The 43,729-nt window shown below is 64.6% G+C and carries 23 protein-coding genes, 1 other RNA gene and 5 pseudogenes; 9 read left to right on the top strand and 20 right to left on the bottom strand.

Translation table 11 applies throughout. From position 1 onward, the window contains the following. Positions 1-382 (top strand): transposase (locus WJW29_RS18350; protein ID WP_181689904.1); only part of this gene is annotated, 382 nt, incomplete at its 5' end. A gap of 33 nt (positions 383-415) precedes the next feature. Here the strand turns inward: WJW29_RS18350 and WJW29_RS18345 are convergent. From WJW29_RS18345 to WJW29_RS18320, 6 genes and pseudogenes are all read right to left on the bottom strand, one after another. Further along, a pseudogene (locus tag WJW29_RS18345) lies at positions 416-1,339 on the bottom strand (TonB-dependent receptor plug domain-containing protein); the annotation flags it as partial. A gap of 496 nt (positions 1,340-1,835) precedes the next feature. After that, complete coding sequence (locus WJW29_RS18340) at positions 1,836-4,181, bottom strand: S9 family peptidase (RefSeq protein ID WP_011259647.1); 2,346 nt, start codon at positions 4,179-4,181, stop codon at positions 1,836-1,838. A 321-nt stretch (positions 4,182-4,502) separates the two neighbouring features. Beyond that, entirely contained in the window at positions 4,503-6,089 is a 1,587-nt protein-coding gene (locus WJW29_RS18335) for a family 43 glycosylhydrolase (protein ID WP_033013184.1), read from the bottom strand. Then, on the bottom strand, positions 6,086-10,450 hold the full coding sequence (locus WJW29_RS18330) for an Ig-like domain-containing protein (protein WP_011409002.1): 4,365 nt from the start codon (positions 10,448-10,450) through the stop codon (positions 6,086-6,088). The genes WJW29_RS18335 and WJW29_RS18330 overlap by 4 nt, the downstream gene beginning before the upstream one ends. 238 nt (positions 10,451-10,688) lie before the next feature. After that, a complete protein-coding gene (locus WJW29_RS18325; protein ID WP_041182199.1) occupies positions 10,689-13,505 on the bottom strand; it encodes a TonB-dependent receptor in 2,817 nt (938 codons plus the stop codon). Between the two features lie 521 nt (positions 13,506-14,026). Continuing rightward, complete coding sequence (locus WJW29_RS18320; protein WP_041182200.1) at positions 14,027-16,384, bottom strand: hypothetical protein; 2,358 nt, start codon at positions 16,382-16,384, stop codon at positions 14,027-14,029. A gap of 463 nt (positions 16,385-16,847) precedes the next feature. Between WJW29_RS18320 and WJW29_RS18315 the strand changes: the two genes are divergently transcribed. Beyond that, complete coding sequence (locus tag WJW29_RS18315; RefSeq protein ID WP_011259652.1) at positions 16,848-18,419, top strand: S53 family peptidase; 1,572 nt, start codon at positions 16,848-16,850, stop codon at positions 18,417-18,419. A 206-nt stretch (positions 18,420-18,625) separates the two neighbouring features. Here the strand turns inward: WJW29_RS18315 and WJW29_RS18310 are convergent, their stop codons facing one another. From WJW29_RS18310 to WJW29_RS18250, 13 genes and pseudogenes are all read right to left on the bottom strand, one after another. Continuing rightward, positions 18,626-18,922, bottom strand: coding sequence for a hypothetical protein (locus WJW29_RS18310; protein WP_011409006.1), 297 nt, complete (start codon positions 18,920-18,922; stop codon positions 18,626-18,628). Next, positions 18,919-20,636: pseudogene (locus WJW29_RS18305) on the bottom strand (DUF5597 domain-containing protein). The gene WJW29_RS18310 and the pseudogene WJW29_RS18305 overlap by 4 nt, the downstream one beginning before the upstream one ends. Continuing rightward, positions 20,636-22,975, bottom strand: a complete 2,340-nt coding sequence (locus WJW29_RS18300) for a S9 family peptidase (protein WP_011259658.1) — start codon at positions 22,973-22,975, stop codon at positions 20,636-20,638. The pseudogene WJW29_RS18305 and the gene WJW29_RS18300 overlap by 1 nt, the downstream one beginning before the upstream one ends. Further along, positions 22,965-24,551, bottom strand: coding sequence for an APC family permease (locus WJW29_RS18295; RefSeq protein ID WP_011259659.1), 1,587 nt, complete (start codon positions 24,549-24,551; stop codon positions 22,965-22,967). Before WJW29_RS18295 ends, WJW29_RS18300 begins: the two co-directional genes overlap by 11 nt. A 62-nt stretch (positions 24,552-24,613) precedes the next feature. Then, a complete protein-coding gene (locus WJW29_RS18290; RefSeq protein ID WP_011409010.1) occupies positions 24,614-26,479 on the bottom strand; it encodes a DUF885 family protein in 1,866 nt (621 codons plus the stop codon). After that, positions 26,476-28,308, bottom strand: a complete 1,833-nt coding sequence (locus WJW29_RS18285; protein WP_011259661.1) for a DUF885 family protein — start codon at positions 28,306-28,308, stop codon at positions 26,476-26,478. Before WJW29_RS18285 ends, WJW29_RS18290 begins: the two co-directional genes overlap by 4 nt. A gap of 117 nt (positions 28,309-28,425) precedes the next feature. Beyond that, positions 28,426-29,625, bottom strand: coding sequence for a Xaa-Pro peptidase family protein (locus WJW29_RS18280; protein ID WP_113084338.1), 1,200 nt, complete (start codon positions 29,623-29,625; stop codon positions 28,426-28,428). Next, on the bottom strand, positions 29,622-31,238 hold the full coding sequence (locus WJW29_RS18275; RefSeq protein ID WP_011259663.1) for an aldehyde dehydrogenase family protein: 1,617 nt from the start codon (positions 31,236-31,238) through the stop codon (positions 29,622-29,624). The genes WJW29_RS18280 and WJW29_RS18275 overlap by 4 nt, the downstream gene beginning before the upstream one ends. A gap of 210 nt (positions 31,239-31,448) precedes the next feature. After that, positions 31,449-32,357: a dihydrodipicolinate synthase family protein gene (locus WJW29_RS18270; RefSeq protein WP_011259664.1), complete on the bottom strand. Its 909-nt coding sequence runs from the start codon at positions 32,355-32,357 to the stop codon at positions 31,449-31,451. Continuing rightward, positions 32,354-33,667: an FAD/NAD(P)-binding oxidoreductase gene (locus WJW29_RS18265; RefSeq protein ID WP_012445437.1), complete on the bottom strand. Its 1,314-nt coding sequence runs from the start codon at positions 33,665-33,667 to the stop codon at positions 32,354-32,356. Before WJW29_RS18265 ends, WJW29_RS18270 begins: the two co-directional genes overlap by 4 nt. Then, positions 33,660-33,905 carry a 2Fe-2S iron-sulfur cluster-binding protein gene (locus tag WJW29_RS18260; protein ID WP_011259666.1) on the bottom strand — a complete coding sequence of 82 codons (246 nt, stop codon included), beginning with the start codon at positions 33,903-33,905 and terminating at the stop codon, positions 33,660-33,662. The genes WJW29_RS18265 and WJW29_RS18260 overlap by 8 nt, the downstream gene beginning before the upstream one ends. Beyond that, complete coding sequence (locus WJW29_RS18255) at positions 33,902-35,164, bottom strand: FAD-dependent oxidoreductase (RefSeq protein ID WP_011259667.1); 1,263 nt, start codon at positions 35,162-35,164, stop codon at positions 33,902-33,904. Before WJW29_RS18255 ends, WJW29_RS18260 begins: the two co-directional genes overlap by 4 nt. Then, positions 35,164-36,102, bottom strand: coding sequence for a proline racemase family protein (locus WJW29_RS18250; protein WP_011409014.1), 939 nt, complete (start codon positions 36,100-36,102; stop codon positions 35,164-35,166). The genes WJW29_RS18255 and WJW29_RS18250 overlap by 1 nt, the downstream gene beginning before the upstream one ends. A 157-nt stretch (positions 36,103-36,259) precedes the next feature. On the opposite strand from WJW29_RS18250, the gene WJW29_RS18245 reads away from it, so the two are divergent. The 5 genes from WJW29_RS18245 to WJW29_RS18225 all read left to right on the top strand — a co-directional run bounded on the left by WJW29_RS18245 (position 36,260) and on the right by WJW29_RS18225 (position 40,651). Next, entirely contained in the window at positions 36,260-36,976 is a 717-nt protein-coding gene (locus tag WJW29_RS18245; protein WP_011409015.1) for an AraC family transcriptional regulator, read from the top strand. Between the two features lie 204 nt (positions 36,977-37,180). Continuing rightward, the gene (ftsY, locus tag WJW29_RS18240; RefSeq protein WP_027703321.1) at positions 37,181-38,797 is read left to right on the top strand and encodes a signal recognition particle-docking protein FtsY; all 1,617 of its coding nucleotides are present in this window, start codon (positions 37,181-37,183) and stop codon (positions 38,795-38,797) included. Between the two features lie 378 nt (positions 38,798-39,175). Then, positions 39,176-39,252: non-coding RNA, sX9 sRNA (locus WJW29_RS18235), on the top strand. Positions 39,253-39,275: 23 nt separating this feature from the next. Continuing rightward, positions 39,276-40,349, top strand: a complete 1,074-nt coding sequence (gene mutY / locus WJW29_RS18230) for an A/G-specific adenine glycosylase (RefSeq protein WP_011259671.1) — start codon at positions 39,276-39,278, stop codon at positions 40,347-40,349. 23 nt (positions 40,350-40,372) lie between these two features. Then, positions 40,373-40,651: an oxidative damage protection protein gene (locus WJW29_RS18225; RefSeq protein WP_011409017.1), complete on the top strand. Its 279-nt coding sequence runs from the start codon at positions 40,373-40,375 to the stop codon at positions 40,649-40,651. Between the two features lie 364 nt (positions 40,652-41,015). On the opposite strand, the pseudogene WJW29_RS18220 reads toward WJW29_RS18225, so the two are convergent. Beyond that, positions 41,016-42,637 (bottom strand): annotated as a pseudogene (locus tag WJW29_RS18220) (hybrid sensor histidine kinase/response regulator). Positions 42,638-43,334: 697 nt separating this feature from the next. Here WJW29_RS18220 and WJW29_RS18215 point away from each other — a divergent pair. Further along, positions 43,335-43,487: pseudogene (locus WJW29_RS18215) on the top strand (SAM-dependent methyltransferase); the annotation flags it as partial. 69 nt (positions 43,488-43,556) lie between these two features. Further along, positions 43,557-43,729 (top strand): annotated as a pseudogene (locus tag WJW29_RS18210) (IS5/IS1182 family transposase); the annotation flags it as partial.

Here is a 43,729-nt window from a genome sequence, read left to right as displayed (position 1 = left end):
CAAGCGCATCTATCAGTCGGCCACGGCGGAAGAAGCGGCGGCGGAACTGGAGGCGCTGGACACGCAGTGGGGCGACAAATACCGTGCGGTGGTCCGCTTGTGGCGGGGCAACTGGGACAACATCATCCCGTTCTTGCAGTTCGTGCCGCAGATCCGCAAGGTGATCTACACCACCAATGCCATCGAATCGTTGAACATGGTCATGCGCAAGCTCACCCGCAACCGGCGTATTTTCCCCAACGACGATTCGGCGCTCAAATCGTTGTTTTTGGCCGTGCGCGAGGCATCGAAGAACTGGCGGTCCATCCATCACTGGAAACCGGCTCTGCAAAGCTTCCAGGTGATGTTCGGCGAAGAACGCGTGCCGATGAATGCGCTATGAAAAACCTGCTTACACAGTTGGCTTGACAGACCCGTAGTTGTAGGAGTCCGCGCTGGCGCTGTAACAGTGGAAATCGTTCGGGCCGGCGCGCCCGCTGACCCCGCTGCTGAGGGTGGCGCGCCCGCAGCCATTGGATGGCGCGAGCAGCTGAGATTGATCCGACCCGTCGTTGAAATTGACCGTGCCGGTGGGCGTGGCGGAGGAGCCCTGCTTCACCGGTTGGCCATTGGTCAGCGCGAGCGCATCCTTGGAGTCATGGCGCGCCGCTGCCGACACCGCATCGATGTTGTGATACGACAGGCTGCCGATCAGGCTGCCGCGCTCCCAGGTCTTGCCGGTGGTCAGCGTGAGGTTGCGTCGGTTGCCGTCGCCCTCACTGCTGGTGCCGACGTCGCTGCTGAACTGCACGCCATCGAAGCGCGAGCGCAGGATGAAGTTGACCACGCCGCCGATCGCATAGGAGCCGTAGACCGCAGAGGCGCCATCGCTGAGCACCTCGATGCGTTCGATCATGCTCGAAGGAATGGCATTGACGTCGTTGTAAGCCAGGCGAATGCCGTCAACCAGCACCAGCGTGCGTTTGTCGCCCAGGCCACGCAGCGAGATGGCCGAAGCCCAGGTACCGCCGCCGTTGTTGGTATACGGGTTGGTGGCGTTGCCGGCGATGGATGGCAATTCCTGCAACAAATCGCCCACGGTCGCCTTGCCGGTGGCGGCGATCTGTTGCTGGCTGACGATGACCACAGGGTTGGCAGTTTCGGTATCCACGCGGCGCAAGCGCGAGCCGGTGACCACCACGCTGCCCAGCGTCTGCGTTGCATCGCCACCGGTGGCCTGTTGCGCAGACACCGGCGCTGCCGCACCTGCCGACAGCGCCAGCAACAACGCGGTGGCGAGCCTGCTCGGTAACGGCTGCGTGGTCGTGCCGGTGGTGCGGGAGAACGGCAACATCGGCATGCAGTGCTCCTGCGTGGTATGACAGACAAAACGATGGGCAACACACGCCCGTGCCGGCATACAGCGGCGCAGGTCGACCTAGATGGCGAGGCATGCTGCAGCCAACCACGGGCCGCGGCCGTGGTGCAGACACGCAGACAACCTGCGACACAGGCGACCGAACGGCCGCGCAGCAATGCCTGTTGTCGGAAAGGAAGTGGGTTTCGCACTGGATGCGCCCGTGCGCTCCAGTTTCAGCAGTTGGTCACAATGTGCCTGTGCGTAGACGCTGCGTCTTGTCGCATTTGGCGACAGCGCATGCGGAAAACAGCATGTTTTGCAACTGAACGATCATGCGTTGTGGTGTGACCGCGCTTGCGCCCGCACGCATGCGCACTGCTGTGCGGCGACTGGGGTGCAGATGAAGATGACGAGAACCGGCACGCAGGCCGGGCATCGTGCTCGATGCGTTGCGCATGCGATCAAATCAAAGCACGCGAGCCGCGACGCGCGCGCATCACGGCGACGCTGCGACCGGTGCTGCTGCGGTGCGATTCCACTCCGGCGTTGGCGCTTGCTGCATCCAGCGCAGGAAGAAATCCAGCACACGGCGTTTGCCGTAGACGCCGCCGGCACCGTGATCACCGCCGGGCACGACCAGCAGATCGAAATCCTTGCCGGCCTTGATCAAGCGGTCGGCCACCTGGAAGGTGCTGGCAGGGTCGACATTCATATCCATGTCGCCGGTAACCAGCAACAGATGCCCCTGCAGACGTGCGGCGTGCTCCACGTTCGACGATTCGGCGTACCACGGGCCTACCGGCCAGCCCATCCACTGCTCGTTCCACCAGATCTTGTCCATGCGGTTGTCGTGACAACCGGAATTGGCCACGCCCGCCACATAGAACTCCGGATGAAACAGCAGCGCCCCCAGTGCGTTCTGACCGCCTGCCGAGGTGCCGTACACACCGACACCGCCGTGGATGTCATACCACGGGTAGTGCGCGGCAGCAGCTTTGTGCCAGACGATCCGGTCCGGCAACCCTGCGTCCTTGAGATTGCGCCAGGCCACATCGTGGAAGGCGCGCGATCGGTTGTTGGTGCCCATGCCATCGATGGATGCCACCGCAAAACCCAGCCCGGTGAGCGATGGTGTGGCGGTGCTGAAACTCTTGGGGACGAATGAGCCCTGCGGACCGGCATAGATGTCTTCAATGACGCGGTAGTGCTGCTGCGGATCGAGCTGCAGCGGGCGATAGATGACGCCCCAGATGTCGGTCTTGCCATCGCGCCCGGTGGTATGGAACGGCAGCGGCGCCTGCCACCCTGCCGCCAGCAGGCGGCTCAGGTCGGTGCGCTCCACGGTGCGTGCCAGGCTGCCATCTGCGCTGCGCCGCAGCTCCAGTACCGGGCCCAGATCCACCCGCGAGTACAGGTCCAGCATCCACTTTCCATCCGGCGAATAGCGCACCTCATGATCGGCAGCAACCGGCGTCAGTGCGGTGAGCCCGCTGCCGTCCAGGCCGATGCGATAGGCGTGGCGGTCATAGGGGTCTTCGCCGGGCTGCATGCCGGAGGCAGTGAAGTACACCTGCCCTGCGGCTTCGTCGATGCGATCGAGCTTGCGCACTACCCAGTCGCCACGGGTGATCTGGCGGATCACCTCGCCGCTGCGGCCGTCGTACAGATACAGATGCTCCCAGCCATCGCGCTCGGATGCCCACACGATCTGCGCGCCATCGTCCAGATCCTGGCGTGCGTGCTTACCGCCGTTTTCATGCACGCCACTGAGCTCGGAGTATTCGATAAACGTAGGCGAAGTTTCTTCGATCAGCGTGCGCGCGGCGGCGGTGCGTGCATCGACTTCAATCACCCGGTACAGCTGGTGGCCGCGTGCGTTGTATTCGAAGGTGAGCCCGCGACTGTCCTTCCACCAGACCATCTCGCTCAAGGTGAAGGCATTGGGCAGCAGGGTCATCGCTACCGAATACGCTGCGTGCGTGGCGACGTCGAACAACACCGGCTGCATCACCGGCAACGCATCGCCCGGCTTGGGGTAGACCTGCTGATGCAATTTCGGCTGCACCTGATCGGCCGGCGCCGATTCGATGTAATACACCATGCGCGGCGGTGGCGCCTTGACCCGATACGCCGCCAGATGCTGCGAATCCGGCGACCACACCACGCTGTCGAGCGCGTAGTAATCCTCTGCACTGCCATCATGGCTGAGCACGCTGCGCTCGTTACTTCCGACAGGCGCGATGATCAGATTGGCCCGTTCCACCCAGGCGCGCCAGCGACCATCCGGCGACACGATGGCCTGGCGTTCGCCCTGCTTGAGCGGCAGGCGCATGTCCATCGATTCGGCCGGCACATCGCGTTCGGGCAACTGTGCGCAGCGATCGCGCAGCAGATCGCATTGCCAGCCCAGCTTCGCCAACTGGAAGCTCAGGCGCTGCTGTTTCAGGACGGGCTTCTCCAGCTGCAGGCGCCCTGCATCGACCGCCTTGGCACCGGCTTGCGTCAAGGCTGCGGCCAGCCGCGCGTGATCGAAGGCCAATGTGTTGCGGCCGCTGGCGGCTTCCACCAAGCGGTATTCGATCGCCGGCAGCTGGTTGCTGCGTGCCACTTCACGCCGATACAGAAAATGCCCGGCATCCACCCACACCGGTGCCGTGGGCTGCCGGTCCACCAGCGAGGCGTAATGATCGGACAAACCCATTGCCTGCGCGTACTGCGCTGGCGTGGGCGCTGCCAGCGGCGCTGCAGTCGCTGACAGGAGCGGCATGAGTGCGAGAGACAAGCACCACGCTGCGATGGTGGGTAAGCGCATGGCGGGGATATGTGGCACCTGCGACCTCATGGAAAGTGTGGAACACAGCTTGGCGTTGAGGGACGATGGCCGAGCCCCTGGCTGCAATGGCTGCGGCAGACACACTCGATGCATGTTGCGGCGGGTCGCCAGGCAGCGCTGGTGCGCTGACTATCTGCATCCGGAGCCTCTGCTGGCTATGTGGCGTGAAGCGCATAAGCACGCCTGAACACCCGGTGCGCGTTCGCGAAGCACGTGCGTGCGCGCGTGCGGCATCTGAGCCCCAAAACGTCATATACCGCCAGTGCACTCCGATGCCTACGCGCCCTCAGCAACCGTTCGACTGCCGCAGCTGACGCTTTGGCAGCTGCTTCACGGCGCATCGCAACGCTTGCTGTCGGCGGCAGTGGCATGTGGCACGCGTTGTGGCTGCGGTGCCAACACTTCCCACTCCTGCACCGCCAGCGCAGCGTAGCTGGACGCGTTGCCAGAGGCATCCATCACAACACGCACGCAGCGCGTCGTCACCGGCGCGAACGACACCGCTTCATCGTGATCGATGCGCGTGCCATAGCCATCGCTCGGCTGCACCGGCTGCCATCGCCCAGCGTGCCGGTACTCCAGATGCCAGCGCGCTGGCGGCGCCACGCCGACGTCGGCACCTGCAGGGTGGTCGGCCCAGAACACGATGCGCGTGCGATCCAGGGTGATCGGTTGCGCCCAGCTGTATTGCAGCCATTGCTGCGGTGGATTGTTCTCCGTCCAGCTGCCCCACATCTCCGGCGGCAATGGATTGGCTTTGACGATGCCGTCGTTGAGCGCGGCGATCCAGTACTGCACCGGGATATCGGGCCCATTGGACGCGGTTGCGTAGGCCGACGGCGCTTGATTGCGTTTGGGCGGCACCGGCGGCATGGGGCGCCGCGTCGGCACGACGGTGCGGATGCTGGCCGGTTGAGTGCTGTCGTCCCATTCCAGCCGGTCGATCGCCACGCTGCGGCGGAAATGCCCGCCGCCCTGCGCGTCGGCGGTGTGATACACCAGATACCACTGCCGTTGAAATTCGACGATGCCCGGATGCGAGGTAGTCGAGGACACCGGCGGTAATACGATGCCGCGATACGTCCACGGGCCAAGCGGTGTTGGCGCGCTCGCATAGGCGATGCACGCGTGATACAGCGTGGGCGTGCATGGTGAAAGACGACCGGCGTTGTTAGCCGCGTACGCCAGGTAGTAGGTGCCGTTGCGCTTGAACAGCCAGGGCGCTTCAAAATAGCCATCCAGCGTGTCAACGAGAACAGGCCTTCCCTTGAAGGACACCATGTCGTGCTGCAGCTCCACGCCATACAGCGCGCCGAAGGTGCCCCAATACAGATACACCCTTCCGTCGTCGTCGACCATCACGGTCGGGTCGATGTTCTGAATGTCGTTGCGGCCCGGCACCGACTGTGAGACCACCGGACCTTGCGGGTGTGCATCGGCCCACGGGCCAAGTGGGCTATCGGCCACGGCCACGCCGATCGCGAAAGGATCGGCGTTGGGCGAATCGCGCTGCTGCACTGGCGCATACAGGTAGTAACGCCCATCTGGGCCTTGCACGATCTGGGACGCGTAGGCATGACCCTTGTCTGCCCAGGCAAAGACTTGCTGGGGCCGCAGCACATCGCGGTAGTGGGTCCATTCACCGCTAGCCGGATCGCTGCTGACGAACAGTTGCCAGCCAGGCATGACGAACGCGTTGAGATTGGGAGCAGCGGTATCGCGGCCGGCAATGATGTACAGCTTGCCATCGGCCACCAGTGGCGCGGGGTCGGCGGAATATTCGCTGCCGTCGGCAAGGATGGGATTGCCGGGTGCGTGCAGCTGCGTTCCCTGCGGCGGCTGCACGGCACAGGCCGGAGCGCTGGCCAGCGACAACCCGCAGGCCAGTACGACCACGCGGGAGAACAGACGCATCATGGTGCAGCCGCCTGGATCTGCAATACCAGCGGCACCGAGACTTTCCCGGCGGGTGCACGCCCTTGCGCAGTGCCGGTGAGCTGGATCTCGCCAGGCTGTGCGTAGCGCGCGGCTTCCAGCGTGGGCCATTGCACCGGCAAGCGTTCACGCGAACCGTCGTTGTATTGCACCGTGACAAAACCCGGTAGCGTCGGTGCATGCCCGACCACCGCAGTCACCGTCGGCAATGGCTGCACGGTATTGATCTGCCCGGGCGGCGTTGCGCGTACCCAGATGGTGGCCTTGACGGGAATCGCGCCTTCCACCAAGCCTTGCAGTTCCACCGCCCCTTCGTGGCCCAGGCGGCTGGCGGCCAGATCGGACCACTGCACCGCCACCGGCAGCACGCTGCCATCGGCAAAGAATGCGGTGATCTCCTGTGGCAGCGACGGCGTCTGCCCGGGAGCAGTGCGCAGATCGATCGCCTCCATCTGCTTGGGCAGCTCAGACAGTGCCTGCCATTCGTCTACGCCAATGGCGGCGTGCCCGTCGGACGTGGTCTGAGTCGTTAACACCACGCGCAGTCCGTTGGTCACCACCGGCGCAAAGCTGGCGGTGCTTGCGGCGCCGGTTGCCGCCGCGGCAATCGGGTACCCGCTCTTGCTGACGATGTCCTGCCAACGTCCGTCCTGCAGCATCTGCAACTTCCAGCTGGCAGGCGCGGCCACCCCACCGTTGGGCTGGTCGTTCCACAGATAGAGCGCACTGGACGACAGCCGCACAGGTCGTGGCCACTGATACTGCAACCACACTGTTGCCGGCTGGTCGAGCCCGTAACTGCCCCAGCGCAGGCTGCCACTGGGAAAACTGCCTGCCTTTGGGATAAACCCATCGTTCAAGGCCTGCACGCGGTACTGCATGCCTGTGAGTTGCGCACTGACACTGGCCATGGCCTGCAACGGGATGCTCTGTAGCGGGCGAGAGGCCGGGGCGTTGACCTGCACGTCGGCATGCCCCATCAGCGCCCCGTCGTTGGCAACCAGACGCAAGGTGTACTGCCCGGCACGGGTGAAACGCACCGACGTCTGCAGCGCAGCGGCATCGGCAAACACCGCATCGCCGCCTTCCGGTGCCTGCTGCACACGCCAGTGCACCTGCAGCGAGCCATTGGGCAAGCCGTCATCGCCGACGCGTGCCTGCACCACCACCGCACCATCGGCACCGAGAGTGTCCAACTGCCACGCCTGCACCTGCGGCGGCGTGTTGCCCGCGAACGCCGGCGCCGGCAAGCCGCTGTCGAACACCTGGATTTCCTTGATGCCCGTGCGCGCCGTGCCGGCATGGGTCACCACCACGCGTAGCGCTGCGGTCTGGATTGCGGGAAAGCGCACCCGATTGCGATTGCCTTCAGCCATCGTGGCATCGCGCACCTGCCCGGGAATGGTCTTCCACGCCCCGCTGCCGTCCTGATATTGCACGGCGTAGACCCACGGTGCTGCGTAGCCAGGCTGCGTTCCGGACGGAAAGCCGTTCTGATCGCCGCCCGGCGAGGAGCTGCGATAGAAGTACAGCACCACCTGATCCAGCGTCCGCATGCCGCCCAGGTCCAGTGCGATCCAGTCGCTGGCGGACGGCGAGCCTGCGGTGCCCCAGAACGGCGTACTGGCGGTACTGCCGTCCACCGCAGCCGTTGCTGGCAAACCAGCAGCAGCAAAACTGGCGCTGACACGCGCGCCCTGCGCCAGGTTGCGGCTACGCGCTGGTGGCAGGGTCACATCCACACCGGCCTTGGCCAGGATCTGCGCGATCCGCGTGCCGGCGGCGAACGACACCTGCGTCATCGAGGCCACTGCAGCAGGATGGGCTTGGAGCACTTGCGCGGCACCATTGCGATTGACCGCATCCGGCGCTGGGCTCACCTGCCCGCTGGCCGGGTCGTAGATCACGTGTGCCAGCCGATCCACGCGAAACGCCAAGCGGCCATCCAGATAGACGCTATAGCCCTTGGGGATCCGTCCGCCGTAGTGGCTGCCATCGCGATCCCAGGCGATGCTCAGATTGCGGTCGCGATAGCGCAGATTGTCAGCGGCGAAATGATCCCAGCCGATATCGATAGGATACAGCTCGATCTTGCCGTCGCTGCGCGGGCGAAAGCCCATCGCATCCTCGATCATGGTGAAGTTGGTCGCGCCCAGCTGGGTATGGTGGATCCACGAGCGGTAGCCGATCTTGCCGCCGTTCCTGGCACTGCCCTTGGCCCAGAATTCGTTCTGGTCCGGATAGCGGTTGTCGCCATTGATAAAGGGCGCCCACGCGTTCCAGTACAGCAATTTGCGATAGCTCTGCGCGTTCAAATATGGGCTGGGATAATCGCGCAAGGCCGAGCCCAACAGGCGAAACGCCACGGTTGCATTGATGGTGGAAAAATTATTGCTGCCCACATCGGTGCCGCTGCCGCGCGCCTGCATGTCCACCTGGTTGGCGGTGTAGAACGGAAACAACGGGTATTGCGCTGCGTCGGCGAACAGCCGCAATGCGCGCACATACTTGGGGTCGTAGTCGCTATCGCCGTGCTTGGGCATCAAGCCCACGCTGAAGGGATAGTAGTTGTTGGTTTCCTTCCAATCGACCGCTAGCCGCGGACCGTCGGCCTGGCGATGCTTGAGCAGATCGCCATAGAGCCCGACCGAATCGGGCGTGTCGCTGTGATCCTGCCATAACACCTCAAGCGTGGCCTTGCGGATGCGGCGCGCGGTGGCCTGCATGCGCTGCGCAGTGGCGGTATCGCCTGCGAGCACCGCGGCCTGCGCTGCCGCCTGCGCATTGGCATAGACATAGGCGCTCTCGGTGCGGTCCATGCGGATCTGGCCGTGTTGAGCGGCCCAATCGAACGACACCGCATCGGCGTCGTTACCGGTCATCGCTGCCCAGTCGTATTCGATCAAGCCGTTGTGATTGAGATCGTAGGCGGCCAACACACCATCCACGTCACCGCTGCCATAGCGTGCCAACTTGCCCACCAGCGCCGCCGGCCCCCCGTGGATCTGCATCGACCGCCATGCGGCGGCCGTGATGTATTGCGCGTAGGAATTGGACCAGTTCTCCGGCGAGCCCGGGTTGTCGGTGTACTTGCCGCCGCCCGCGGTTTCGCCCGCGCTGAGCCAGGTGCCATAGGCGTACAGCGGATTGCGCAGGTACTTCAGATCGTCCAGGAACATCCCGGCCGTCAGCACGATGGCATTGTCGTAGCCGAGCACGCCCTCGATGGCGACCGGAAACTGATAGTCGTTGCCGGGGACGTTGGCATCGAGAAAGTTGAAGCGCAGTACCCACCAACGGTAGAACAGGCTCTTGCTGATGTTCTCGTCAGGCGTGTCCAGGTACGGCAGGTTGTCCACCCACCAGTGGTTGTAGCTGGCCACATGCTGCTGGTAGGCCTGCTGCGGCGTTTGCGAGGCAATGCGCGTGTACTCGGCGCGCGCTTCGGGTAACTCGCGGGTCAGCATGCCAAGCTGCAACTTGATTGCCGCGGTTTCGCCGCTGGCGGGAATGTCCACCTCGCGAACCAGGCGTTGCCCCTCGACATGGAATCCATCGCCGGATAAACGCGGAAATACCGTCGTGATGTGGTTGTAGGCGTCGAATGCGCCGGTCAGCTCCTTGCCATCGGCATGCTGGGCAATCGGGGAGACTGCTTGTAGGGATACCGTGTGCGCCCCGCCATCCAGACTGGACAGCACGACACTGGCCACCGCCACGTTCTGTTCGGTGATGTACTTGACCAGCCGCATGCGCACGCCTGCGCCGGCATCTTCGAACACCGTCGTGAAATAACTCGGTGTCTGCCGCCGCTGCAGCGAACGCTCCTTCCATTGAACATGACGCTTGCCCAGCGTGGTGTAGATGTGGAACAACGCGTCGTAATCGGTGGAATGCCAATACGCCACCTGCCCGACGAATCCCGGCGCATCAGGCGCGTGATACGTCAGATACGCAGCGCGACCACGGGTAAACAGCCAGTCGTTGCGATCGTCGAAGCCACCGCCGGTTCCCTCGCGCGCCAGCATGCGGTCGATCCAGAAATCATTGCCCGGCGCCTGACCTGCGCCATGCGCAACATCGGCAGCGTAGATCCGTGCCAGTTGCCCGCCCGGCGCAAACGGCACCGCGCTGTCGGGTATCGGGTGGTCCAGGCCACGGAACAGCGGCTCGCCGATCATCGCGTTGGGCTGGGCGACCGGCGCTTCCTGTGCGACCGCAAGTGACCAGCCAAGCATGATGCATGTCCACAACAGCGCAGCAGCGCCGGTGCGCCGGGTCAAGCGCAACCAGCGCCGGTGCCGGTGCCGAGCCCAAAACGACGTCCAGCGTAACTCCCTCATGCATCCATCCCATTAGCGTGCAAGACAGCGCGATCGATGCGGCGGCTGGCGCGCATCGACGATAGACAACGGCGGTACTGCCCGCTGCATGGCACCCCATGTAACGCAGCGCTACTCACCATAGTTGTTTACGCTGTGAGCACATAGCTCAACACGAAGTAAAGCGACGCAAAGCGAACATCTCCGCGTGCCGTCGACATCCGCACGCCGACTGCTCGCTCTGTTTTGTCAGCCGCGTCTAAAACTCCACTCGCAGGCGGCTCCAGAAATACCGCCCCAGGGTGTCGTAAGTGCTCGCTTCGGTATTGGCCGCATTGGAGTACCTGTAGAACCGTGGTGGCTTACGGTCGCCCAGATTGTCGACACCTACGGCAAGCGTGCTATGCAGCGATGCAATCTTCCGGCTCAGCGAAGCGTCGTGATACACCACCGAGCCGATCCGGAAATAGGCGCAACTGCCATCGGCATTGGTGTCGGCGCAAAAATTCTCATACTGGCTGCCGTTGACGGTACGGCCCAAGTAACGTGTGTTCCAGCTCGCATGCCACGGGCCTTTGTCCCATGCCAGATTGGCGACTGCGCGCCAGCGTGGCATGTTGCCCCAGCTGGAATTTTCGCCAACGTAGTTATGCGCATCGCCCGCAAAGCGATAGCTGGAAAAGAACGTGGCATCCACCTCCGCCGCAAACGCGCCCCAAGCGGTATTGGCCAGCGTGTAATGGATGCCTGCATCGTAGCCGCGAGTATCGACCTTCCCACTGTTGTACGCGAACGGCACCGACACGCGCGTCAGTTGGCCTGCGGTATCGCGTTGAATCAGTGGGCAAAACGCAGATTCACTGCCGTCGAAGCAATCATTGACCACTTGTTGCACGCCGACACCGCTCAGCATGTCGTCCAGCACGACTCGCCAGCTATCCACATTGAGCGATAACCCACGCACCCGATCCGGGTCATAGACCAACCCGACATTGTAGGAGCGGCCACGCTCCGGCTTGAGCTTGAATCCCACATTGTTGGCGCCGGAGGTAACCACATTGAACTGTGCGGTATTGGTGAAGCTGCCATCGTTGGGCACGTTCGCGCAGGCCGGGTTTGGCGCACCGGTGAAGCCCGTACACGGGTCCTGAAAATCGGCGGTAGTGTCGAACACAGTGTTGTAGGGCGAGCCATACAAATCGCCCAACGCCGGCGCACGGAAGACCTGCGAGCCGGTGGCGCGTACCAATAGATTCGCAATCGGCCGCCATTCGATCGCGACTTTGCTGTTGGTGGTGTTGCCCCAAGCGTCGTACGTGGAATACCGCGAGCCGAGATTCAGATTCAAGACCTCAGCAAACGGCACGTCCTTCAGCAGCGGCACCAGCAGTTCTGCATAGGCCTCTCTTACCGCCTCGTCGCGCCCCTGTTTGAGGATGCAGCCGTCGTTGTAGTCGCAATTGCCGTCGGCATCGGCGGCGGCCACATCACTCGTCGTGCCCTGTACGAACTTGTTGGTGCGATACACCAGGCCGACCGCGGCCTGCACCGCGCCGGCTGGCAGTTTAAACAGGTCGCCGTTGGCGCTGATCTCGACAAAACGCATCTGGCTCTTGTCGATCAGATCCACCGCCAGCTGGGTGCCTCGCAATGCGGCGATGGTGGCCGGATCATTGGGATTGAAGACGTTGATCGGCGTGCAGCCGGCAATCACCGCCCCGGGCGCGCCGCACTTGACCACTCCATCGTTGTCCAGGAACGACGCGCCAACCGCATTGTTCAATTTGGATGTCACCGAGAACCCGTTACGTACCAAGGTGTCCTTGTAGTTCGCATAGCCGGCGGCCGCATCCCACTGCCAGCTGCTATCGGCAAGGCGCCCACGCAGGCCGGCAACGATATTGGTCTGGAACATGGTGGAGGTGTAGACGCGGGTATTGGCCTGCGGGGAACGCACATAGTAGGCGTCCAGTTGATCGCCGAACGGGTTGTAGTAGTTGTTCACCGCGTCCTGCATTTCCAGGTCGTAAGCATCCAGCCGCGAGACCGTCTTGCTGCGCGTCCAGAAGACATCCACATAAGCCTGCACCGCCTGGGTCACGTCGAAACTGCCGTGCAGCGAAGCGTTGGTCCGCTGGATTGGGGTAATCAGATACTGCGTGTCGTAGACGTTGTAGCTGTCGGTGGCGCGATTGTAGGGGCGGAAGGCATCTTCGCCGACCGGTCCCGGCGCGACGCCACCCACCGGTGTCAGCACGCGCCCGTCGGTCAGGAAGGCTCGGGTGTTGGCGCCGCGGATCTCGCCGACCTGTCCGTCGAGATATTTCACCGCCTTGGCCGCATAACTGCGGTCGCGATTGAACACCGGGTTCATCGAGTTGCGACTAAGCCCCAGGATCAGACCGCCGCGGTCCCAGGTCTTGCCCCATTCCAGCCCGAGCGTGCGCCGATTGGCATCGCCATGCGAGCTTTGCGCGTAGTCCACGGTGGCAGCAAAACCGTCGTACCTGTCCTTGAGAATGACATTGACCACGCCGCCGATTGCATCGGAGCCGTACACCGACGAGGCGCCGTCGGTGAGCACTTCCACCCGCTCCACCATCGCTGCGGGGATGGCGTTGACGTCCACGCCAGGTGCTGATGCCACGCTGCTGGCAGGCCCCGCCATGCGATGGCCGTTGACAAGCACCAGCGTGCGCTCTGGTCCGAGATTGCGTAGCGACACCAGCGCGCGGCCATGACTGAAGTTGGAATTGAGCGCAGGCCCGGTCTGGAAGCCGGCCATCATCGGCAAGCGCTGCAGCAGTTGCCCCAGCGTGCTCTGCCCGCTGTCTTCGATACGCTGGCGGTCGATCACCACCACCGGACTGGCGGTTTCGGCATCGACGCGGCGCAAATGGGTGCCGGTGACGTTGACCTGATCCAACGTTTGAGTGGCATCGTCTGCGTCATCGCTGCGCTGCTGCGCGGCAGCTGGCATCGCGGTGACTGCCAGCGCGAACATCAGCGCTGTAGCGAGCGTAGTGCTCTGTAAGGCAAGTCGTTGGGCAAGAACAACAGTGCGGCTGGGCGACATCGGAAATCCTTGTGCTGACACAGGGAACGGCCCACCTTCATGCGCAACCGCGCACGGCCAAGCCGCGCCGGAACAGCGGACAGATGGGAGATCGATCACGACAGCGACTGCATCGACCTGTCGGTTCAACGACAGGTGTCGACGAATGCAAGGACGGCAACTGCAACGGCACCGCTCTCCCCTGAGAGCGCATGCCGCAAGATTTTTTTAACGTAACCTAGCATAAATGCGTTACGTTAAAAAAATCTTGCGGCAACACCGCCGCGCCGTCTTGACGAATTTAGTCGAAACGCATGCGGAAAATCGCGTACTTTTGCCTGCTTCCGGGTATGCCTGCATTGCCTGAGCAGTGACACGCCGGTGCGGTCATCCGATGTGTCCTGGTCTCTTGTGAACGAACGCAGCATTGCGGCCGAGCGACGTTGTGGCACTGTGGTGCGCGATGTCTGCAGCACCACAGCGACCGCATCTTGTGCGATGCAGCCGTGCATCAGCGACGCTTGATCATCGTGCAGCGACGCTCACACGTACCACGCCTGCACTTGCACCAACGCAGCAGCGCTTGGCAGGGCGACGCGATCAGCATGCGGGCCCTGCGGTCGCACCGGCTTGCCATCGACCAGCACGCGCTTCAGGCGTGTGCCTGCCGGAGCACGCAGCGTCAGCCAGGTGCGCCTGGGTGCGCGCTCGGGCAACTGCACATCGGCACGGATGCACCGCGCCGCAACGTCGGTGCGCAGCGTCACGGTGACCTTGCCCCAGCGCGTGGGCGCAGCGGTGATGCCCACCGGCGCACCGCTGCCCAGCCATGCGCGCGGTACCGCGCGGGCAAGGAACAACTGCTCGCCCGCGCTGTCGTCGCTGACCAGCATCCAGCGCAGCAGCAGCGGGATGCTCATCTGCGCAGGCATGCAAAACAACGGCATGCCACCGGTGATGCCACTGACTTCGCCGGCGGTCCAGCTGCCGCGCGTGTGCACCTGATAGCGGTGCGCGTAGACGAACAGCAGATATTCTTCGATGCGATCCAGACGCAGCAGTTGTTGCGCATAGCCGTAGGAAATAAAACCGAGCAGGTCGCGGCTACCCGGCTCCGGCGGCGCGATATTGGCGACCACGCCAATGCTGGTGCCGCCATGGCCGCGCACGCAATCGATCACCAGGTGGGCCAGGTCGTCCGGCAACACATCGGCCTGCAGCAGCTCGGCATACGCACGGTGCGGCCATTGCTGTTCGCTGGTCTTTTCCTGCAGCAGCGATTGGCGGAAGGTCAGTTTGGTGCCGGGCAACGGCCCCACATACGGCGGCGAGAGATCGCGACGCACATTGGCACGCAGGCTGGCTTCCAGCCGCGCACGCAGTTGCTTCGCGCGGCGCTGCCACTGGGTGGCCTGGCCAGCATCGCCACCGAGCGTGCTCCATCCCTGTGCAATGTCTTCCCAGCCGCGGATGGTCAACGCGCTGTTGGCGTAATACGGCTTCCACCACAGCGATGGATCGGGAAACAGGCAGGCATCGGATTCGTTCCAGCCGTGCAGCAGGCCATAGCCGTGTGCGGTGCGCGGCAATGCCAGCGCCTGGTCGTGCAAGGCGCACAACACCTGCGCGGTAGCGGTAATCTTGGGCAGCAAGCGACGCAGCCGTGGCGCATCGCCGGTGTAACGCAGATACCGCGCCAGCAACGACAAGGTCAGCCCGAATTGCCCCACTTCCGGCCCACGCATGTTCGGCAGGCCATCGTCCTGCACGAACTCATCGAAGTAATTGTCGAGTACCGCCGCAGCCTGTGCGAAGCGGCCCCACTCCAGATTGGCGTAGAAAGAACTGGTGAAAGTGTCCTGGAAACCGTCGTATTCGTTGCCGTAATAGTCGCGTTCCACCGCGCCGTACTTGGGGTAATCGCCGCCGGGACGTACCACCAGCTCACGCGCGAACGCGAACTGCGCCATGTCGTTCCAGCTGGCATCGGGGAGCTGCGCCTGCACGGTGCCGTCCAGCGCCTGCTGCCAGTACGCCGCGAAATCGATCAACGCCGCGTAGAACTGTTCGGCCGTGGCGGCGCTGCGCGATGGCGCAAATTCGGGGTAGCTGTGCGTGTAGTGCACCGCGACGATGGCGCCGGCCTTGACCTTCATCGTGCGGTGCCAGGTCTGCACCACGAAGCGATCGCGTGCCCGCACATCGGCAAACACCAACACGTCGTACCAGCTGTCCGGCTCGCCCTCGCAGCGCATCACCTTGCGCACCGCCGGCATCCAGCCGCCGAGCACGCCTTCTTCGCGGCGTTTGATCAGCGCCGTTTCGCCAAGTTCGGCAAACGCGTGTTCCGGCCGCGAAGTGCGGCTGCGGCCATTGGGCAGGATCGGCATGGTGTCCAGGCTTTCGCGCGTGCCGACGAAAGTGGTCCAAGGCCAACGGCCGCCGTTGTCCTTGGGGTCGAGCAAGGAAGCCGGCGGCGGCGCCACATCGCGCACCTGCGCCTCATCCGGGTCGCCGTCGCGCAGCAGGCGGTCGGCCAGCAGGTCGGCGTCGGCCATCGCCACCTCGGCCAGCGGCAACCCGAAGTATGGCTTGCCCTCGGCCGGATACGCCGGCTCGGTACGCTTGTCCAGCCGCAGCATGCCGCTGTCGCTCCACACCGTGAGCTGGCCTTGCGCGTCGTCCAGATGCTCGTAGACCGTCCAGTGCTGTTGCAGGTGAGTAAAGCTGCACAGCCTGATGCCGACATGCGCGGCCGAAGGCAGCGGTTCCAGCCGGGGAAGCACTGGCGCAGGCAGCGCCGCTGCTGCGGCAGTTGTGGCCGGCATTGCCAGGACGGCACCCGCACCAACAGCCGCAGTGGCGGCCATACCCTGACGCAAAAAGGTTCTACGGTCCATCGTTGCGCCCTCGAATGATCGTGGCCCATCGTGCGCGCCTTCACGCACCGCGTCTTGTGACAGCGGTCAGACACCCATGCGGAAATCTGCACATCGCTACTGTGCGTGGGCAGCTGAACGGTGTACTCGCGGCGGCCGTGGATGCGCCAGGGCCGGCAGCGCTGCAAGCCACGCGACACCCTGTCGCAGGATCTGAGGCGGAAGCGGGCAATGCTGATCCTGCGGCACCCCACTGCCGTTGGGTGTCATTGACCGGTGGCCCACCAATCGATGCCTCAGCGCTTCGCATTGCAGTCCATCGCACGTGGCACCGGCTGCACCTATCACCCGCACATGGCATTGAATGCAGAAGGCCGTGCGCTGGCAGCGGTGCTTGTTGCAGTGTTCATGCAGCATGCAACGGCTACATTCCGACATGCACCAACCCACCTCGGCTCACTCACCTAAATGGAAGTCTCCCCGCATGCACACAGTCCTCGCTGGCAGTGAGCGCCACACCGTCCCCTCCATCCTGGAGGCCGGCAAACCGCCGCAGGACGAACGCCTGCGTGTCCTGCTCGCGGTGCGGATGCCGGCGTTGAATGCCGCTGCCGATGCACTGCTGCAGCTGCAGCCCAACACGCTACCGGTTGCATTGACGCGCGCGGCGTTCAGCGAACGCTTCGCCGCCAGCGCGGCAGATCTGCAGGCCGTTGCCGATTTTGCCGCCAGCTATGGTCTGGCGGTCGAACATTCGCATGCAGACAGTGGCAACGTCATTCTTGAAGGCACTGTGCAGCAATGCGAGGCCGCGTTCCATGTCTGCCTGCGCGAATACGTGCACGGCACATCGCGCTATCGCGGCCGCACCGGCCCTGTATCGATTCCGCAGGCACTCACCGGTATCGTCACCGCCGTGCTGGGGCTGGACGCGCGCCCGCAGGCGCAGACGCTGCCCAGCGTGCCTGACGCAAGCGCATCCCTGCCGACCGCGACGCCGCCGCCCACGCCGGCATCGCCGGAAGATGGCCCCATCATGCAGTACACGCCACCGCAGCTGGCGCAGTTGTACGGCTTTCCCGAGCACGACGGTCACGGGCAATGCATCGGCATCATCGTGCTGGGCGGCGGCTATGCACGCGAGCAGATGGCCGCCTATTTCGCGCAGCTGCGCATCCCCATGCCGACGCTGGTGGATGTGCTGTTGCCCGGCGCCACCAACACCGTCAGTCACGGTACGGCAAATGCCGATGTCGAAGCGCAGATGGATATCCAGATCGCCGGGGCGCTCGTACCGGGCGCCAAACTGGTGGTGTATTTCGCACCCAACACCGACAACGGCTTTCTGGAAGCGATCAACGCCGCCATCCACGACACCGAGCATGCCCCGGGAATCATCGTGATCAGCTGGGGCTTCACCGAATCGCAATGGACGCCGCAATCGCGCCAGGCCTACGACTGTGCGTTTCAGGCCGCTGCATTGATGGGCATCACCGTGTGCATTGCCGCGGGCGACGACGGCGCCGGCGACGGGCAGCCAGGATTGAATGTCTGCTTTCCCGCATCCAGCCCGTTCGTGCTCGCCTGCGGCGGCACTCGGCTCCAGGTGACGGCGGACAGCGCCAACGAGCAGGCATGGGCGAACGGCGGCGGTGGAGAAAGCAGGTTCTTTGCACGACCAGCCTGGCAGAAGGATCTGCGTCTGACCGATGCACAGCAGCAGTCACGCCAGCTGCGCATGCGTGGTGTTCCCGATGTGGCGGCCAACGCCGATGCGCAGACCGGCTACTACCTGTCGATCAACGGGCAGCCGGCAGTGATGGGCGGCACCAGTGCCGCTGCACCATTATGGGCGGCCCTGCTTGCGCGCATCTACGGCGCAAACCGCATGCAGCCCCATTTCGTGCTGCCGCGCCTGTACGGCCAGCCGGGCGCATTCCGCGACATCGTGGCAGGCGACAACGCCGGCTTCCGCGCCTGTACCGGCTGGGATGCCAATACTGGGTTGGGTGCGCCCGATGGTGCGCGCTTGGCCGAGGTGTTGCGACCCAGCTGAGCGCGGCAAAGGAGAGCGTGCCGGCAGCCATCGCGGCAATCGGCCAGACCCGGGGACCGTCGGGAAAAGCGTGTCCTGCGATGGTGGGTGGGCAAGACCCCTGCAGCAAACCGGCAGAGTGGGGGCGCTGTGCACTGATCGCTTGCGGAACGCGCCATGCATCCAATGCAACAGGTCGAAGACCGTCGTCGTGTAGGCCGAACCGGCTAGGTCAACACGTCCAACAAGCTACCCAGCATCTCGTCGGAGCGACGCAACACATTGGCATTTGCCTGGAAATCGTTGCGTGCCGATACACCTTCGACCAGATCGGTCGCTGGCGCAGACGGGTCGGCACTGACATTCACCACGTTCGCTGCCACGCCGCCATTGGCCTGCGTACTAGCCGCGACAGACTGACGTTGGCTGCCGTCCACCGGCAGACGGGCCACATTACTGGCGGCTACCTGCTGACGCAGCGCGGCGACCTGCATTCCGGAACTTGCGATGCTGCTGATGCTCATGGTGACTCCGGTGTGGCGGTGAGTGGTTTCGAACAAGGCTCAACCCATTGCAGACAACAGGCGGAAGGCGGCAACAACACGATCAGCACGGCGCAGTGAGTACCCACCCGAACCGGCAACACCACAGGCACATTGCCGTCCGCAGGCGCACGCCCGAAGTTGAGCCCGTCATCGGTCTGGTCGCCGTTGAGCTGCTTTTGCACCTGCCAGCGCCCGTCGCCATACCGCCCCTGCTCCACCCGCAACAGTTGTCCATGACGGGTATCGGCCGCGTTGCGGGAAAATTCAATGCGTGCGGCCATGCCGGTCACCAGAAATTCCTCCGGCCCAAGCTGCGCCACCAGTCACCGGCCGGCGTGGTCGTCGTTGCCGGGCAGAATGGGCGGCGCATCGCCCCACATGGGCGCGCCGAACGAGACCTTGGCCTCCCATTCGCCGAAACGCAGCGTGCGCTGCGGCGCGCCGGATTGCTCGGCGACCGCCTGCAGACGGCCGGCGAAGGCGGCCTGCGCCAGAATCCGCTGCATCGGGCCGAGCAGTTTGAAGTTTGCCGCATGGGCCGCACTTGCTGCGCGGTTGGCCTCGCTATCGGGGTTGCCATCCATTCCGAATACCGAAAAGCCGACGCCGCCCTGCCCCAGTACATGAAACAGGGACGGTGCGGTGGCGGCGCCGAAGCCTGTTTCCGACACCCAGGCCGGGTTGTCCGGTCGCGCGTATTGGCCGATGACCTTGGTGTCTTCGTTGTAATCGTTGGTGTCGATGTCGGTGCCGATGAAATCGATCGACGGCGTGGCCGCGCGCAACAGCGCGACCATGTTCACCGTGGTGCCGCCGGACGGATAGTCCATGCCCGGATACCGCTTGCCCTTGTAGCGCAACCAGGTGTTGACGTAGAGCGGCAATGGGTTCACACGCTTGCCGGCGGCGGCCACCTCTGCTCGATGTACGCGGCGGTTGCATGTGCATTGAAGGCTTACGCAGCCTCGGCGCCGAACCCCTGTTGCCAGCTGCCCTGCGGTTTACCCACCGCGCGCGCAATCTCGGCCGGCACCGGTTGTGCGAGCGCCGCCTCGCCGGCCGGGCCGTGGTCGCGCACGGTGCCGACCGCGCCCGGCTCGTTTTCCACCTGCACCAGAATCACGGTGTGGCGGTCGCCATCGACCTTGCACAGATGCTGCATCAACGCAGTGAACGCGCGCGCATCGGCCTGCATGTTGGCTGTGGCGACAACACATCCACCGGCTCGCCGTTGGCGTCGCGCATGCGCGGGTACGTCGCCTCGTTGCGCTTGATCCATTCCGGCACGTCATGCATCTGGCCGTTCTTCCAGCTGCCGAACCACAGCAAGGCCGCGCCTGCGGGCCCCGGCAATCAGCACGTCCACGTTCGTGGTGTCGAAGCGCCCCTGTTCCGGCTCGAATTGCGCTCAATACACCGGTGCTTCCAGCGTATTGGCATGCAGAGCCACCACGTCGTCGAGGGCTTGCGGCAACACCGCTGGCCATGCGCTGGAGTTGTGCAGTTGCGCGGCCAAGCTGGTGCACGGCGCACCATCGACGAAGACCGCATGGCGCCCGTTCTGGGTGACGACGCATGGCAGTTCTTCTGCGATGGCAAGCAGCGGCATGTTGCCCGACAGCAGCGCGACGAACCACAAAAAGCCGGCAACCCGGCCGCGCCGTTGTGGCTTGAATCGAGCAAACAAACGCATCATTGCGCCTCCGACGGCAGGGAATTCCAGTGCGGCGTGGGCTCGTTGCGCAGATGGCGCACGAAGAAGTCGTACTGGCGGCGTTGCACGTAATCGATCGGCCCGCTGGAGCGGCCCACCGTATGCTCGCCACCTGGCACATTGAGCAGATCGAACTCCTTGCCGGCCTTGATCAAGGCATCGACCACCTGCGCGGTGGACGCTGGATCCACATTGCTGTCCTGCTCGCCGACAATCAGCAGCAGGTCGCCTTGCAGCTTGCTCGCATTGACCACGCCGGACGCCTCCACGTAGCTCGCGTCCACCGGCCAGCCCATCCACTGCTCGTTCCAGCTGATCTTGTCCATGCGGTTGTCGTAGCACCCCACAAACGCCACGCCCACCTTGTAGAACTCCGGATGACGTTCGAGCGCTCCCAGCGTGCTCTGCCCCCCCGCCGACGCACCATAGATGCCCACGCGGCTGATGTCGTAAGACGGATCCTTGGCCGCCAGTGCACGATGCCAGGCGATGCGATCGGCAAAGCCGGAATCGCCCAGGTTCTTCCACGCAACATCGTGAAACGCCTTGGAGCGATTGGCGGTGCCCATGCCGTCGATCATCACCACGATGAAACCCAGATCGGCCTGCGCCTGCATGCCGATCTGCTTGTCGCCACCGGAGTGATAACCGAACGGCCAGAACGTCTTGGGCACGAAGGCATCGTGCGGCCCGGCGTAGATGTTTTCGATCACCGGGTAGCGTTTGCGCGGGTCGTAATCGCGCGGGCGTACCACCATGCCCCAGATGTCGGTGCTGCCGTCGCGACCCTTGGCCATGAAGGTCTCCGGCGCACGCCAGCCGGCGGCCTGCAGCTTGTCGATGTTGCCGCGCTCCACGGTGTGCAGCAGTTGCCCGTCGATGGCGTGCAGCTCCATCACCGGCGGCAGATCCGGACGCGAATAGACATCGACGTAATGCTGGCCGTCATCGGCAATCGCTACATCATGGTCGGCATCGGTGTGGGTCAGGCGCACCAACCGGCGGCCATCGAAATCCACGCTGTACAGCTGCCGATAGTACGGGTCTTTACCCGCATCCATCCCGCTGGCGGTGAACCAGATGCGGCGCTGCATATCGTCCACGCGCAGTACATCGCGTACCACCCACGGCCCGCGGGTGAGCTGGCGTTTCAGCTGGCCGTTACGCCCATCGAACAGATACAGGTGCCGCCAGCCATCGCGTTCGGAAATCCACAGCACCTCATCGCCGCGCCCATCCACGTCGTGGCGAAAACTGCGGTCGGCATAGACGAACGTGCGGGCGTCTTCGCCAACTGCCACATGCGCGCGCCCGCTGCGGGCATCCACCGCAATCACGCGCATACGCTGGAAGCCGCGTTGCACGTACTCGAACGCCACACTGCGCCCATCGCTGCGCCACTGCAGCGGCGACAGCGAATACGGGTTGTCGAACATGTCCGTTTCCACATCGCGCCGTGTGCCGTCCAGCGCGAACAGCACTGGCCGCTCCACATCCACCGCATCGCCTGGCTTGGGATATAGCTGGGTGTGCACCACCGGTTGTCCGCCACCGGCCGGTGCGGCCTCCACGCGGGTGACACGGCGGGCCAGCCCGGGGCGCACGCGATAGACCGCCAGCTGCTGCGAATCCGGCGACCAGGCAACACTCTCCAGGTCGAAATAATCATCGGCACGGCCGTCGCTACTGAGCCGGGTTACCTGCCCATCGGCGACACGGCGCAGCATCAGGTTCCAACCATCGGCCAGCACCTCCCACCTGGCATCCGGCGAGCGAGACGGCGTGGTGTCGGCCGGCACCAGCGGGTCGCGCACCACGCCGAAACCGCGTGGACGTGACTGCGCCTGCGGCCGTGCATCGGGCGCGCAGTGGTAAGTGGTCAGCGTGCAGCGCCAGGCCGCATCGTACAGTGCAAAGATAATCGCACCGTCGCTGCGTTCGCCCTCTTTTGAAAAGAAAAACCGCTCGAACGGCAGCCGCAGCGGCGCATAGGTCTTACCGGTTGCTGCACTCAGGCCCTGTGCCACCCGTGCCTGATCGAAGGCCGGCTGCTTCTGCAGCGTGGCCACATCGGCACTGACGAATACGAAGCCGCCCGGCACTGTCTTGCGGTAATAGAACCTGCCGTCGTCCTGCCACTGCGCCGGCCAGGCGACATTCTCTGTCAGCGTGATCCACTGTTCGCGGAGGCCCAGCGAGCGTTGGTAATCGGCAACGCTAGGCGCAGCCTGTGCCACACCCGACCACACCACGATGCACGCAACCAGCGCACGCCACCGGCACAACGCAGATGCGCTGCGGCGCGCATCACTCACCATCGTCTTCCTCCAGCGCCAGCTCGTCGCTGCGCAACCCGCTGCGCGCGCCCCAGTGGTAAATGAAGAACGCAATCGCTGCCACGCTCAGCGTATCGAACGGGTACGCGATCCAGCCGTGTCCGCCAAACGTGCCGGCCCACGACACCAGCATCACCAGCACGAAGAACACGATCAGCCACAACGACGCGCACACCTGCCGCAACAATCGGGTGCGCCCCTCACGCGAGGGCAAGCGATACAGCACGTACAGCGCGAATGCGAGCACCTGCAAGCCGAGCAGCCACGACAAGGTCGGCCAGGTGGACCAATACACGATCAACGCCGCCACCATGAACGACAGCGGCCCCAACACCGTCAGGCCGCGCACGAAAAATGGCCGTGGCAACGCCGGCGCACTGCGGCGCAACGCCGCCACCGCGACCGGCGCCACCGCGTAGCTCAGCACCAAGGCGGCCGACACCACGCCGATCAGCGTTTCCCACGAAGGGAACGGCAGCGTCCAGAAGATCGACAAGCCCAGGCTCAACCACAACGCAGGACGCGGGATGCCCGACACCGGGTGCACCCGCGTCAAGCCCGGCAAAAACCCACCGCTCCGCGCCCAGCCGTACACCACGCGCGGCGTGGCATTCATGTAGATATTGCCGGTGCCGCTGGGCGAGACCACCGCATCGCAGATCACCAGCGTGGCCAGCCACGCCATGCCCAAGGCCAAGGCGATGTCGTGGTACGGCAGCGAGAAGGCCTTGTCGATGCCAGTCCAACCTTGTGCGATTTGCCCGGCAGGAATGCTGCCCAGAAACGCCAGCTGCAGCAGCACGTAAATCACCGTTGACAGCGCCACCGACAGGATCAGCGCAATGGGAATATTGCGCTGTGGATCGCGTACTTCGCTGGCCACCGACACGATCGGGGTCAGCCCCAGGTACGCGAAGATGATGCCGCCGGCCGAGATCGCCGCTTCCACGCCGGCCATGCCCGAGGGTGCGACCCCATGCACGGTGAGATTATCTGCATTGAAATGCCGCATCAGCAGTACGATCACCAGGATAGGCACCAAAAACTTGAAGATGCTGACGATGTTGTTCGCCAACGCGAACGTCTTGACGCTGAAATAGTTGAGCAGGAAAAACAGCACCAGCAAGGCCAACTGCACCAGCCAGCCCCACACGCTGGGGTGCGTACTATTTGCTTGACTCAACGACGGGAACCACGCTGCTGCGTATTGCCGCGCCGCTTCCACTTCGATCGCAATCAAGCTGGAAAACGCGATCAGCGTGATGAAGCCGGTCAGCGCGCCGAGCAAGGCGCCATGCGAATACTCCGGGTAGCGCACCACCCCGCCCGCACGCGGTAACGCCGCACCGAGTTCGCAATACACCAGCCCGAGCAGCAGCACCGCGATGCCGCCGAGGATCCAGGACACGATGCCGGCCGGCCCTGCAATCGAGGACACGTGGCTGGCCGAAAACAACCACCCGGAGCCGAAGATCGAACCCAGCCCGATAAAGGTCAGGTCGGTCAGACTCAGCCGCTTGTGGAACTTGCCTTGCGTGGTTGCAGCGTGTGTGGTCATCCGTCGCCCCGAAGAGTGGAAAGCGCAGTTACTGCAGGAAAGCCATGATGTGCCGGCAGGTGTCAGTCGCTGGCAGACGCGTTCGCCTCTGCCGATGCATCTGCGGCGTCGTCATTTGGATACGGCGACACGCCACCATCGGCGATAAAGCGGTCGATGCGTGCTTCCAGCACCGGCAACGGCACCGAACCGGTCTGCAGCAGCGCATCGTGGAAGTGACGCAGGTCGAACCTCTCGCCGAGTGCAGTTTCTGCCTTGTGGCGCAGCTCAAGCATTTTCAGCTCGCCCAGGTAGTAGGACAGCGCCTGGCCCGGCCAGGCGATATAGCGGTCCACCTCGGTGGTCACTTCGTGCTCGCTCAACGCGGTGTTGTCGCGCAGGTAGGCCTGGGCCTGTTCGCGTGTCCAGCCCTTGTGATGGATGCCGGTATCGATCACCAGCCGGCAGGCGCGCCACATCTGGTACGTCAGGTAACCGAAGCGGTCGTAGGGCGTGTCGTACATGCCCATTTCCTGGCCCAGATACTCCGAATACAGCGCCCAACCCTCGCCGTAGGCAGAGATAAAGCCGTAACGACGGAACTCCGGCAAGCCTTGCGCCTCTGCCGCCAGCGGCATCTGCAATGCGTGGCCTGGCGAGGACTCATGCAAGGTCAGCGCGGTGAGGTTGTACAGCGGCCGCGACGGCAGGTTGTAGGTGTTGACCAAATAGATGCCCGGCCCACCGCGGCCACCGGTGTAGAACGGTGCCAGCTCCGGCGGCACCGGTTCGATCGCAAAACGTCGGCGCGGCAGCCGGCCGATGTAATCGCCCACCTTGGCGTCCACACGCTTGGCGATCCAGGCCGCCTGCTTGAGCAACTCTTCCGGGGTCTTGGCGTAGAACTGCGGGTCGGTACGCAGGAAATGCAGAAACGCCGGAAACACCGCCTGGCCGGCCGGCGGCTTGAAGCCGCTGGCCGCGATGGTCTGGTCCATCTGCTTGCGGAGCTTGGCCACTTCCTGCAAGCCGATCTGATGGATCTGATCGGGGCTCAAATCCAGCGTGGTGAACTCGCGAATCTGCGCGCGGTAATACGCCTGCCCGTCCGGCAAAGCTTCGGCGGCCAGCGTTGTGCGCGCACGCGGCTGGTACTCATTGCGGATGAAGTCCAGCAACCTGGCGTACGCCGGCACCACCTGCGTATCGATGGCCCTGACCGCTTGCCGGCGCAGTTGCGCCTGCACATCGGCCGGCAGCGTCGCCGGCATTTGCTTGAACGGCGCGTAGAACGGATTGGCCTCACCGTTGGCCTGCGCCACATCGGCGATGGATTGGTCGCGGCCGGTCATCGTGACCCGAGGCTGGCTGAAACCGCGCGCCAACCCAGCGCGCATATTGTCGGTGTGTTCGGTGAAATAGCGCGGGATGTCGGCCAACATCTTCAGATAACGCTGGTAATCCTCGCGCGTGCGCAGCTTGGCCTCGGCGCTGAACCCCAGATCGCTCCAGAACGCCGAGTCGCTGTTGAACGGCATTTCCCAGGCGCGAAAATGCTGCTGATCCAGCAACACCTGCAACTGTTGCCGATACACCTGGTAACTCACCTGATCTTCGGCGGACAACTGCGCCTGCGGAATGGCATCCAGTGCGGTCAACGCCTGTTGCCAATACGCCGTGCGCAGATTCTGCGTGGCGACATCGACCTTGGGCAGATGATCGGATTGCTGCTCCTGCGTGGCCTGATTGTCCTCATCCACCGCGCCGGACGCCTGGGCTTGCCGCCAGCGCCATTCGCGCGTGTACAAGGCCTTGAAGCGTGCCGCTGCGCTGGCCTGCGTGGCCGCCACAGCGGCGTCGGCTGCCTGCGCCGGCAGGGCCAGACCGCTCAGGCTGGCTGCGATCAACAGACTCAATGCGCTCGCACGTAATACGCTGCCCTTCGTCATTTGTTTGCCTCCGGTGTCGTCTTGGCCTGCGCAATCCACTGCCGCACGCGTTGCTGCAGCATCGCCAGCGGCATCGCACCGCCGCCGAGCACCGCATCATGGAAGGCGCGCACATCGAAGCGCTCGCCAAGTTCTTTTTCCGCTTCCGCACGCAATGCCAGGATCTGCAGCTGGCCGAGCTTGTAGCCCAGCGCCTGGCCCGGCCACACGATGTAGCGGTCGGTTTCGGACTGGATGCTGGGCTCGTCGTCTGACGGATGCGCGTGGAAGAAATCCACCATTTGCTGGCGATTCCAGTGCTTGTAATGCACACCGGTATCGAGCACCAGCCGATTGGCGCGCAGCAATTCTCCAGACAGACGCCCGTAATCGTTGTACGGATCCTTGAAGAAACCGATCTCCTTGCCGAGGCGCTCGGCATACAGCGCCCAGCCTTCGATATAGGCGTTGTAGCCGGCCTGCTGGCGGAACGGCGGCAACGGCAGCGTCTGCGCGAGCGAAATCTGCAGGTGATGGCCCGGCACGCCTTCGTGATAGGCCGTGGTTTCGATATTGATCAGCGTGCGGCTGGCGAAGTCGCTGGTGTTGACCTTCACGATTGCTGGCTTGGTGCCTTTCGGATTGCTCTGCCAGTATTCGGCGCCCGGTGCGGTGCGCCGGAACGCCGGCATCGCCTGCACGTCCAGCGGGGTGTTGGGCAGATGACCGAACAGCTTGGGCAGCTCCGGTTCCATCGCCGCGATGTACTGGCGGTACTGCTGCAGAATCTGCTCGCCCGAGGTGGCGAAGTGGCGCGTGTCAGTCTCCACTGACTTGCGGAAGCTCGCCAGATCGGCAAAACCCTGTGCCTTGGCGATCACCGTCATCTCGCCTTCGATGCGCGCGACCTCCTTCAAACCGATCTGGTGGATGTCCTCCGGCGCCATATCGGTGGTGGTCTGGGTATGGATGGCATAGCGATAACGGCGCTCGCCATCGGGCAGCGACCACAGGCCTTCCTGCGCGCGCCCTTGCGCGGCGTATTCCTCGCGCACGAACGCGGCCAGCTTGCCGTAGGCAGGGCGCACCTGCTGGTCGATCGCTGCGAGCAGTTGTTTGCGCAGCACATCGCGTTGATCGGCCGGCACCGCGGCGCCGCGCTTTTTCAACGGCGAGGCGAACGGGCTTTGCTCGCCGGTCAACGCGGCAATCTTGTCGATCTGCTCGGGCAGGCGCTCCAGCAGATACCGCGGCTGGGTGAGGCCATCCTTGGCACCTTGGCGCGACACCGCGATCACCTGGTCGATCACCGTCGGAATGGTCTGCAGGCGCTTGATGTAATCCTGATAGTCCTTGGCGTTTTCGAACGGGAATGCGTCGCCATACCCGGCCAGCGCCAGCTGTATGCCGCCAATCGGTTCCAGCGGCATCGCATAGGTCTTCAGATCGATGCCTTCCAGCGTGTCGCGCAACTGGCCCAGCATCATCTGCAGGCTGAGCTGGCGCTGTTCGTCCAGCGTCTTGGCATCCACTGCTTCGAACTGCTTGAGCAGGTCGGCCGTTGCGGTGCGATCTGCTTGCACGGCTTCCAGCGAGTCATCGCTCCAGCGGTCGTTGTAACGCTTGTCGCCGATGATGCTGGCGAACTCCGGGTTGTGCTGCAGTTGGTACTGCCACTGCTTGTCCAGCAGCGTGTCGAAGGCCTTGGCAGCCTGCTCGCCGGTCGAGGCGGAGGCAGGTGTAGCCGCCTGCTCCGCTGCAGGCGGCACCGGCTTGCAGGCGGTGAACAACGCGGCTGCGAGTAAACCGGCGACAACCGGACCGATGGCGACAGGACGCAGGTGCTTCATGCATTCACTCCTAGATGCAAGAACAGCGGTCGGAGCGCGCCTGAGCGCGAATGGCGTTACTCGGGAATGTCCGTCGCGCCCGGGTGCGCTCCTACGCGCGCGTGAACCCTTGCAGATTCAGGCAAACGGTTGATCGATCGCCACCGACGGCGGCGTGAACCACTGCGCGCCGGCATCGGTGACGTAGAAATGGTCTTCCAAGCGCACACCGAACTGCTCCGGCACCACGATCATCGGCTCGTTGCTGGCGCACATGCCCGGCTGCAGCGGCAGCGCATTGCCGCGCACCAGATACGGCGCCTCGTGAATCGCTAACCCGCAACCGTGACCGGTGCGATGCGGCAGGCCGGGCAACCGATAGTCGGGGCCGAGCCCGGCAGCTTCCAATACGGTGCGTGCCGCCTGATCCACCGCCTCGCACGCCACGCCGGGGCGTATCGCCGCAAACGCCGCCGCCTGCGCGGCCTGTTCCAGGTCCCAGATGCGCCGCTGCGCATCATTGGGGGCACCATAGATCCAGGTGCGGGTGATGTCGGAGTGGTAGCCCTGCACGGTGCAGCCGGTATCGATCAGCACCAGCTCGCCTTCGCGCAGGTGCTGCACACCGGGAATGCCGTGCGGAAACGCGGTGGCATGGCCGTACTGCACGATGCAGAAGGTCGAACCGTTATCCGCGCCCAGCGCGCGATGCGCCTCATCGATGAAGCGCACCAGTTGATCGGTGCCGATGCCCTCGTACGCGATGCCCGCAGCCAGCCGCTGCACCAGCAAGGTCATCTCGCAGGCCTGCTGCATCAATGCCAGCTCGGCCGGCGACTTGCACATGCGGCAGCCATCGATGATGACGCCGGCATCGCGAATCGCCTTGCCCAGATGGGCGCGCAGACCGGTGTGCACGGCGAATGCAATGCCCGGGTCCAGCGCCAAGGCATGCGCATGGCGCTCGTTCATGGCCTGCACCACCAGTACGTACGGGTCGTCGTGTTCTTCCCACAGGTATTTAGCCACCGGGATCTTCAGCACCGCATCCAGCGAGCCTTCTTCGAATGCGGGGCAGATCAATACCGGGTCGCCGTCCAGCATCAGCAGCAACGCTACCAGACGTTCGCTCGCCCCCCATGGCACGCCGGTGAAATAGCGCAGCGAGGTGCCGGCGCCGATCAACAGCGCATCCACGCCATGCGCGCGCATCAAACGACGTGCGCGCTCGATGCGGCGCTCGTATTCGCCCGCGGCGATCGGCGCGGCGCGTTGGGTCCACGGTGCCAGCTGCGCGCGCGCCTGCTCCAGCGACAGCCCGCCGATCTGGCTGCTCATGCGCCCGCTCCAAGATCGGCGGTGCTCCACTGCCCATCGACCAAACGCGCCACGCCGCCTGGATTGCGTTGACGTAATTCAGCAGGCAGCAGCGCATCGGGTACCGCGTCGTAACTGTGCAGGGCGGCAAAACGGCGGATGGCACCGGGCATACCCACCGCAGTGAATCCCGGATGCCCCGTGCTCGGGAACGGGCCGCCATGGTTCTGCGCGGCGCTCACTGCTACGCCGGTTGGCATCTTGCTATTGATCAACCGCCCTACCCGCGCGCGCAGCACCGGGGCGATGGCCTGCCATGCCGCATCGTCGCTGCCGTCGGCGGCGCGGTACAGCGTGCCGGTGAGGTTGCCTTCGAACGCGGCAGCCACCTCTGCCATTTGCGCCACATCGGCTGCGCGCACCAGCAGGCTCACCGGGCCGAAGGCTTCGGCCTGCAACGCCTGCGGGTTGGCGATGAAGGCCTGCGCATCCACGCTCAACAAGGTGGGTGCATAGCGGTAGCCATCTTCGCCGGTGTGACCGCCGGCCAGCATGCCGGCACCGGCAGCACGCAAGTCCGCCACACCACGTTGCACACCATGCACGCCGGACGCGGAGAACAGCACCATCGGCATGGCCGCTTCGAAATGCGCCCTGGTGGCTGCCACAAACGCATCGCCGGCCACGCCATGCGGCACCACGACCACGCCGGGATTGGTGCAAAACTGGCCGCTACCGAGCGTGCAGGATGCGAAGAATTCCTGCGCAAGCGCATCGCCGCGTTCGGCCAGCGCGCCGGGCAACAGGAACACCGGGTTGACGCTGGACAGCTCGGCATAGAACGGCACGCCGGCCACATCTGCCGCTGCCTTCAGCGTCAGCCCGCCGGCACGGCTGCCGGTAAAGCCGATCGCGCCGAGTCGCGCATCGCCAGCGAGCCGCACGCCGATCGTATTGTCGAAGTGATACAGCAGCTGCACGGCTGCCGCAGGAAGACCGGACCCGACCAGCGCGCGATGTGCCAACTGCGCCATGCGCTGGCTGGTGACCGGATGCAGCGGATGCGCCTTGGCGATGACCGGATTGCGCGCGGCAATCGCCGAGGCGAAATCGCTACCGGCAATCGCATTGAAGGCGAACGGAAAATTGTTCGGCCCGAACACCAGCACCGGCTTGCCCAGCGGCGCCAGGTGCGAACGCAGATCGGCCGCGCTGTCGATGATGGGCTGGGTCCAGCTATAACTCCGCACCGCGTTTGCGGCCTGACGCAGTTGCCCGCTGGTGCGCGGCAGTTCGTTGCCACGCAGGCGGGTGGGCGCCGGCAACGCCGTCTCGGCATGCGCCAGTGCAACCAGGGCGTCGGCATCGGCATCCAGCGCGTCGGCGTAGCTTTCCAGAAAGGCAGCGATGCGCTCGACCGGCGCGGCCACGAGTTCCGCTGCCACTGCCTGCGCCGCAACGACGGCCGCTTCCACATCGTCCGCACCACTGATCGGAAAATGCGGCCCGATCGGCTCGCCGGTGGCCGGGTTGGCGGCGCGGAAGCTGCCGGTAGCGGCACCGCTGCGTTGCCATCGGCCACCGAGCAGGATCTCTGCCGTGGTCGTGGGACTGGAGTGGTTCGTATCGTTCATTGCGGCACCTTCGGTGACAGGGATGCAGGGCCTGCGCACTGTGCGCCAGCGGCCGACCAGAAAGGTGATGAGGATGCAGCACTGGATGCCACATCCGCAGCGGCGGACGCATCGCAGCACACGCAGGTACGGCGCGTGCCGCGAATTCGTGGAAGCCGCATCCTGCGCGCACCCGCAGGCACAGCATGCGATGGCCGCGTCATTGCACCATCACGACAGCTTGGGCGCAGTGGCAATGGCATGGTCGATCACCTTCAACGCGGCATCGCGCTCTGCACCGGCCACCACCAGCCGCGGTGCACGCACCTGCTCGCTGCCCATGCCTACCTTTGCCTGCACCAATTTGATCAGCTGCACGAAGGTGGGCACGGTATCCAGGCGCAGCAGCGGCAGGAACCAATGGTAAAGCTCCTTGGCTGCCGGGTACCCGCCATCGCGAGCGAGTTCGAACAGGCGCACCGATTCTTTCGGATATGCATTGACCAGGCCGGCGATCCAGCCCTTGGCGCCCATGCTCAGGCCCTCGACGATGGCATCGTCCATGCCGACCAGCAGCGCCAGGCGGTCGCCCAGCAATTCCTGCAGCGCGGCGAAGCGGCGCACATCGCCGGAGGATTCCTTCACTGCCTGCAGGTTCGGGAATTCGGCAGCCAGCTCGGCGATCTGCGCCGGACCGAAATCGGTCTTGTAGGCCACCGGGTTGTTGTACAGGATCACCGGCAGATCGGTCGCGGCGATCACCGCGCGCACATGCGCGCCCATCTCGCGCCAGTCGGTGGAATACACGTACGGCGGCAGCACCATCAAGCCACCGCAGCCGATGTCCTTGGCCGCCTTGGCCAGCGCGACTGCTTCGCCAGTGGCGAGGCTGGCGATGCCCGGCACCACCGGCACGCGGCCGTTCAAGGCGGTGACCAGCGTGCGCAGAATCGCCAGCTTGTCCTCCACGCTCAAGGTGGCGGCCTCGCCCAACGAGCCCAGCGGCACGATCGCAGTGCAACCGGCATCCACCAACTGGTTCGCGTGCGTGCCGAGGAAGTCGTGGTCGATCTCGCCGTTGGCGGTGAACGGGGTGGTGATGGCCGGCAACACGCCGTGCCAGAACGTGGCAATGCTCATGGGTGATTCCCTTGCGAGTCGGAAGTGAACGAGTCGGCCAGCGCCACGAGGCGGACCGGGAACAACGGCGGGCGGCGGCCGGCGTCGGTGGAAAGAGTGGGCGGGCAACGGCCAAGCTCGGCCAGCGCAGTCCCGCAGATGCGGCCCTGGCAGGCGCCCATGCCGCAGCGCGAGGCGAGCTTGGCGTCGCGTGCGTCCTGGAAGTTGTCCAGTGCGCACAGCGGCACGTCTTCGCAGCGGCAGATCAGCGTCTCCGGTTGCGCCAGTGCGCGGATGCGCGGGTCCAGCACGAATTGCTGCTGCAGCAAATCGGCAAACGCACGCGCCGCGCGCCGGCGTGGCTGCAGGCGCAGCGCAGCGTCCGGGGCGTCGGCGGCCATATGCCCGGCCATCGCACCTTCAATCAAGGCGCAATCGCTCCCGCCGATGCCACAAACTTCGCCAGCGGCAAATACCTGGGTGACGCTGGTGCGCAGCAGCGTATCGACCTGCACCTGCTGGTGCGCACCGTAGGCCTGCAACTGGCAACCCAGCAATTGCGCAAGCTCGGTGTTGGGTACCAGTCCGTAGCCCACCGCCAAGTGATCGCAGGCGATCCGCGTGCGGCCGGTGGGACCTTCGAGTTCGACTTCGCGCAGCTGCGTGTCGCCATGCGCGGCGACCACAACGCTGCCGGCGCGATACGCGACTACACGCAGCTGAAAGCGCAACGCCGCGGCCTGTGCGGCCTTACCCGGCCAGCGCCACAATTGCAGCGCGAACTGCCGCAACGCCGCTGCCGAGGTTTGCTCGTGGATGCCGAGTAGCTGCGCGCCATGTTGTTGCAACGTGGCCGCACTGGCCAACAGCAAGGGGCCGCTCCCAGCCACCAGCACGCGCTTGCCGCTCAGCGGCCAACCCTGCTTCGCAAGCGCCTGCGCCGCGCCGGCCCCGGTGACGCCGGGCAAGGTCCACCCTGGAAACGGCAGCAGCAGTTCGCGCGCACCGGTAGCCAGCACCAACGCGGCGTAATGCAGTTGCAGCGTGCCGTCCGGGCCATCGGCCAGTAACCAGTCCGGTTGCGCGAGCAGAATCTGCGTGCGCGTCAACACCATGATCGCTGCGTTGCCCGCCACCTGCTGCAACAGCACGCGCGCATCGGCCGGCGCGCCGTGTTGCACATCGCTGCGCCATACCTGCCCGCCGGCACGCGGTTGCATGTCCACCACGCCCACGCGCACACCTTGGCTGGCCGCCGCCTGCGCCGCTGCCAGCCCGGCCGGGCCGGCGCCGACGACCAACACATCGAAATGCAGCACGCGCTCAGCCATCGGTGCGCACCTGCATGCCATCGCGCGCGTCCACCAGGCAGGCGCGCTGCTGACCGATGCCATCGATGCGCACGCGGCATTCGAAGCACACGCCCATGCCGCACAAGGGCGCGCGCGGTTGCCCGCTGCTGGATTCGCGGAACCGCAACGTGGCCTGCGCCACGGCCGCCGCCACGCTGGCACCGGCCGGCACTTCGACCAGTTGCGCATCCACGTGCAGACGCACCCTCGCGCTCATGCGGGCGCACCGTGCATGGCACGCGCCGGTGCATACGGCGCCGGGTCGATGGCCGGCGTGCGCCCGAGCAGGCTGTCCACGATCACCCGTGCGCTCCCCAGTGCCGTGGTGACTCCCAGCCCCTCATGACCGGCGGCCACCCACACATCGCGACGGCCGGGCACCGCCCCTAGATACGGGCGCCCATCGGGCGTGGCGGGACGCAAACCGGTCCACACGCGGATCGCCTGCAGCTCGCGCAGCACCGGCAGATACGCGAATGCGCGCTGCAACATCTGCTGCAGCACCGGCATCGACAGCGCGCGATCGTGCTCGCCGAATTGGCGCGAGGAGCCGATCAACATCTGCCCGGTCGGCCGCGGCTGCACATTGAAGGCCACGCTGGTGTCGTCGGCACCATGCGCCGAATCGGCATAACCGAGTTCCAGCAACTGATGCCGGATCAACCCCGGGTGCCGGTCGGTGATGACCAAGTGGCCCTTGCGCGGGCGCAACGCCAGTTCGGGCAGCAACTGCGGCAAGGACACGCCGCTGGCGACCAACACCGGGCCCGAGAGCACCTGCCCATCGTCCAGACGCACCGCGTGTGCCTGCAGCTGGGCCACGCTGCGGCCGGCAAATAACCGCGCCCCGGACGTACAGGCTAGGCCCACCAAATGCCGCGCCACCCGTGGCGGGTACACCACTGCTTCGTCAGGCACGCGCATGCCGCCCGCCAGCCCGGGCACCAGCTGCGGCTCCAGCGCGTACAGCTGCGCCGCATCGATCGCTTCGGCATGCAGGCCGGCCGTCGCCAGGCGGGCGATCTTGGCCGGTACCGCCGCCAATTCGTGCGCATCGCGGGCCACCCACAGCGTGCCGCAGCGGCTGAATTCCGCGTTGCTCAGCGTGGCGAAGCGCTCCCACAAGTAAAGCGAATACGCCGACAACGCCAGCTCGGCCGGGTCGTCGTCCATCGCGACCAGGTGCCCCATCGCCGCTGCGGTGGAACCGCCGCCGATCGGTCCCGGCTCGACGATCGCCACGCGCAGCCCTTCGCCCGCCGCGGCTTCGGCGCAGGCCGCGCCCACGATGCCGGCGCCGATCACGATCAGGTCGTAACTGCGTCGCGTGGAAGTGGCAGACGTTGCCAAGCCGGATCGGGAGTCGGCACCGACGCCGAATGCAGGCCCCGACGACGCTCCGGCCATCGCAGCAGACGCCGCATCGGCCGACGGCGTGGCCGACACGAGCACCCGCGGGGGCTGCTCGGATTGCATCAGGCCACGATGCCCCAGACGAACGGGTCGGCCGGGTCGATCACCAACTGCGCGCGTGCGGTGATGTACGCCTGCCCACGGATCCGCGGGGCAATGCCACGTCCGCTCAGGCGATAACTGCCTTCGAAGGCGCTGCCCAGAATGCCTTGCTGCACCCAGCGCTCGCCTTCGCCCAGCTTGCCGTCCGCCGACAGACACGCCAGCTTGGCGCTGGTGCCGGTGCCGCAAGGCGAGCGGTCATAGGCCAGACCCGGGCACAGCACGAAATTGCGCGCCACACCGCTGCCATCGGGCGCGGTGCCATTGACTTCAATATGGTCGATCTCGCCACCGGCCTCACCCGTGATACCGGCCGCTTCCAGCGCCAGCCGAATCGCTTCGGCATAGGCCGTCAGCTCACGCTGATGCGCCAGATCCAGCGCACAGGGCGCTTGCTCGCTGATGAAGAACCAGTTGCCGCCCCAGGCCACGTCGCCACGGACCCGGCCATGCCCCGGCACCTCGACCTCCACGCCGCTGGCGAAGCGATAGCTGTCGACATTATCCACCGACACCGTGCCGTCGTCGGCCAGCTCCACTCCAACGGTGCCTACCGGCGTCTCGATCCGGTGTCGGCCCGGCGCGATGCGCCCCAGCTCGGCAAGCGTGCGTACCACTCCAATGGTGCCGTGCCCGCACATGCCCAGGTAGCCCACGTTGTTGAAGAAGATCACCCCTGTGCAGGCGCTCTGGTCGCGCGGCGGCAGCAAGAGGGCACCCACCATAGTGTCCGACCCACGCGGTTCGCAGGCGATGGCGCTGCGCCACTGGTCGAACTCGCTGCGGAAGCGATCGCGGCATTGCGCCAGGTCGCCATCGCCCAGATCGGGGAAACCGGAGAGGACCACACGGGTAGGCTCGCCGGCCGTATGGGAGTCGATGACATCGATGATGTGCATGACGCATGCTCCCATTGCCGGCCCGTGGACGACTAGCGTCCAATGCGAATTCAAAATGCGGAAATCTGCACAATTTACCCCCATCAACGCCGCGCGTTTGCGCTAGGATCATCGCTGGGTTGCACATTCGTGCAGCCGTCTAATCGTGACCGCTACCATGACCCTGATGGACCTCAACCTGCCCGCTCTGGAAATGCAGACGCTGTTCGACGCACTGCCGGATGTGGTGTTCTTCATCAAGGACAGTGAGGGCCGCTACACCCACTGCAACCTGACCCTCGTGCGCCGGCTGGGAAGCAAGCTACGCAGCGAGATCATCGGTCATTCGCCGCTGGAGGTCTTCCCCTTGCCGCTGGGCGGCAGCTACATGATGCAAGACCGCCGCGTGCTATGCGGCGAGCTCATCGATAACCAGCTCGAAGTGCATCTGTATCCCAACCGCCTGCCGGGTTGGTGCCTGACCTTCAAACGCCCGTTGTGCGAGGCCAATGAGGTGATCGGCGTGGTCGGCATCTCGCGCGATCTGGGCCAGCCCGACAGCCGTCACTCCGCTTACGAACGCTTGAGCCAGGTGATGGAACACATGCAGGCCAACTTCGGCGACAACCTGCGCGTGCAAAGCCTGGCCGCCCTGGCGGGGCTATCGGTGGCGCAGTTGGAGCGCCACTTCCGCCGCGTGTTTCAGGTCACCCCGCAACAACTGTTGACCAAGTTGCGTATTGAATCGGCGATGCGACTGCTGTACGGCGACGACAGCATCGCCAGCATTGGGCAACAGTGCGGCTTTGCCGACCAGAGCGCCTTTGCGCGTCAGTTCAAGGCCACGGTCGGCATGACGCCACGCGATTACCGTGCACTGAAAGGTCAGCTATAGGCACAGAAGTTCGCATTGACACATAGCCGGCACAAATGCCGAATTCGGCAGGATCCGCCGCGCATTGGCGAGCGCAGTCGACTCGCCATGCACGTGGCGTTGCGGTGCATGCGCAGCGCTCAGCCAGCGCGCTGCGCTAAGGGCGCGTCAAGGCGTCGGAAGGCCCGGGTGATAGAATTCCTGGTTTCCCCTTTTGCGTTGCCAATGGCCAGCTTTTTTCGCCGCAACAAGCCAACCACGCCCGAGAGCTCGCGCACCTCACGCTATAGCCTGGAAGAACTGGCAGCCGCATTCCCCACCGCGCCGTCTGCCGCCCCCCCGGCATCGCCGGTCGAGGCGATGCCTCATGCCGAGCCACGGATAGACACAGCCGCAGCGCCGGCTGTCGCTCCAGGCACTCCTGCTGCGGCGCGCACCGAAGCTGCTGCGCCTGCACCGGTCGCTGCGACGCCGCCTGCCGCCGCGCCCGCCGATCAGCTTGCGCAGGAGATTGCTGCGCGCACTGGCCAAGCGCAGAGCATCGCTGCCGTTCCGAGCACACCTGCAGCACCGGCTGCGCCTCCGCCGACCGCATTGCAGGCGCTGCCCGACCCGACTCCCGCCAGTGCGCTGAGCACGCCAGTCACTGTGGTGGTGCCGCCAGTAGTGGGACAGCCACAGACCACACCGACGCCGTCTGACGCCGCGCCTGCACCGCCGGTCACCGCGCCGCCAGTCGTCGCTCCTCCGGTCGCAGCGCCTGCACCTATTATTCCATCGGCTGCCGCAGCTCCGGTTGCTGCAGCGCCTGCAAACGCTGCGCCGACGGTCGCCGCACCGGCCATCGTCAACACGCCGCTGCCGACCACGCAAGACAGCGACAGCATCGTCGGCCAGCACGACGCAATGCCGGCTGCGCCGGCAGGCAAACCCGGCTGGCGCGAGCGGTTGCGCAACAGCACCTTCGCCCGCAGCTTCGGCGGCCTGTTCTCGCGCAACCCCAAGCTCGACGACGATCTGCTGGATGAAATCGAAACCGCGTTGATCACCGCCGACGTCGGCATCGGCGCTACCACCGCGCTGATCGAAGGCCTGCGCAAGCGCATGAAATCGCGCGAATTCGTCGATGCGCAAGCGATGTTCAAGGCACTGCGCGCCGATCTCATCGCATTGCTGCAGCCGGTCTCCAAGCCGCTGGTCATCGACCGTGCGCGCAAGCCGTTCGTCGTGCTCACCGTCGGCGTCAACGGCGTCGGCAAGACCACCACCATCGGCAAGCTGGCCAAGCGCTTCAAGGACGAAGGCAACAGCCTGATGCTGGCCGCGGGCGATACTTTCCGTGCCGCTGCCGTAGCGCAGTTGCAGGCCTGGGGCGACCGCAACGGCGTGGCGGTGATCGCGCAGGGGCAGAACGCCGATGCCGCGTCGGTCGCGTTCGACGCGCTGCAGGCCGCCAAGGCACGCGGCACCGACGTGTTGATCGCCGATACCGCCGGCCGCCTGCACACCCAGACCGGGCTGATGAACGAGCTGGGCAAGATCCGCCGCGTGCTCGGCAAGATCGACGCTGCCGCGCCGCACGAGGTCTTGATGGTCATCGACGGCACCACCGGCCAGAACGCCATTTCGCAGCTGCGACAGTTCCATGCCGCGGTTGGTGTCACTGGCCTGGTCGTGACCAAGCTCGATGGCACCGCCAAGGGCGGCGTGGTGTTCGCATTGGCGCGCGAGTTCAATATCCCGATCCGCTTTGCCGGCATCGGCGAACGCCCGGAAGATCTGCGCGTGTTCGATCCGGTTGCCTTCGTCGACGCACTGTTGCCGGACGCATTGGGCGGTTGATGGGAAGATGCCTGCCCGCAGTTGCAGCGGCTGTGCGCGCAGGCGCTACAGGCAGGTTGCACGGTGCGGCAGGTGTCACACGATTGGTCGCAGGCAAGGCGGGTGCTGGAGTTCGCACAATCCTTGCCTGCGACAGCACTGTCGGGCCGATGCTTCGTTGGTGTACGACCGTGCGCCGGCCGCACCGCATTGGCCCGGCGATGAAGGATTTTTCTGCGAACGTTACTTGGCTGGCATCGCGTTGCCGCTGCGCTGAGTAACCGCAGCACAGGACGCGCGCCGCAAATCCTGTCCACCGTTCTGACCCCATCGCCCTTAGCGCGGCTAACAAAACGACTGCGCAGCCGCCAGGCGGGCGCGGCCGGTGCTCGGAACGGCATGTACCAGTCGTACACTCCGGTTCTGAGCGCGCCCTCCATGCCCACCTGACAGCTGCTCGCTACGTTTTGTTAGCCGCTCTTCATCGCCAACAGCGCTCATGCCAGCCAACCACGCCACACCCTCCGCTGACGCATTTGTCGACCGCCTGCTGCATTGGTTCGACGCCCACGGCCGTCACGATCTGCCCTGGCAGCATCCGCGCGCGCCGTATCGGGTGTGGCTGTCGGAAATCATGCTGCAACAGACCCAGGTCACTGTGGTCATTCCGTACTTCCACAAGTTCGTGGCGCGCTTCCCTGCGCTGGCCGACCTGGCGGCAGCCGACAACGACACCGTGATGGCGCATTGGGCCGGGCTGGGCTACTACGCCCGCGCACGCAATCTGCACGCTGCCGCCAAACAATGCGTCACCCTGCATGGTGGCCAATTACCGCGCGACTTCGATGCACTGCTCGCGTTGCCAGGCATCGGCCGGAGCACTGCAGGCGCCATCCTGAGCCAAGCCTGGAATGATCCCTTCGCCATCATGGATGGCAACGTCAAACGCGTGCTCACGCGCTTTCACGGTATCGGCGGCTATCCCGGCCTGCCGGTGATCGAAAAACAGTTGTGGCAACTGGCCGCTGCGCATGTCGCACACGTCCCGCCCGGCCGGCTGGCCGACTACACACAAGCGCAGATGGATTTTGGCGCCACGCTGTGCACGCGCGCCAAACCCGCGTGCGTGCTGTGCCCGCTGCAGCACGATTGCAGCGCGCGCCGCGACGGCCTGGTCGAAGCACTGCCTACGCCTAAACCCGGCAAACAACTGCCCGAACGCGAAGCCACCGCGCTGCTACTGCGCAATGCCGAGGGTCACATCCTGCTACAGCGTCGCCCGCCCACCGGCATCTGGGCTTCGCTCTGGACGCTGCCGCAGGCCGAGACCGACAGCGGCATGCGCGCATGGTTCGCGGCGCATATCGAAGGCGACTACGAGCGTGCCGAAGAGATGCCGTTGATCGTGCACACCTTCAGCCATTACCGCCTGCGTCTGCAGCCCTTGCGCCTACGCAAGGTCGCACTGCGTGCCGCGGTGCGCGACAATGACGATCTACGCTGGGTGGCGCCTACCGACCTTGCATCGCTGGGTCTGCCGGCGCCGATCCGCAAGTTGCTCGACGCGTTATAAGCGTGTCTCCCAAAGGAATCCGCATGTCCCGTACCGTGTTCTGCCACTACCAGCAAAGCGACGCCGAAGGCCTGGATTTCGTGCCGTATCCGGGCGAACTCGGCCAGCGCATCTTCGCGCACATCGGCAAGACCGCCTGGCAAGCGTGGCTGGCGCATCAGACCATGCTCATCAACGAAAACCGGCTGTCACCGCGCGACCCCAAGCACCGCGCCTTTCTCGAAACCGAGCTGCAGAAGTTCCTGTTTGAGCGCAATGCCGACAAGCCCGACGGGTATGTGGCGCCGCTTGGCGAGGAGTAGTGTAAGCGCCGGGATTCGGGAGTTGGGCTTCGCACCTGCGGTTTGCGGCTCCTGGATGCTCCGTTGCGCATCAACCTGCCGCACGCATTACCTGGGATGGGGCAGGCCATCGAGCGAAGTGTTCGCTGTATTGTCCGCCCGCGATGGCGTCGGTGGCTTTGTCGACACGCTGCGCACCGCGCAGTCGACCTAGCCAATGGCAAATCCGCGGCAGCCTCGACTGCAAGGCGCATCAACCGGATTCTTCACGTTCCACGGTCGGTCCGTGCATCGATGCGGCGGATGAAAGAAGTCTTGAAATCCAACGTCAGTCGCCATGCGATGCCGCCCGCAGCAGCGGCATTGCACGCTGCAACATCCCGTCTCAACCCACACCGGTGGGCCCATCCAGCAGCATACGGATGCGCTTGAGCAATTCCTTCTGCGTATAGGGCTTGTTGACCACATCGAACTCGGCGCCACCGACATCGGTGCGCTGAATGCTGGCGTCGGCGTAGCCGGTGGTGAGCAGGATCTTGATCTTCGGCAACATGCGGCGCGCCTCACGGGCAAGCATCACACCGTTCATGCCGCCGGGCATGATCAGGTCGGTGAACAGTGCATCCACCTCCGGATTCTTTCCCAATACCTCCACCGCCTCGCGTCCGCTGGACGCCGACAGGATGCGGTAACCGGCATTTTCCAGAAACATCCGCGCCACTACCGCCACATCCTGCTTGTCTTCCACCACAAGAATTGTTTCGTTGCCGCCCTTGTCGATTGCGCGGCTTTTGGCTGCCTGCAAGTCATTTTCGAATTTGCTGGATGCAGGAAAATACAGCCGTACCGTGGTGCCTTCGCCCACTTCGCTGTAGATGCGCACGGTGCCGCCAGACTGTTTGACGAAGCCATACCCATCGACAAGCCCAGGCCGGTGCCCTGCCCTTCGTCCTTGGTGGTGAAGAATGGCTCCATCACCCGGCTGACCACCTCGGGCGGCATGCCCGAACCCGTGTCGCTGACGGCGATGCTCACGTATCGGCCCGGTGCCAGCTGGTGATACATCGCCAGATCGTGGGTGGTGACCTCCACGTTCTGGGTCTGCACGGTGACTTCCTTGCGCTCGGCCTGCGCCATCGCGTCGCGTGCATTGATCAACACGTTCAACAGCGCCACTTCGGCCTGCGTGGTGTCGATCTGGCAATTCCACAGCCCCTCTTCCAGCGACTGACGCAACGTGATGCCGCCGCCCAGCGCGCGCTCGGCCATATTGTTCATGCCGGACACCAACCCGTTGAGGTTGACCACCCGCCCGCGCAATTTCTGCTTGCGCGAAAACGCCAGCAATTGCTGGGTCAAGGTGGCCGCCTTGGCCGCCGCTGCGGCCGCATGTTCTGCACTGAAGGCAATCCGCTCGGCGTTACCGGCACCAGCACTGGCCATCATCTGAATCACTTCCAGATGTCCGGACATGACCTGCAGCAGGTTGTTGAAATCGTGCGCAATGCCGCCGGTCAACTGGCCCAGCGCTTCCATCTTCTGCGCCTGACGCAACGCATCTTCGGCATCGCGGCGCCGGCTCACATCCAGCTGCGACCCGAAGAAATACACCAGGTTGCCATGGTCGTCGAACACCGGCGAGACGAACAACGCATTCCAGAACGACGAGCCATCCTTGCGGTAATTCAGCACCTCGGTGGCGAATTCGCTGCGGGTTTCGATCGATTGACGGACATCGCTGATGCTGGCCGGGTCGGTCTCGGGACCCTGCAGAAAGCGGCAGTTGTTGCCGATGACCTCCTCGGCCGAATACCCGGTCATTTCCAGAAACGCACGGTTGGCGAACACGATGGGATTATCCGGAAGATGCGGATCGGTCACCGTCATCGGCATGCGCGTGGTCTCCACCGCAGCAAAAAAGATGTCCGAGCGATGCTTCTCGACAGGCAGGCTGCGAGACTCGCTGATATGAGGCGCCCGTAGCTCTCCGTGAACGCGATCGTTCAAGTGATGTTCTCCACGGGGCCATTCCCGTGACCACAGTCTAGTTGAGCCCGGTGATGCGATTCGTCACATCCATGAGTTTTCCCCGTATGGCCGGGCCAGCCATTGCGGCCTAATGCGATGGATCCTGGAAAACACATAGATGCACGCCGGCCAGGAGCAGTGCCATGTCCGGGCTCGGCCATGCCTCTAGTTGCGGCCGATGCAGGATCCATACCGCCAGCGGTCGGCACGATGCCTGCGCCTGACCGCAACACATGGGCAATGCCAACCGGCATGACACACAGCGTCAGTGCACGGATGTAGAACGCACTGCCATCACCCGACAAGGTGATCAGCGATGGCTACGCGCGGGTAAAGCCATCGTTGGAGTTAAGCGCTGCGGCTGCGGTGTTTTCCATGCAGATTGCGAGCGCCAGAAACATCCAGTGCGTCTTCGATATCGCCTCGGCAGCAAAGCGTCGATGACCATCATCCGCGAGAACTGCTTGTTGCCTACGCCAACGACTTTGCATCGTTGCTGCTGAAATGCTCACTGAAAGCCGCGCACGCACGGCAGTGTGCAAGCGAGCGTGGGCATCGTTTTGCCGTAGCATGCACGGGCCACACGCAACTCTTGCGCTTGACGGTCGGTTCCGGCTGTACCAGTGCGCGTTCTTTTCACGCCAGTGCCGTCGTCTGGCGACCATGCGATGTCATCATGCCGGGCTACCAAACCCAGATCCACGAGCTGACTTTCGGACAACTGACCTACGTCATCCGAGCGCTGGCCGAAAAGCAGCAGTACGCCGATCCGGACCATACCGCAGCCAAGGCCGGTATTTCATCGGCGCAGTGGAGCTTATTTGGTCGCCCCTGAAAAACCCCCAGACCACATCCATTGCAAGGCTTCATCTGCGTTTTCGGTGTGCTGGAATTGCCAGTGTTCGTTACGCTACGTCCTGGTTTCTGGCAGTTTTCGCCCATGCGGACACGCCGTCCTGCTGCCGAGCAGTTGCCTGCCGATGAGCTGTGTCGTTCGCGCCTGGAGAACCAGATCGACGTGCGCCATCCGCTGGTCCAGCTGAGCCATCGGCTGCCGTGGAGTGCGTTGGA

Source organism: Xanthomonas sp. JL1 (assembly GCF_038405005.1).
This window is presented reverse-complemented; position numbering and strand designations above follow the sequence as displayed.

Bases quoted from the DNA above. Each gene is read 5' to 3' on its own strand.
- WJW29_RS18265 (WP_012445437.1), bottom strand. From the start codon at position 33,667: ATGGCTGAGCGCGTGCTGCATTTCGATGTGTTGGTCGTCGGCGCCGGC.
- WJW29_RS18340 (WP_011259647.1), bottom strand. From the start codon at position 4,181: ATGAGGTCGCAGGTGCCACATATCCCCGCCATGCGCTTACCCACCATC.
- WJW29_RS18255 (WP_011259667.1), bottom strand. From the start codon at position 35,164: ATGCAATCCGAGCAGCCCCCGCGGGTGCTCGTGTCGGCCACGCCGTCG.
- WJW29_RS18300 (WP_011259658.1), bottom strand. From the start codon at position 22,975: ATGGTGAGTGATGCGCGCCGCAGCGCATCTGCGTTGTGCCGGTGGCGT.
- ftsY (WP_027703321.1), top strand. From the start codon at position 37,181: ATGGCCAGCTTTTTTCGCCGCAACAAGCCAACCACGCCCGAGAGCTCG.
- WJW29_RS18310 (WP_011409006.1), bottom strand. From the start codon at position 18,922: ATGAGCATCAGCAGCATCGCAAGTTCCGGAATGCAGGTCGCCGCGCTG.
- WJW29_RS18335 (WP_033013184.1), bottom strand. From the start codon at position 6,089: ATGATGCGTCTGTTCTCCCGCGTGGTCGTACTGGCCTGCGGGTTGTCG.
- WJW29_RS18260 (WP_011259666.1), bottom strand. From the start codon at position 33,905: ATGAGCGCGAGGGTGCGTCTGCACGTGGATGCGCAACTGGTCGAAGTG.
- WJW29_RS18250 (WP_011409014.1), bottom strand. From the start codon at position 36,102: ATGCACATCATCGATGTCATCGACTCCCATACGGCCGGCGAGCCTACC.
- mutY (WP_011259671.1), top strand. From the start codon at position 39,276: ATGCCAGCCAACCACGCCACACCCTCCGCTGACGCATTTGTCGACCGC.
- WJW29_RS18295 (WP_011259659.1), bottom strand. From the start codon at position 24,551: ATGACCACACACGCTGCAACCACGCAAGGCAAGTTCCACAAGCGGCTG.
- WJW29_RS18275 (WP_011259663.1), bottom strand. From the start codon at position 31,238: ATGAACGATACGAACCACTCCAGTCCCACGACCACGGCAGAGATCCTG.
- WJW29_RS18330 (WP_011409002.1), bottom strand. From the start codon at position 10,450: ATGAGGGAGTTACGCTGGACGTCGTTTTGGGCTCGGCACCGGCACCGG.
- WJW29_RS18285 (WP_011259661.1), bottom strand. From the start codon at position 28,308: ATGAAGCACCTGCGTCCTGTCGCCATCGGTCCGGTTGTCGCCGGTTTA.
- WJW29_RS18290 (WP_011409010.1), bottom strand. From the start codon at position 26,479: ATGACGAAGGGCAGCGTATTACGTGCGAGCGCATTGAGTCTGTTGATC.
- WJW29_RS18315 (WP_011259652.1), top strand. From the start codon at position 16,848: ATGCACACAGTCCTCGCTGGCAGTGAGCGCCACACCGTCCCCTCCATC.
- WJW29_RS18245 (WP_011409015.1), top strand. From the start codon at position 36,260: ATGACCCTGATGGACCTCAACCTGCCCGCTCTGGAAATGCAGACGCTG.
- WJW29_RS18325 (WP_041182199.1), bottom strand. From the start codon at position 13,505: ATGTCGCCCAGCCGCACTGTTGTTCTTGCCCAACGACTTGCCTTACAG.
- WJW29_RS18225 (WP_011409017.1), top strand. From the start codon at position 40,373: ATGTCCCGTACCGTGTTCTGCCACTACCAGCAAAGCGACGCCGAAGGC.
- WJW29_RS18280 (WP_113084338.1), bottom strand. From the start codon at position 29,625: ATGAGCAGCCAGATCGGCGGGCTGTCGCTGGAGCAGGCGCGCGCGCAG.
- WJW29_RS18270 (WP_011259664.1), bottom strand. From the start codon at position 32,357: ATGAGCATTGCCACGTTCTGGCACGGCGTGTTGCCGGCCATCACCACC.
- WJW29_RS18320 (WP_041182200.1), bottom strand. From the start codon at position 16,384: ATGGACCGTAGAACCTTTTTGCGTCAGGGTATGGCCGCCACTGCGGCT.